The sequence below is a fragment of the Sorangium sp. So ce834 genome (assembly GCF_051521425.1).
GTDB lineage: Bacteria > Myxococcota_A > Polyangia > Polyangiales > Polyangiaceae > Sorangium > Sorangium cellulosum_D.
In genome coordinates this window covers 6,039,334-6,096,240 of sequence record NZ_CP150351.1, presented here as the reverse complement: position 1 = coordinate 6,096,240, position 56,907 = coordinate 6,039,334, and the positions used below count along the sequence as shown (strand labels likewise).

Below are 56,907 nucleotides of genomic sequence, written 5' to 3'. Positions count from 1 at the left end.
AGGCCGGCGTCGTCATGGGCGCGCTGATCGGCGCGCTGCCGTCGGCCGCGCAGCAGAAGGTGAAGGGCATCCCCTTCATCGCCGATCCGACGGTCGGCGAGGTGAACGCGTTCGCCGGCTGCGACGACCAGCGGATGCCGTTCATGGCGATCACCGACGGGCTGCTCGAGGTGCAGGCGCAGATCGCGCAGTTCAAGGCGACCGACGAGATCTTCGGGACGAGGAAGCTCGACGAGTTCCTGCGGATGCTCGCGCAGCGGCAGCGGCCCGGGCAGCCGATCATCCGGCCGGCGGCGGGCTTCATCGATCCCGCGCAGCACACGGACGCGCGCAAGGTCGAGCGGCAGCGCCAGCTCTACCAGGAGCAGCTCGCGTTCGTGCTCGGCCACGAGCTCGGCCACCATCACCTCGGGCACACGGGCTGCGCGAACGGGCAGGGCGGCAGCCGCGGCGTCACGCCCGCGGATCTCGGGCGGATGCTGTCGCGCGCGCTCCCCGTCTTCAACCAGCCGAACGAGATCGCCGCGGACGTCGCGGGCGTGAACAACCTGCTCTCCGCCGGCGCGCGGCGGCAGGGGTACCGGTGGACCGAGGGGGGCGCGATGCTCACGCTCGGCTTCTTCGCGTCGCTCGATCAGCTCACGCCGGCCGCGATCCTGTTCGCCTTCGAGCAGACGCACCCGCACCCGGCGCTGCGCCAGCCCATCGTGCAGCAGACCGCCAACACCTGGCGGCTGACCGGCGGCGCGCCCGTGTTCACGTTCCCCGGCCTCGGCGGCTGACCCGCGGTTCTCCGGGCCCCTCAGCGCTCGCGAGCGCTCGCTCGGAGCGCCCGCGCGCAGCTTCGGCTTGACGCGACCGCGCGGCGCTCCTCCCATCGGCGTCGAAAGGAGTCAGTCATGCAAGCAGGGCTTGGGATCGAGGACCTCAAGGAAGGGACGGGCGACGAGGCGAAGCACGGCCAGCTCGTGACCGTTCACTACGTCGGCACGCTGACGAACGGCAGCAAGTTCGACAGCTCGCGCGACCGCAACCAGGGCTTCTCGTTCAAGCTGGGCGCCGGTCAGGTGATCAAGGGGTGGGATCAGGGGGTCGCCGGCATGAAGATCGGCGGCGTCCGCAAGCTGACGATCCCGCCGGAGCTCGGCTACGGCGCTCGCGGCTTCCCGCCCGTGATCCCGCCCAACTCGACCCTCATCTTCGAGGTCGAGCTGCTCGCGCTCAAGTGATGCGCCGCGTTGCCCCCGCAGCGCCGGCCGCGGCTCGCGATCGGCGCGCGGGCGCATCGCGGGGCGCCGCGCGGCGCGCGCCCGCGGCGCTGCTCACGGCTTGATGGGCGCGCCGCACTCGACGCAGAAGCGGTTGCCGATGAAGAGCTCGTGCTTGCAGTGCGCGCACCGCGCGACGCGCACCTCGGTCTGGCGCTTCGCGGGCTTCGCCGGCGGGGCTTCCTTCACCGGGGGCGCCGCCGGCCTCGGTTCCGCCGCGACCGCCACGTAGCGGCCGGAGCCGGCGGCGGCCCGGGAGCGCCGGTCGGTGAACGGCGCGGCGGCCACGCGCGACATCGCGCCCGAGGCGCCCTGGGCGTGGCTTCGCAGGCCGTTGCCCGCGACGGAGTGGATCGGCTGCGCCGCGATGCGCTCGTCGCCCGAGGAGGCGGCCGCGTCGAGATCGGCCTCCTCGGCCCGGGCCCGCGCCGCGCGGACCGGCGGCGGCGGGAGCAGCGCGCCGAACTCGTCGACGTGGTGGGGCCGGGTGTCCTCGAGCTCCGCGTCGTCGGGCTGCCGCTCGTCCTCCGCCTCCGGCAGGATGCGGATGATCAGCGCCGAGATGTTGTCGGTCCCGCCCGCCTCGTTGGCCATCTCGATGAGGAGCGCGCAGGCCTCCTGGGGGTCCTGGGTGATGTCGAACACATCGAGCATCTGCTGCTCCGAGACCATCCCGCTCAGCCCGTCCGAGCAGAGCAGGAAAGCGTCGCCGGGCTCGATGCGCTCCGAGCGGATGTCGACCTTCACCGCGTCCTTCATGCCGAGCGCGCGCGTGATGATGTTCTTCGGGAGCCTCGCCAGCTCGTCCTGGCTCAGGTCGGGCTTGAGCGCGAGGGCGTCGTTGATGAGCGAGTGGTCCTTCGTGAGCTGCTCGATCTCGCCGTGCCGGATCCGGTAGCAGCGGCTGTCGCCGACGTGCCCGACGTGGATCCGGTCGGTCTCGCGCGACACGTAGGCGGCGACCACCGTCGAGCCCATGCCCTGGTGCTGGGTGTACGTGTTCGAGATGACGAACACATCGTGGTTCGCCTTGCGGATCGCCGCGACGACGCGCCGTGCCTCGGGATCGAGCTCCTGCTCGTCGGCGGCGACGGGGCCGGGCAGGCTGCCGGCGTGGGTCGCTTCGAAGAAGTTGTCGAGCGATTTTGTCGCGAGCGCGCTGGCGACGTTGCCCGCGTTGTGCCCGCCCATGCCGTCGGCCACGACGAAGAGACCGAGCTCGGACTTCACGAGGACGTTGTCCTCGTTGTGCTTCCGCTGGCGTCCGACGTCGGTCACGGCAGCCGCGACGGGTCGGGTGCGGCTGCTCGTCCTGAACTCGCCCATTCGCGGCTGATTATACCCGTCCGGCCCCCCGGACCGCCCACATTCCGGCTGCTTTACCGGCGGGCCGCCCCCGGGGAGCCGGTCGCCTGGACGGCGATCCTCCGAGACGTACCGGCCGAGACGGCGGAGGTACGCGCGCCGCGGGGGACGGGATCCAGCGCGAGGCGCAGGCCGAACTGGAAGAATCCGTAGGCGGTGGCACCGGAGTCCTCGCCCGGTCGCGAGAGGTAGGTGCCGGCGTCGAGCTCGGCGAACACCCCGACGCCAAAGCTCGACACGGGGTAGAAATCGCCGCCCAGCGCGATGCGGGCGACGTCGAGCCCATGGAATACATGGTCGGAGGCTGTCGGCCCGGCGGCCGAGCCCTCCTGCCATGTAAGGACGGCCCGCCGGTAGCCCACGCCGTAGCTGATCCACGGGTCGAAGGCGATGCCCTGGGCGAGGTGGTAGACGAACCCGAGGCCGATATCGAGGCTCCGGCCGGAGCAGCCGTCGCAGCCGGCGGCCGCGGAGAGCAGGGCGTAGGAGCCGCTCGCTTCCACGACGGTCACGCGGCTGAGCCCGAGGCCGACGTTGGCGCCGAACGCGAGGCCGCCCGAGACCTTCTCGCTGACCGGCTGTCCGGCGGCCATGCCCCCGAAGGGCAGGTTGTAGCCGGCGCGTCCCTGGATCAGGACGTGCCCGCTTCGTTCGTCCGGCCCGGCGGGGCGCTTCGCGCCGGCTTCCGGCCCGGGCTCCTCGTCGTCCTCGACAGCGGCCGACGTGCCTTGATCTGCTGGCTGGGCGAGGGCCTGGTTGGCCGAGAGCACCCAGGCCGCTGCCACCGCGCCGAGCGCCGGCGCGATCCACCCTGTTGAGCGCGATGCCACGAACGGCCTCTAGAACAGCGCGGTCCCGAGCGCAAAGGGGGTGACGGGCCGGCGCGAGGAATGTCGACGGGGCGGGGCGAGCGACGCAACTGCGCCGCGCGCGCCGACGACAGACCTCCTGGACCATGGACAACGCACCGACCCGCAGCGAAGAGGATCGCGATTTCAGGCCCGTCACGTCCGTTCACCCCGCCGCCGCGCCCGTCGCGCCCGCCGCGGCGCTGCGGAGGGGGCCCGCGGGGGCGCCCAGCGGTCGGCCGGGCCCGAGAGCTCAGGGCGGCGAGGCCCGGTCGAGCCGGGACGCCACGATCGAGCTCGTGGAGGATCGCGAGGCGCTCGCCACGGTGTGGCTCCGCTGCGATCAGAGCGGCTGGAGCACGCCGGTGCGCATCGCGGTCGGGCCGGGCGCCGAGCTCGTCCTGGGCAGCGCCCCGGCAGCGGACGTGAGGATCGACGACGTCGCGGTGAGCGCTCGCCACTGCCGCGTCGTGCACCGCGGCGCCTCGATCGAGGTGACCGATCTCGACTCGCGCAACGGCGTCCGCGTCGGCGGCGTGCGGGTGCGGCAGGCGATGCTCGTCCCTGGCGGCTGCTTCGAGATCGGCCGCACGGCGGTGTGCGTCGAGGCGGCGCGGCGGGTGCCGCCGATCGAGGAGGGGCCGCCGCTGCCGTCGCTCGTCGGCCGCTCGCGGCCGATGCGGCAGCTCGCCGCGGCGGTGCGGCGGGTGGCGCCGCTCCAGCTCCCCGTGCTCCTGCGCGGCGAGTCGGGCACGGGCAAGGATCTCGTCGCCCGGGCGATCCATGCGATGAGCATGAGGGCGGACGGGCCGTTCGTGGTGCTGAACGCCGCCACGATCCTGCGCGACATCGCCGAGTCCGAGCTGTTCGGCCACCGGCGGGGCGCGTTCACCGGCGCGCATCGGGACCGGCGGGGCGCGTTCGTCGAGGCCAACCAGGGCACGCTCTTCCTCGACGAGATCGCGGCCCTCTCGCTGGAGGTCCAGGCGAAGCTCTTGCGCGTCGTGGAGGAGGGGGTGGTGCGCCCGCTGGGCGGGGAGGGGTCGACGCAGGTCAACGTGCGGCTCATCGTCGCGACCTGCGAGCCCCTGGAGACGCTCGTCGCCGAGCGGCGCTTCCGCGCGGACCTCTACGAGCGGCTCGCGGTGTGCCGGATCCACCTCCCCGCGCTGCGCGAGCGGCCGGACGACATCCCGCTCCTCGCCGAGCACCTGCTGGCGACGTCCGAGATCGGCCCGCGGCAGCTGTCGCCCGGGGCGCTCGTCGCGCTGCGGGCGCACCGCTGGCAAGGCAACGTCCGGGAGCTGCGGAACGTGCTCATCCAAGCTGCGCTGCGCGCGCACGGCCGCGTGCTGCCGGAGCACATCACGGCCGTCCTCGCCGATCGCGAGCCGCCGGTCCGCCGGAAGATCTCGCCCGCGGACGCGCTCCGCGCCTTCGAGGAGGTGGGCGGCAACATCAGCGCCGCGGCGCGGCTCGCGGACATCCCGCGCTCGACGATGCGGGATCTGCTGCGGGCCGCGAGGGAGCGGTGAGGTCGGCGCGTGGCGCCTTTCCCGCGCGCACGCGCCGGCGGGGGGCTGTGCGCGGCGGCGCGCGCCTCTCGCACGGTTTCCGCCCGCTGAGACGCGCTCGATGCGATCCGCGCGATTCGTGCTAGGGTTCCCCCCGAAGCCACCCGACGCTGCAATGGCGGCCCGGCCTGAGCCGGTCCGTAGCGCGTCCCTGGTGGCTTGCGCGACCCGAGACCACCGGGACGATCTTCGTGGTCGCCGAGGCTCGGCGAAACATGGCTGGAACGACGTCGGCATCCACGACGCTGCCCCTCCTCTCGTTCGTTCTCCGCAATTACAAGAATTTCAACGCCCGCGCGACGCGCGACGCGCTCCTCGCCTACTGGGAGCACATCGAGCGCGGGGGGAAGATGTTCTGGGCCGTGGCCGGGGCGATGTCTTCGGCCCAGCTCGGCATCACGCTGGCGCCGGCCATCCGCGCCGGCCTGATCCACGGCATGTCCGTGACCGGCGCCAACCTGGAGGAGTCGCTGTTTCGCCTCGTGGCGCATGACGGCTACCGCGACTTCCCCGACTACCGTTACTTCACCAAGCAGGACGACACGCGGATCCTCGACGACCGGATGCGGCGCGTGACCGACACGAGCATCCCGGAGGACGAGGCTTTCCGCGCGGTGGAGAAGCACATCGTCCCCATGTGGGAGCGGGCGACGGCGAGCGGCGAGCGCCGCTTCTGGCACGAGTACTTCTACGAGCTGGTCCGGGCGGTCGAGCCCGCGCTCCATCGCGGGCCGCCCGAGGAGTGCTGGTTGCTCGCCGCCGCGGAGGCCGGGCTGCCGCTGGTGGTCCCGGGCCACGAGGACTCGACCTTCGGCAACATCTTCGCGTCCTACGTGAAGCGGGGCGAGTTCAGCGCGAGCATCGTGAAGTCGGGCATCGAGTACATGGCCGAGCTGTACGATCAGTACCGCGCGCTCAGCGCGGGCGCGGGCGTGGGGTTCTTCCAGATCGGCGGGGGCATCGCGGGGGACTTCCCGATCTGCGTGGTGCCGTCGCTCAAGTACGATCTCGACGAGCCGGCCCGGCCCTGGGCCTACTTCTGCCAGATCTCCGACTCGACGACGTCCTACGGCTCGTACTCCGGCGCCACGCCCAACGAGAAGATCACCTGGGACAAGCTGACCGCGGACACGCCCATGTTCGTGATCGAGTCGGACGCCACCATCGTGGCGCCGCTCCTGCTCGGAGCGCTGCTCGAGTGCAAGCGCCACCCGGCCGAGGCTCGGGCCATCATCGAGGCGGGCGGCGCGTGAGCGTCGGCGGGTTTCCTTGGCCCAGCAGCTCCCGGCGCTCTGCCAGCAGCTGCCGGCGCCTCCCCGGCAGCCCCGGGATGCCTGCCAGCACTCGCTGGTAGGGCTCCTCGGACTTGCTGGTAGAGCTCCTCGGACTTGCTGGTACGGCTCCTCGGACCTGCTGGCATGGCTCCTCGGACCTGCTGGCATGGCTCCTCGGACCTGCTGGCATGGCTCCTCGGACCTGCTGGCATGGCTCCTCGGAGCTGCTGGTATCGCTCCTCGGAGCTGCTGGTATCGCTCCTCGGACTTGCTGGTACGGCTCCTCGGACCTGCTGGTACGGCTCCCCGGCGCTGCTGACACGGTTTCCCGGCCGTCTAGGCGGCGCTGGCCGCGTTCCCGGCTCGCTGGGGAGCATCCCGGGCGCGCTGGCGCAGCTCCCCGGCGTCGACACCGTGCTTCCGGACGACCGCATCTTGCCTGGTGCGGCCGCGAGCTCTGCCGCAGTGCTACGCCTGCCCGCTCGCCACCCCCACTGGAGGTAGGTTCATGGGAATCGAACTGTCACAAGAGCAGCACGCCGTCCTGAAGGAGACCCGCGCGGTCGCGACCCCCGCGGAGTTTCAGGCCCTCCTCGATGCCGCGCGGCCCGAGATGGACCGCATCGTCCGCGAGGTCATGGAGCCGAGCCAGCCCATCTCGACCACCCTCACGGAGCTCCGGGACCTCTACCTGGCCGTCGTCCAGTACGAGGCGGCGCTCGCGAGCAAGGCCTACGGTCCCGAGCGCCGCGCGCTGCTCCGCGGCGCCATGCAGCTGCTCGACACGGCGAACCTCTGGTTCGGCGAGGGCAGGCGCACCGGGGCCTATCAGGTGCGGCCCATCGACCAGGTGATCAAGGCGAGCCGGCCGTGGCGCGCGCGGCTCAAGGCGTTCGCCGACCAGGCGTTCGCGTTCGAGCCGGACGTCGCCGAGCAGTTCGCCGACGTCAACACGACCGGCACGCTCACCGAGGAGACCAGCGATCTCGCCATGCTGCTCCGGCTCGCCAAGCAGCACCAGGCCCGCCTCGCGCCCGTCGGCCTCACCGAGGATTTCCTGCGCGAGGGCAGCGCCCTGCTCGACGAGGTGAGCGGCCGCGACCTGCTCGGCATCCTCGGCCTGCGCAACCGGGAAGAGGCGATGGTGCTCCGCAACTCCATCGTGACGTACGCCACGCTGCTCGGGAACGAGGCACGCGCCGCCGGCGTCAACGCGTGCTGGGACCTCCCCGAGGCGAAGCGCCGCTTCAGCGCCACGTCGTTCCGCAACGCCCTGCGGAGGCTCCGCCCGAAGCGCCGCGGCAGCGCCGCCGCGCCGGACGAGCCGGCGCCCGTCGAGACAAAGCCCACCGACGCCAAGCCCACCGACGCCAAGCCCGCCGAGCCGAAGCCCATCGAGCCCGCGCCGGTCTGAAGCCACTCCCGATCGACAACGCGGCGTGCCAGCGCTGCGGACGCGCCGTAACCCCGCTGTCACGCTGGCAGGAGCGCCTGACTCAACCGGTCGCGCTCCGCCAGGGCTAGGCTCTCCGCCGGGAAGACCCGATGGATGGCTCGATGCGCTGGCTCATGCTCATCAGGTATCGCTGCCCCTCCGTTGTCCCACGAGACCATGCGACCATCCCCGGGCCGCTGATCGCGCACCGAGATCAAGCGGGCGAGGTCGCCCTCGAGGGCGCATCCAGTGGGCCTTGCTCTCGCGAGCCGCGCGTCACTGGGCGGTGCCCCGGAGGCGCTTCTTGATCGTCTCCTGAACGTCGGGGGGGAGCGACTGGAGATGCTCCTCGGCGAGCATGCGCAGCACCTCCACCGGGAGCACGAGGATCACCTGCTCGGCGGTGAGGCCGGCGAGCCGCTGCTCGAGGGTGAGGCCGGCGAGCCGCTGCTCGAGGGTGAGGCCGGCGAGCCGCTTCTCCACAGGCATCGCCTCGACCAGCTTCTGGAACATCTCCTCGGCCTCCGGGAGCTCCTCGATGTCCGGCTGCTTCATCCTCGTATCCCTCATCCTACGGGCCGCTGATCGCACACCGAGATCAAGCAGGCGACGTCGTCCTCGAGGGCGCATTCACTGGGCCTTGCTCTCGCGAGCCGCGCGTCAATGAGCGGTGCCCCGGAGGCGCTTCTTGATCGTTTCCTGAACGTCGGGGGGGAGCGACTGGAGATGCTCCTCGGGGAGCATGCGCAGCACCTCCACCGGGAGCGCGAGGATCACCTGCTCGGGGGCGAGCCCGGCGAGGCGCTGCTCGGGAGCGAGCCCGGCGAGGCGCTGCTCGGGGGCGAGCCCGGCGAGGCGCTGCTCGGGGGCGAGCCCGGCGAGGCGCTGCTCGGGGGCGAGCCCGGCGAGGCGCTGCTCGGGGGCGAGCCCGGCGAGGCGCTGCTCGGGGGCGAGCCCGGCGAGGCGCTGCTCGGGGGCGAGCCCGGCGAGCCGCTTTTCCACGGGCATCGCCTCGACCAGCTTCTGGAACATCTCCTCGTACCCCGGGAGCTCCTCGATGTCCGGCTGCTTCATCCTCGTGTCCCTCATCCACTGCTTCAGCCACCGCGCTGCCTCGCCCGGCTGGGCGGTCCGATGGCTGAAGAGCCGCAGGTAGTCGTCGCGTTCCGCGTCGGTCACCTCGTCCGTGATGGCGACGTACGTAGTGTACATCGGCCCGTCGATGCGCGCATACCCGCCCCCGAGCGGGCTCAGGGTCCAGCCCTTGCGCGCCAGATCCTGGCGCAGCGTCGGCGTTACCGACGCGACCACCAGCACCAGCGTCAGGTCCCCTGGCGCCGGCAGCTCGTCGAGGTGGGCCGTCTCGTACAGTCCGCCATAGGTCACGAGCCGCACCAGATCGCCGGGCCGGAACGACGACTCGACGGGGCTCTTGTACTCCACGATCGCCACCCGCCCGAGCCGCGCCCAGAGCGCGCGCAGCACGAGCGCCTGGTCATCCTTCCGCTCGGCGCCGACCCGGCGAAGGAGCAAGAGGTCCGCGCGCTGAGGCTCGATCGTGAGCCGCACCTCGGACAGGACCTCGAAGTTTGGCGGAGCCCGGCCCGCGACGAGGCTCACGAAAGCCAGATGCCAGAGGTCGAACCGCAGCTCCACGACGGCGAGGCTACCTAGCGGCGAACCCGGGTCAACCGACGTGGACGGCTCGCGCGGCGGTCCACAGCGCGAGCCGCCGCGCGCCGCTCCGGCCTGCTCCTCACCGACTTGTTTTGCCTCGCGTCCCCGGGCAGGCTTGGCCCATGGGCGAGCCCGCCGAGAAGCAGCGCCGCGCCACGTACGCCGACCTCGAAGCGGTCCCGCCGAACAAGGTGGCGGAGCTCGTTCGCGGCACCCTGCACGTGTTCCCCCGGCCCGCACCGCGACATGCACGGGCGTCGTCCAGGCTCGGGGGTAAGCTGTCCGGCCCCTTCGATCTGGGCGAGGGCGGACCCGGCGGCTGGCACCTCCTGGACGAGCCCGAGCTCCACTTCCCCGATCCGAACGCGCCCGGCGAGATCGACGCGCTTGTGCCCGATCTCGCGGGCTGGCGCGTCGAGCGCATGCCGGAGCTGCCCGATACGGCCTACTTCGAGCTCGCCCCGGACTGGATCTGCGAGGTGCTGAGCCCTTCGACGGAGGACGTCGACCGCGACGAGAAGATGCCGATCTATGCGCGCGAGGGCGTGCGATACGCGTGGCTGGTCGACCCGATCGCGCGCACTCTCGAGGTCTTCGCGCTCGCGTCCGGGCGCGCATGGACCCCCGTCGCGACCCACCGCGACGCCGCGCGCGTCCGCGTCGAGCCCTTCGATGCCATCGAGCTCGACCTCTCCGTGCTCTGGGCGAAGTAGCGGATCTCTCTCCGGATCCCCATCCCTGGACGGACGTCGGGCGGGCGGAACTAGAAGGTGCCCGCGACGCCGAGGGCCGCCTGACCGGGCGCCACGAACGGCGCGATCGCGGTGATGCGCGGGCCGCCCGACGCGGTCTGCTGCTTCTGAGGGTACCAGTCGATCATGGCGTACGTCGCGGTGCCGACGACCCCGACGCCGAGGAGGACCCACCCGGTGATCGCCCAGGGGAGCGCGCCGTCGTAGCGGTCGAGCTCATCCCGCAGGGTCCCGCACGCGGTCTGGAAGCCGGGGAGGTCGCCCGAGGGATCCTCGCGCGCGCCGCACGGCTGCGACCTGCGGTTTGCGGGGATCGTGCTCTCGTGGCTCGCGACGTACGCCTCGATCGTCTGCCCGACCTCGTCGGCGTTGCCGCGCGCGTTGACGACGATCGCCGAGCCGATGATCCCCATGACCAGACCGACGCCCGCGACGCCCGTCCCCGCCCAGGCGAGCGGCTTGCGCGCGTACCAGTGGAAGAACGGCTCGCGACCGCCGGAGGTCTGGTCCGGGCTCATCGTGCCCAGCGTGCTGCTCGTCGAGACGCTGAGCCCGCCGGAGCTCGTCGCCGCCGGCGGAGCGCTCGGCGCTGTCGCGCCGGGTGCCGCTGCGCCGGGCGCCGCCGCGCCGGGGGTCGCTGCGCCGGGCGCGGTCGCGCCCGGGGTCGTCGCGCCCGGCGTCGGCGAGCCGGGGGCCGGCTGCGCGGTGCCCGGCGGCGTGGCCCCCGCCGGCACGCCCGAGGTCGGCGCGGCCTGCGACGCCCCCGGCGCGGGCGTCGGCGCGCTGGCGACGGGCGCGCCGGTCGTTCCCAGGGTGAGCGTCGCCGGCGTGGCCGTGCCGATCTTCGCATCCACCTGGACCGTCGCCGAGCGGTCCTGGTAGGTCGCGAACAAGGTGTGCTTGCCGGGGGTCACGAACACCGGATCGAGCAGGGGCGCCTTGCCGACGAGGACGCCGTCGACGCTGACGTCCGCGCCGTTCGCGTCGGTCGACACGACGATGAAGCCGGTCCGCCGCTTCACGTCGGCGAGCGCCTTCTCGGCGGCGGCGCGCTGGTCCGGCGTCGCGGTGGTGTGCTCGCGCAGGAACTGCTGGAGGTGCTTGCCGGCGTCCTCCAGGTGATTGGAGCGAAGCTCGCTCTGCCCGAGGTTGAGCAGCACGGCCGGGTGTCGCTTGAGCGCGTAGACCTGAAGAAACGCCGTGCGCGCATCCTCGAACCGGCCGGCGTCATAGGCCTTGACCCCGTCCTCGTAACGCTGGCGCGCGACCTCGGTGACGGGATCGGACGACTGCGCGAAACAGAGCGGCTCGCCGAGAAGAGAGGAGGGGAGCCCGGCCTCGGTGAGCACGGCAGGAGCGATGAGCGAGAGCAGGAGAACGGGGGCGCAGGCGCGTGTTTTCATGGCTCCTCAGGTCGGCTTCGCCTCGTCGGCGTCCGCGGAAGGTAACGAACGACTGCAGCAAGCCTCGCTGCCGAGGCGGAGAGCGGGGGCGCTTCAGAACGGCGCATCGCGGATGATGCCGCCGCCCTTGTTGCCTCCGGTCGAGCTCCCGCGCTGCGCCGGCGCAGGCTTCTTCGGTGCCGGAGCTGCCTTGGGCTCGGCCGCCGGCGCCGGGGGCGTCGCTGGCGGCGCGGCGGCAGACGGCGGCGCGGCGGCGGACGGCGCCGCGGCGGAGGCAGATGTCGTCGCCGCGGGGGCCGGAGGGCTCGCCGGCGCGGAGGCGCTCGGCGCCGGCGCGACGTCGCCTTCCGTGGCAGCGGCGGCGGGCGAAGGGTCGGCGGTTGCCTGCGCGGTGACGGCGGGAGGTGCCTCCGTCGCCGTGGGCTGCGCCTCCGCCGCGGACGGCCTGGGATCGTCGCCGGCGTCGTCGTTACGCAGGGCGCGGACGACGAAGAAGAGGAAGACCGCGCCGACGAGGGCGATGACGATCCGCAGCGCCGCCTTGTTCGGCGTGGAGACCGGGATCTCGATCGGATCGTGGTCTTCCGTGCGCACGGCGGACGCGGTCACCGAACCGGCGCCCTCCGTCGCCGGGGGCGCCGCGCGAGAGCGGGTGCGCGCAGGCCGCGCGGACGGCGGCTCATGCTCGCGCGCAGGGGAGGGGGTCGGCTCCGGGCGCCCCGGCTCAGCGGCCCGTGCGCCGGCCTTGCCGCCGGGCTCGGCCGTCGGCGCGCCGTCCGCCGCATCCGGCTCGCCCACGCCGACGCGCGTCTTTCCGGCGGGCGCGAGGTACTGGCCCGGCTTCGCCGCGCCGCCCTCCGGAGCGCCGACCGCGCCGGCGCCGGCAGCGCCGCCGCTCGTCTGGGCGTCCGCGGGCGGCCGAGGCGCGGGGCTGTCCTGCGCGCCGGCCTCTGGAGCGCCCGCTGCGGCCTTGGGCGTGGCCGCAGCGGCCGGCGCCCCCTGTGCGTCGTCGCCGACGGCGATGGTCGGGACCCCCTCGATCACGGTGTCGGACACGCCGGACGCGCCGGCCGGCGGCGCTTCCAGCACGCGCGCCGCGGGCGCGATCGGCGCGGCAGAGAAGGCGGCCATCGCCGGCTCGCGCCCCGCGGCCGGCGCATCGACGGGGGGCGCCGCCGCGGCCTCCGGCGGCTTCGCGGCCGGCGCATCGACAGGGGGCGCCGCGCCGGCCTCCGGCGGCTTCGCGGCCGCGGCGCCGGGGGCGCTGCCGCGCTCGTCGCCCCGGGCGCCGGGGGCGCTGCCCCGCTCGTCGAACCCCTCCCACGAGGGCCGGATCGACGCCGCGAGCCGATCCGCTTCCTCCGCAGAGAGGGAGCGCTCACCAGGTTCCGCGGTCGTCGGTCGCTCCCCCGCAGTCATCGCGGTGAGGAACTTATCACCCGCGTCTGCCGCACCGCAATCTCGCGACGGAGCCGCGCGTCGCCCGCCTGCCGCGCGGCGGCGGGGGCGCGCGCCGCCCGCGCCCCGGGAGGCGCATCGACCCGCTCATCCGCCGCGCACCTCGCGCAGCAGCGCGTCGTCCCACTTGTCGGCGACCTGGCTCACCGTCGTGACGATATCCTCGAACTCCTCGTACTCGAGCGCGCTGAGCCGCCGCAGGCAGCGCACCACCACCTCGTTGCGCGACCTGTCGATCGCGAACGCCGCGTCGGAGGTGGCGACGAAGCTGAGCTCCAGGAGGCGCCGGTAGAAGGCCTCCCGCCCGCTCTGGGGGACCGCCATGATCGGAGAGAAGACCATCAGGACCCCCTGGGCCTCGAGCACGTTGACGCCGATCGTCGCGCTCCCGTGCTGGAGCTGCGCGTACCCGGTCTCGTCGAGCGTGCTGGCGCCCGCGCCGCCCGGCGATCCGGCCCCGCCCCGAGAGCTCGCGGCGTACCGGGCGAGATACGCGTTGACCATGCTCGTCGCGTCGGCAAACCTCTCCCCCGACGCACGATCCGCGTAGAGGGGTTCTGTGGATGAAGTGGGCGTGAGGTCGGGCACGTGAAACCTCCGGGACGTATCGCCGTTCGTTCGGCGCGCGGGGCAGCTCTGGCGAACCGACGGCGCACCACCCCAGCGCAGGTGCATCGTAACGCCCTGGTCTGCGCGGCGATCCCGCTTTTTGCGGTGGCCGCGCACACCCTCGGGTGCGGCGCCGACGGCGGCGCGCCCGCCGCTCCCGCCGCCCTCTCCGACGAGCAGCGCGCCGCCGCGCTGCTCGATCCGGGCGCGCTGCTCCCGCCCCGCGCCGAGACGGTCGCCCTCGCCGACGCCGTCGCCATCGCGTCGTCGCGGGCCGAGGCCGGGGCGCCGGCCGCCGCGCTCGCGGAGCTCGCCGCCGATCTTCGCGTGCGGCTCTTCCGCCTCGATCAGGCGGCCACCGACGCGCGCGAGGCGATGGAGCTCTACAGCGCCGCGGCGACCGCCTTCCGCGCCTCGGCCGATCCGGCCCACCTCGAGCGCGCGTGCCAGGCCGAGCGCCGCCGCGCGCTGCTCGCCGGCGAGCTCGCCCGCGACGCCGCCGTCTCGTACCGCGAGCTCTACCTGGTCTCCCGGCGCTACGCGGCCCTCTCGCCGCCCGCGTCCGGCGGCGCGCCGCCCGCGCCCTCGCCGTGCCTCGGCGCCATCGCGGTCGCCCTGGCGCAGGCCGCCGCGTATCGGCCCAGCGGGGACGCGCTGCGCGCCCTGGAGCAGGAGGGGCACCGCGTCGAGGGCGTCGCGCTCGCGCTGGCGCTCGCGCCGGGCGCCGCGCCGTCCGCCTCCGCGGCGAGCGCGGCGCCGGTGCAGACGACCGCCGACGCCTCGGGCGATCTCGTCGTCGCCCCTCCGGCGTCCGCGGCGCCCGCGGGCCCGGTGAAGGTCACGTCGATCGAGCGGCACGGCTCGGACAAGGGGGCGCGCGTGGTCATCGAGCTCTCCGCGCCGACGACGTTCAATGTCGGCACGCTCCCGGCGGACGAGACCGCCGGCAAGGACGCGCGCATCTTCGTCGACATCGCGAGGGCGACGTCGCGCGGCGTCGCGCGGGAGATCGAGGTCGGCGGCGTCCTCCGGCGCGTGCGCGTCGGCGTGCAGCCGAAGGGCACGCGCGTCGTCCTCGATCTCGCCGCCAACCTGTACCGCCGGATCTTCTACCTGCCCGAGCCGTTCCGGATCGTCGTCGACGTGAGCACCCGCCCGCCGGTGCGCGACGACGAGGGCAAGCCCGGCGGCGCGCGGGAGGTCCGGCGCGTCGTGATCGACCCGGGGCACGGCGGCAACGACACCGGCGCCGTCGGGCCGACCGGGCTGAAGGAGAAGGACGTGACGCTCGACGTCGCCCACCGCGTCGCCCCGCTCCTCGCGCGCGAGCTCAAGATCGAGACGCTCCTCACCCGGGACAGCGACGTCTACGTCCCGCTCGAGCTCCGCACCGCGCGCGCGAACGCGTTCCACGCCGACCTGTTCGTCTCGATCCACTGCAACGCCAGCGACAACGGCCGCGCGCGCGGGGTCCAGACCTTCTCGCTCGCGGCGCCTCACGACGCCGAGTCGACGTCGGCCGCGCTCGCGGCGCGCGAGAACGCCGCCCGCGCCGCCAGGGGCGGGCAGGGCGCGGATCCGGGCGATCCCGAGGCCCGCCGCGAGGTGGCGGCGATCCTGTCGAACCTCAACGTCGGCGACATGGCGGCCCGCTCGCGCCACTTCGCCGAGCTCCTCCAGCGGTCGTCGCTCGCCTCGCTGTCGCCCCGCTACCCCGACACAAAGGACCAGGGCGTCAAGGGCGCGGGCTTCTTCGTCCTGGCGGGCGCCGACATGCCGGCCGCGCTGTTCGAGACCTCGTTCATCTCGAACCCCGACGACGAGGCGCGCCTCGCCACCGCCGATTTCCGGCAGAAGATGGCGGACGCCATCGTGAACGCGATCCGCGCCTACCGCGAGGGCAAGTGAAGGGCGAGGACGGCCCGCAAAAGCGCCGCCGGGATCACCCCCGCTCGAGGCCCATGAGCCGCTCGAGCGAGTCGCGCAGCTCGCCGGCCTCGCCCTTCTTGATGAAGTCGTAGGCGCCGGCCTCGGTCGCGTTCTTCTTCATCTCCTCGTGGTTCGAGTAGACGATACAGCGGATGTGCGAGGTCGAGTCGATGGACCGGAGGCGCTCCAGGCAGCGCACGCCGTCGAGCCCCGGCATCATCACGTCCAGGATGAGCGCGTCGGGCTGGAGGTTGCCCACCGCGACGAGGGCGTCGAACGGATCCTGGAACGTGGTCAGGTCGAACCTCCGCGAGAGGGTCTTGCGGAGCGCGGCGAGGACGGCGGGGTCGTCATCGACCACGACGACCTTCGGCTTGCCCATCCGCAGGATCTCCGGGATGGGGTAGCCGTACTTTCGGAGGAAATCGAGCACGTCCAGCCGCCGGAAGCGGAGGTGCCGTCCGGGCGTGCGGAAGTGGCGGATTTCCCCCTTGTCCGCCCAGTTGTGAATGGTCTTGAGGTCCACCTGACAGAAGCGCGCGACGTCGCTCGCGGTGAACAGCTCGGGCTGCGTCGTGTTCTCTTTCGGGTTCGTTTCCATGGCTCACTCCTCGAGATCAGGCGTCGCCGGCACGGAGGGGGCATTCGTCTGGGGGGTGTCGAAGCTCGTCGTGGATCTGGGCTCTCGTTCCTGTTTGATGTGGATCGGGGATCCATGTGCGCAGCATTCTTCAGCGACGAAGCGCCCGTCGCGCAGGACATAACGGGTCGGGCCGTCGACGCGCCGCTCGCGGATCTCGTGCGAGGGGTCGCCCGGCAGCGCCAGGTAGGGCGGCTCGGCCCCGTCGCCCGGGACGAAGCGCGGGCAGATCGGCAGGAGCGGCTGGCGTTCCGCGAGCGCCACGGCGCTGCGCACGTCCCGGGCCGCGGAGAGCAGCTCGAGCGTGCGCGACGTCGGCGGGGCGAGGACGATCTCGCCGCGCGCGGCGCGCGCCAGCACCTCCGAAGGCGCGGCCCAGAAGCTCATCGTCGTCTCGTGCCCGTCGTGGCACCCGACCTGGCCGCGCGGCAGCGGCAGCAGGAAGAAGCGCGCGTCGAAGCGGCGCGCCTCGGCGACGGGCGTGATCCACCGGGCCCACGGCACGAGCGCCGCCAGGGCGAGCCTCAGGCCGCGCCGCTCGAGGCTCGCGTCGAGCGGCGCCCCGGCGGCGAGCTCCAGCGCGACCGCGTCGAGCTCGTCGCCGGACAGCGGCGGATCCGTCGGCAGGATCGCCCCCTCCTCGAGCGTCTCGCGGCACGCCGCCACGCACAGCGCGCGCGCCGCGGTCGCGTCTGTCGCGAACGCAGCAGCGCGCGCCGGCGGATCGGTCGCCCGATCCCTCCAGACTTCCGCGCCGTCCTGCGCGTCCACCTTCCCACCCGGGAACACCACGGCGCCGCCCATGAAGCTCGAGCTCGCGTGGCGGCGGACGCAGAACACCTCGACCCCCACGCAACCGTCACGCAGGACGATCACCGTGGCGGCATCGCGAGGTCGAATCGGGGTTCGGTTCTGATCGAAATCCAGCAATATGGGATAAATTTGTTCCACGTGAGCTGTCTTTCGTCAAACCGTCCGCTGCGTCTCTTTTCCGGCGTGCTCAGCGGTGAGCATGCGGGTTTGGGGCCAAAACCGCCGCCCTTTCCTGCACCTCGGGGCGTTCCCGCAGGCGCTTTCCACGCTCTCCCGACATCGATGCCGCTGCGAGCGATCGGTCGCGGCCGTCGCACCAAGCGCGACGCCGCGGCGACGGATGCGGCGGTGATCGCCGCGCGCATTGGGCGAACTCTGCCACCGACGGAGGCGTCGTTGACGGGCACGGCGCTCACGCCTAGAATCCCGCGCCTCGCAATTTCGGGGGGCTATCCGGCCTCTCCGGACATGTCGCGGAGCCGTAAGCCCCGTTCCGGCAGCCCGGGGGTCGACGCCCCGCGGCTTGCATGCGCCAGGGAGCTCAGACGGCGGCGCCGAACGGCGCATTCGACGCGAGAGGACCTATGAACAAGGCCCAGCTGAAAAAGTTCAAGACCCTGCTTGAGACGAAGCGCGACGAGATCGTCAAGAAGGCCAAGCAAACGCTGACCGAAGACATGATGCTCGACGCGAACGATCTCCCGGACGAGATGGATCTCGCGTCGAGCGAGTACCTGCAGTCGTTCACCTTCCGGCTCCGCGGCCGCGAGAAGTCGTTCCTCGACAAGATCCACAAGGCGCTCCTGAAGATCGAGGACGGCTCGTTCGGCAAGTGCGAGGAGTGCGAGGAGGAGATCTCGGCGAAGCGCCTCGAGGCGCGCCCCGAGACGACCCTCTGCATCCGCTGCAAAGAGGACCAGGAGCGGGTCGAGAAGGACTACGGCTGAACGCCGCGCGCGGAGGTCCGCGCCTTCGGCCTCCGCGCGGTGGTGCCGCCGCGCCGTCGGGCGTGCGCTCCGCCTCCGGTCCGCCTCGCGGGGACCGGGCGGGGCCACGCCCGCTCTTTTATTTGCGGGCCGACGCCCGGCCGCGCGGCGCCTGCGGGCCGCGGCGCTTGGACGCCGCGAGCACGTCGCGCAGGTACGCGCCGGTGAACGACGCCTCCTCCTGCGCGACGTCCTCCGGGGTGCCCGACGCGACGATCGTCCCGCCGCGCTCGCCGCCCTCGGGGCCGAGATCGATCACCCAGTCGCTGCACGCGATGACGTCGAGGTTGTGCTCGATCACGAGGACGGTGTTCCCGGCGTCGCGCAGGCTCATGAGGCTCGCGGTGAGCACCTCGATGTCCGAGAAGTGCAGGCCCGTGGTCGGCTCGTCGAGCACGTAGAGCGTGCGGCCGGTGGCCTTGCGCGCGAGCTCGCGCGCGAGCTTCACTCGCTGCGCCTCGCCGCCCGAGAGCGTCGTCGCGGGCTGACCCAGCGTGATGTAGCCGAGGCCGACCCGCGCGAGCGCGGCGAGCCGCTCGCGGACGCGGGGGAGCGCCTCGAACTGCTCGATCGCCTGCTCGACCGTGAGGTCGAGCGCGTCCGCGATCGACATCCCGCGGTAGAGCACCTCGAGCGTCTCGCGGTTGTACCGGCGGCCCCCGCACGTCTCGCACGTGACGAAGATGTCGGGCAGGAAGTGCATCTCGATCCGGAGCACGCCGTCGCCCTGGCACGCCTCGCAGCGGCCGCCCTTCACGTTGAACGAGAAGCGGCCCGCCTTGTACCCGCGCGTCCTCGCCTCCGGGAGGCCCGCGTACAGCTCGCGGAGCAGCCCGAAGACCCCCGTGTACGTCGCCGGGTTGGAGCGCGGCGTGCGGCCGATGGGGGCCTGATCGATCGAGATCACCTTGTCGATGTGCGAGAGGCCCTCGATGCCGTCGCACGCGCCGATCGGGGCGGAGCTCCGGTACAGCTCGTTCTTCGCGGCCGGCAGGAGCGTGTCGACGATGAGGCTCGACTTGCCGGAGCCGGACACGCCCGTGACCGTGCAGAAGAGGCCGACCGGGATCTCGGCCGTCACGTTGCGGAGGTTGTGCGCCCGCGCGCCGGCCACGCGGATGACGCGCCCGTCGGGGCGCCGGCGCTTCGTCGGGATCGCCAGCTGCTTCTTGCCGCTGAGGTAGGGGCCCGTGATCGACGCGGGATCGGCGCTCAGCTCCTCCGGCGTGCCCTGCGCCACGACGTTGCCGCCGTGCACGCCCGCGCCCGGGCCCATGTCCACGACGTGGTCGGCCGCGAGGATGGCGTCGCGGTCGTGCTCGACGACGACGACGGTGTTGCCGAGATCCACGAGCCGCCGGAGCGCCTCGAGCAGGCGCGTGTTGTCGCGCGCGTGCAGGCCCACCGAGGGCTCGTCGAGCACGTAGAGCACGCCGACGAGCGCGGCCCCGATCTGCGTCGCCAGGCGGATGCGCTGCCCCTCGCCGCCGGAGAGGGTCTGCGCGGAGCGATCCAGCGTGAGGTAGTCGAGCCCGACGTCGATGAGGAAGCCGAGGCGGGCGATCACCGCCCGGAGCAGCGGCTCGGCGATGGCGCGCTCGCGCGGCGCGAGCCCGCCGTCGGCCGGCGCCTCGCCCGCGGCGTCGCCGCCGGAGGGCCGCGGCGCCCCGTCCCTGGGCGGCATGAGCCCCTCGAGGAAGGTGCGCAGCGTGCGCAGCGGCAGGGTGCCGACCTCCGCGATGTTGCGATCGCCGAGGCGCACGGCGAGCGCCTCGGGGCGCAGGCGCCTGCCGTCGCAGGCGTCGCACACCCGCGTGATGACGAAGCGACCGATCTCGTCGGAGAGCGCGGCGCTGTCCTCGTCGGGATCGGCGTCCTCCTCGTCGGCGAGGGCGGGCTCGCCGCTGCTCAGGAGCCGCTCGAGCCGCGGGATGATCCCCTCGTAGGCCGCCTTCTTCTTCCCCCGGCCGCCGGCGCTCGAGGCGTCGCTCCCCTCGAGGATCGCCTGCCGCACGGCCGCCGGCAGCTTCGCCCACGGCACGTCCGGATCGCAGCCGAGCGCGCTCACGGCCCGCTCCGTCTCGGTGGCGAGCGAGAGCGAGCCGCGGCGCCCCCACGCCACCACGGCGCCCTCGCGCAGCGTCCGCCGCGGATCCGGGACCACGCGGTCGGGGTCGATGCGGGTCCTCGCGCCGATGCCGTCGCAGGCGGGGCAGGCGCCGTGCGGGCCGTTGAACGAGAACATCCGCGGCTCGATCGGCGGCAGGGAGATGCCGCAGTCGATGCACGCGAAGCGCTCGCTCATCCAGAGCGGCTCGATCTTCATGCCGTCGCTGGAGATGTCGACGAGCAGCCGGCCTTCGCCCAGCTTGAGGGCGAGCTCGACCGAGTCGGTGAGCCGGCCCTTGATGCCCTCCTTGACCACGATCCGGTCCACGACCACGTCGAGGTCGTGGGCGCGCGTTCGGTCGAGGACGATCTCGTCGCCGAGGTCGACGATCTCGCCGTCGATGCGCGCGCGCACGAACCCCTCGCGCCGCAGCCGCTCGATGTCGAGCTTCAGCTCGCCGCGGCGGCCCCGCGCGATCGGCGCCATGATCGTGACCCGCGTCTTGTCCCCGAAATCGAGGATGCGGTCGACGATCTGCTGCACCGTCTGGGCCTCGATCCGCTTGCCGCACGCGGGACAGTGGGGGGTGCCGACCCGCGCGAAGAGCAGGCGGAGGTAGTCCGAGATCTCGGTCACCGTGCCGACGGTCGAGCGCGGGCTCTTGGCCAGCGCGCGCTGCTCGATCGCGATCGCGGGCGAGAGGCCCTCGATCGACTCGACGTCGGGCTTGGAGAGCTGCTCGAGGAACTGCCGCGCGTAGGCGGAGAGCGACTCGACGTAGCGGCGCTGCCCCTCCGCGTAGATGGTGTCGAACGCCAGGGACGATTTGCCCGAGCCGCTCGGGCCGGTGATCACCACCAGGCGGTCGCGGGGAAGCGACACGCTGACGTTCTTGAGGTTGTGCTGCCGAGCGCCTCGAACGACCAGTCGATCCATAGGGGGAACCGGAGAGCTATCACACACGGCAGCGGGCGGGGCGCGCTCCTGCGCGCGCGCCGCGCTCCCGGCGCTCTCGCGCCGCGCTCCCGCCGCTCTCCCGCCGCTCTCCCGCCGCGCCTTTCCGCATTCCCGGCGGCGCGGCGCGTTTCCCGTTTGCTCGATGCGCGGCGCGTCTTCCCGTTCTTCCGGCGCGCAGCGCGTCGAGACGCGCCGCGCCGGACATGGTCTTCCGGAGGTCCTGCAATTCTTCTCACGTCGCTGCGCCGCGAGCTGGACTATGAGGGGGCGCGCGGGGTGACGTGGAAGCGCAACCTAGGAGCATCTTGATGGCGGTCGGCGCCGGCGCTGCGCTCGGCGCGGTCGCGCTCCTCGCGCGGTACGCCCCCGAGCTCGACGCGCTGCTGCTCATGCCGCCCGCTCCGCCCGGGCGCTCCGCGGCCCTGCCTGCCGCGCCGCGCGCCACGGAGGCCGCCGCGCCGGCCTCCCCGCCGTCGGCGTCCGGCGCGCCCGCTCGCCCGGGGGAGCCGGCGGCGTCCGCGGAAGGCTCGCCCCCCGAGCCGGCGCCGGTCCCCCGGGGCGCGCCGGCCGCCGCGACGCCGCCGGTCGACCGCTTCGCGGACGATCCGGCGGCGCGCGCCGCGTGTCCGGCCGACATGACCCTCGTGGAGGGCGATTTCTGCCCGTCCCTCCCGTATGTCTGCGCGCGCGCCGGCGACGGGATCGGCCACGGCTGCGCCGAGTACGCGCGCGGCGCGCGCTGCCGGGCGGCCGTGGACCCCCGGCGCTTCTGCATCGACCGCCACGAGTGGCCGAACCGGGTCGGCGAGCTCCCGCGCGTCTACGTCGACTGGCACGAGGCGAGGTCGCTCTGCGCCTCGATCGGCAAGCGGCTCTGCCGGCGCTCCGAGTGGATCCTCGCTTGCGAAGGACCGAAGCGCTTGCCCTATCCTTGGGGATTCGTGCGCACGCCGAGCCCCTGCAACATCGATCGCGCGGCGATCGCGTTCGACATCGGCGCGATGGTCGACGAGGAGACCCGCGAGGGCGAGATCGCGCGGCTGTGGCAGGCCGATCCGATCGGATCGCACCCCAACTGCATCAGCGCCTACGGGGCGTACGACCTCGCCGGCAACGTCGACGAGTGGACCGACAACCTCGCCGACGATCCGGGCACGTCGCGCCCGGCCACGCTCAACGGCGGCTACTGGGGCCCCGTGCGGAACACCTGCCGCCTCACGACGGGGGGGCACGGGCCGACCTTCAGGTTCTACCAGGCCGGCTTCCGTTGCTGCGCGGACACGATCGACGGCGTCGTCACGCCGCCGCCGCGGCCGTTCATCGAGCGCGACCGCGAGAAGGACGGCGTGTACGACTGACATGCGCGAGCGCCTCGCCTTCCTCGCCGCCCTCGCCGTCGCCGCCCTGGTGAGCGCGCTCCTCTTCGCCCCGCGCTTCCAGAGGCGGCCGGAGCCGCTCGACCTGTCGAGCGCGGCGCCGCCGGCCAGCGTCCCGCCGCCGGAGCCTGCGCCGCCCGCGCCCGCGCTCGCGCCCCCTCCGCCGCCGCCGCTGCCCGCGTACGTGCGCGTCAACCCGGCGAGCGCCACGGCGTGCCTCGGCGGGATGGTGCTCGTGGACGGCATCTACTGCCCCTACGTCGGCCACCACTGCGCCTCCTACATCGACGAGGAGAAGGACATCTGCGCGCGGTTCGAGCCCGAGGTCCTCTGCGAGGGGCGCCTCCAGCACCGGCGCTTCTGCATCGACGTCTTCGAGTACCCGAACATCGAGGGCGTCCGCCCGGCGGTGATGGTCAACTGGCTGGAGGCGAAGCGCGCCTGCGAGGTCGAGGGCAAGCGGCTCTGCTCCGGCGAGGAGTGGGAGTTCGCGTGCGAGGGCCCGCAGATGTGGCCCTATCCCTATGGAATCGCTCGGGATCCCGAGGCCTGCAACATCGACAGGAAGATCGCGATGCCCGTGCTCGAGGTGTTCGGCGACCCCTGGAAGATCTCGGCGGAGGTCGAGCGGCTCGACCGCCGGGTCGCGTCCGGGGAGATGCACCGGTGCGTGAGCCCCTTCGGCGTGCGCGACATGACCGGCAACGTCGACGAGTGGGTCAACAACGAGCTCGGCCACCTGGACGAGCAGCCGTTTCGATCGACGCTGAAGGGCGGGTACTGGGGGCCGATCCGCTCGCGATGCCGCCCGGTCACCTCGACGCACAACCGGTGGTTCCGCTTCTATCAGGTCGGGTTCCGCTGCTGCGCCGACGCGCTCGACGGGGGCAAGGCCGTGTCCCCCGCCGCGAAGACGGCCCGCATCCCGCGCCGCAGCACGATGGCCGATCCGGCCGGGCGGCAGGGGCCGTGAGCGATCGCGGGGCGCGCGCCGTCCGCCGCGGGGCGAGCGCCGTCCGCCGCGGGGCGAGCGCCGTCCGCCGCGGGGCGAGCGCCGTCGACTGCGCGCTCCGTCCGCCGTGGGGCGAGCGCCGTCCGCCGCGGGGCGAGCGCCGTCGACTGCGCGCTCCGTCCGCTGCGGGGCGAGCGCCGTCCGCAGCCCGCGATCTCGCGCGGCCGAGCCGCCCCGGACCGCCGCGGCGCCGCCGTGAACCTGGGCGGTCGAAGCGCTCCCCTTCCAACTGCGCGCCGCTTGGACTACGTTGTCGGCCGGTGCGAAAGTGGGCGGACCCGAGAGGGCTTCGCTCGTGCACCAGGGCCTATAGCTCAATCGGTCAGAGCCCCCGGCTCATAACCGGGCTGTTCCTGGTTCGAGTCCAGGTGGGCCCACGAAAGCCACGAAACAGAAGGAGACAAGGAAGCACGTGAGCATCCGCGAGCAGATCGCATTCCTCGAAGAGCTGTCGGCCATCGACAGCGATATCCGCCGCATCGATGAGCAGCTCGACAAGCAGCGCGGCAGCCTGGAAGGGATGCGGTCCGAGCTGAAGCGGCTAGAGGAGCGGCTGAAGGCCGATCGGGAGACCCTGGCGGTCATGGAGAAGACGCGCTCCGAGCTCGTCGTCGAGCTCCGCCAGATGTCGAGCCAGATCGAGCGATCGCGGGAGAAGCTGCAGCGCTCCCGCAACGAGCGCGAGTCGAACGCGGCGCAGCGTGAGATCGAGGAGCTGCGCAAGCTGCACCGCGACCGCGAGGAAGAGATCGAGCGCCTGAACGCCGCCTCCGAGGGCGCGCGCGGGGCGATCGAGCAGGCCGAGGCGAAGCGCGTCGAGCTCGCGGGGGCGATCGACGGCAGCGCGCCGGGGACGCAGGCGTCGCTCGCGGCGCTCGAGGCCGAGCGCGCCCAGCGGGCCGAGGCGCGCCAGCAGGTGGTCAGCAAGCTGCCGGTCGTCCTGTACCGTCGCTACGAGTCGATCCGCACGCGCAGGCCCGTCGCGATCGCCCGCACCTACGACGGCACGTGCCTCGGCTGCCACCTGTCCGTGCCGCCGATGATGTTCCAGAAGATGCGCCGCCAGGAGGAGTTCGAGCGCTGCCCGAACTGCAACCGGATCCTCTACTACATGCCGCCAGAGCCCGCGCCGGGCAGCTCGCCGGCCGCGGACCCCTCCCGCGCCTGACCCCGGGTGCGGCTTGAAGACCTGCTCCGCCTGCTTCAGGCTCTTCTCACAGGACAGCGGCTTCTGCCCGATCGACGGGCAGCGCCTCATCCCGGTCGCGCAGGCCTCGCCGCCGCGGCACCCGGACGACCGGCGCGTCGGCGCGACGCTCTGCGGCGGGCGCTATCAGGTCTGGCGCATCGTCGCGGACGGGGGCATGGGGCGCGTCTATCAGGCGCTCGATCTCCACGCTGGCCGCAGCGTCGCCCTGAAGATCCTCCACCCCGAAATCGCGCTCGACGAGGTGAGCGTCGAGCGCTTCCACCGCGAGTTCGAGGTCAGCGCGTCGCTGCCCCACGAGCACATCGTCGAGGTGCTCGCCTTCGAGAGGACCGAGGACGACAGCTTCGCGCTGGTGATGGAGTACCTCGAGGGCGAGGAGCTGCGGACGGTCCTGAAGCGCGACAAGGTGCTGCCCCCCGAGCGCCTCGTGCGGATGCTGTCGCAGGTGGCGCTGGGCCTCGTGGAGGCCCACGAGCGCAAGGTCGTGCACCGCGATCTCAAGCCGGACAACATCTTCCTCGTCGGCACGCACGACGGCGACCGGGTGAAGATCCTCGACTTCGGCAGCGTGCGCGACAACAGCGAGGGCGCGAAGAAGCTGACCGTCGTCGGCACGACGATCGGCTCGCCCTTCTACATGTCGCCCGAGCAGGCGCAGGGGCTGCTCGCGCTCGACCACCGCGCCGACGTCTGGTCGGTCGCGGCGATCGTGTTCGAGTGCGTCACGGGGCGGGTCCCGTTCCACGCGCCGACCGGCCCGATGATCCTCGTCGCCATCATGGGCAGCAACCCGCCGCCCCCGAGCGTGGCGGGCAAGGCGTACGGGGTGCCCGCGTCGCTCGATCCGGTGATGGAGGAGGCGTTCATGAAGAGCCCGGAGGCGCGCCTCCCGTCCGTCGGCCTGCTGGCCGATCGCGTCGGTCAGGCGTACGGCCTCGCGGGGTCTCACCGCGACTGGGCGCACATGCCGCAGAAGGAGCTCGCGGCCCGGATCCGCGCCGCGATGCCGGCCGTGCTGGCCCGCCACCCGCAAGGGGCCGCGAGCGCCGGCGCGCCGCTCGCCGGCGCTGCCGCTGCCGGCGCCGAGCGATCGCCCGTCGCCGCCGCGGTCGCCGCGCCGTCGACGGGCGCCGCCGACGCGTTCGCCGAGGATATCGTCATGGGGGTGCCCCAGCGCTTGCCGCGGTGGGTCGTCCCCGCGGTGGCCAGCGTGGCCGTGCTGCTCTGTGCGCTCGTCGCCCTGCTGATCTCGCGCTGAAATCGCGGCTGGAGACGTCTCCGATCGCGCGCCCATCGCAGCGCCGCGGCGCGTGAGGCTGTCGCGGTGCGTGAGGCTGTCGCAGCGCCGCGGTGCGTGAGGCCGTCGCAGCGCCGCGGCGCGTGAGGCCGTCGCAGCGCCTGCGCCCGTCCTCACGGGCTCGGGGGGCCCCCTGTTCGCGTGGAAGCCGCCGCTGTGTTATTTGTGTTGACCATGAGCACTCATCCTTCAACTCGGACCCGCAAGCCTCTCCCCGCCGCGATGTGCCTGATCGCTCTCTCCGGGCTCACCGTCGTCGGCTCGGGGTGTAGCCAGAGCGAAGCGGCGACCTCCCGCGGCGTCGCGGATGTGCCTGCGGCATCACCCCAGGGCGGAAAATCGAAGGTCGAGGATGCGGTCTACACCCTCGAGATGAAGCCGGCGGGGACGTACAAGGCCGGCCAGGAGGGGGTCGTCGAGGTCTCGCTCCTGTCGAAGGGCGACTACCACATCAACGACAAATACCCCATCAAGTTCAAGGTCACTGAGCCGGCCGCCGAGGGCGTCACCTACCCGAAGCCCTTGCTCAAGCGAGAAGACGGCGCGTTCGAGGAGAACAAGGGCGTCCTCAAGGTCCCGTTCGTCGCGGCCAAGAAGGGCAAGGCCAAGGTGGCGGGCGTGCTCTCCTTCAGCATCTGTAGCGCCGCGAACTGCCTGATGCAGAAGCAGGAGCTCGAGGCGGTCATCGACGTGCAGTAGGCACAACGGTAAACTCGGCCTCACGTGAATAACGACACCTCCGGTAGCCGGGGGGGCCAGCCCAGCGCGGTCGGCCCCAGCCAGACAGTTCAAGGCAGTGCGGCGGAGCGGGCTCGAAAGGCCCTCTCCGAGCTCGACGCCATCGCCACATCGATGGCCCGGCGCTTCAACGAAGAGCAGCGGGTCCTCTCCTTCCAGCAGTACCTGGAGCTGTTCGCTTCGAACCCGGTCCGCTTCGGGCGCGACGCGGCTCGCTACGTCCGCGACATGTTCGATCATTTCGGCACGCGGACGATCAAGAAGCCCTGGGGTGAGCTGACCCGCTTCCAGCTGTTCGATCTTCCGTGGGAGCTCCCTGCGGCCGGGGCGGCGCAGCAGGGCGCGACGTCGTCAGCCGCGTATCACGGGCGGGATTTCGCGCTGATCGGCCACGAGGAGCTCCAGGCCGAGGTCTACCGGGTGCTCTGCAACTTCGTGCGCGAGGGCAGGGCCAACCGGCTCATCCTGATGCACGGGCCGAACGGCTCGGCGAAGAGCACGCTCGCCGCCTGCATCCTGCGGGCGCTGGAGCACTACTCGACCCTCGACGAGGGCGCCCTGTACCGCTTCCACTGGGTCTTCCCGAGCCGCAAGACGACGCGCGGATCGATCGGCTTCGGCGGCGACGTGAAGGCGAGCGCCGCGGACGGCACGAGCTACGCCCACCTCGAGGACGATCAGATCGACGCGCGGCTCGTGATCGAGCTCCGGGACCACCCGCTGTTCCTGCTCCCGGTGCGCGAGCGGCGCGCGCTCATCCTGAAGCTCTACGAGGACGCCGGCGCGACGGAGCCGCCGCCCGAGTGGCTGATGAGCGGCAAGCTGTCCCACAAGAACCAGCAGGTCTTCGAGGCGCTCCTCGTGGCGAGCAACGGCTCGCTCGCCGAGACGCTGCGGCACGTCCAGGTCGAGCGGTACTTCATCTCGCGCCGCTACCGCGTCGGCGCCGTCACGATCGGCCCGGAGCTCTCGGTCGACGCCGGCGAGCGGCAGATCACGGCGGATCGCTCGCTCGCCTCGCTGCCGACCTCCCTCCAGGCGACGACGCTCTTCGAGGCGCACGGCGAGCTCATCGAGGCCGCCGGCGGCGTGCTCGAGTTCAGCGATCTCCTGAAGCGCCCGCTCGACGCCTTCCGCTACCTCCAGCTCACGCTGGAGACCGGCGAGGTCAGCCTGCCGCAGCAGACGGTGCAGACGAACGTCGTCATGGTCGGCAGCGCCAACGACGTGCACCTCAACGCGTTCCGGGAGCACCCGGAGTTCCCGAGCTTCCGCGGGCGCTTCGAGCTCCTGCGCGCGCCCTACCTCCGGAGCTACCTCGACGAGCAGACGATCTACGACGCGCAGATCGTCCCGTTCGTGACCCGCCACGTCGCCCCGCACGCGACGCGCGTCGCCGCGCAGTTCGCCGTGCTCACCCGCATGCGCCAGCCGGAGGCGAAGCGGTACCCCGACGCGCTCGCGCCGCTCGTGTCGAGCCTCACCGCGGTCGAGAAGATGGAGCTGTTCGCGACGGGCACGGCGCCGGAGCGGTTCGACGCCGAGGCGCAGAAGGTCCTGCGCGCGGGCATCGAGGCCATCTACCACGAGAGCGACGCGTCCGTGGACTTCGAGGGGCGGCTCGGCGTCTCGCCGCGCGAGGTGCGGACGCTCCTGCTCGACGCGGCGCAGAGCCCGGACCACGCGTGCCTCTCGCCGTTCGCCGTGCTCTCGGAGCTCGACGCGCTCTGCAAGCGGCAGGCGGAGTACGACTGGCTCAAGGAGAAGCAGCTCGCGGGCGGCTACCACGACCACCGGCTCTTCCGCGAGGTCGTGCGCACGCGCCTGCTCGACACGATCGAGGAGGAGATGCGGTCGGCGAGCGGCCTCGTCGACGAGACCCGCTACGCCGAGCTGTTCGATCGGTACATCTCCCACGTCGGCGTCTGGGTGAAGGGCGAGAAGATCCGGAACCCGCACACCGGCGACTTCGAGAACCCGGACGAGCGCATGATGCGCGAGGTGGAGGCGCTGCTCGGCGTCCGCACGAAGCACGACGACCACCGGCGCGGCCTGATCTCGGCGATCGCCGCGTGGGCCATCGACCACCCGGGCCAGAAGATCGTGAACGCGGTCGTGTTCCCGCAGCAGATCCGCAAGCTGCGGGAGGCGGTGTTCACGGAGCGGCGCAAGGGCGTGGCGCTGCTCGTGCGCGACCTCGTCGCGCTCCTCCGAGACGCGCAGGGCGACGGCAAGTCCGAGAAGGGCTGGGGCGAGCTGCGCGAGGAGGAGCGCAGGAACGCGACGCGCGCGCTGGAGCGGCTGCGCGGAATGGGCTACTGCGATCGCTGCGCGCTCGACGCCGCGAGCGCGCTGCTCCGCGCGCGCTTCGCGGAGCTCGTCACCTGAGCCGAAGCATGCTCATCGACTCGCACTGCCACGTCGATCCTCACCATTTCCGCGAGGGCGCGGACGCCGTCCTCGACCGCGCGCGCGCCGCCGGCGTCGACGCGTTCGTGGTCGTCGGCGTCGACGCGGATCTGTCCGCGGCGCGCTTCGCCGCGGATCTGGCGGCGCGGCGCGCCGACGTGCACGCCGCGGTCGGCGTCCACCCGCACGACGCCTCCGCCCTGGATGACAGGATGCTCGCGGAGCTCGAGGCGCTGGCGCGCCGCCCCGAGGTCGTGGCCGTCGGCGAGATCGGCCTCGACTACCACTACATGCACTCGCCGAAGGACACACAGCAGCGCGTCTTCGCCGACCTCGTCGGCCTCGCGCGGCGGGTGCAGAAGCCGATCGTCGTCCACACGCGCGAGGCGCCGGAGGACACGCTCGCGATCCTGGAGCGCGCGGGCGCGAGCGACGTGGGCGGCATCATCCACTGCTTCTCCGAGGATCGCGCGTTCGCCGAGCGGGCGCTCGCGCTCGACTTCGATCTCTCGTTCTCGGGCATCGTCACCTTCAAGAGCGCGCGCGCGATCCAGGAGGTCGCCGCGTGGGCTCCCGGGGACCGGATCCTGGTCGAGACCGACAGCCCCTACCTCGCGCCCGTGCCGTTCCGCGGCAAGCGGTGCGAGCCGGGGCACGTGCTGCACACGGCCCGCTTCGTCGCGGAGCTCCGGGGCGAGCCGTTCGAGGCGCTCGCCGCGCGCACCGCGGAGAACACCCGCCGGCGGCTGCGGCTCCCGAAGGGCGACGCGCCCGCCGCGCCCGCCGTCTGACACGCGCACGACGTCGGATACGAGCGCCGCGCTCCTTCCGCCGGTTCCGCCTCCGGGCTCGCCTCGTCTTCGTTTCGAGGCATAGTGACAGGACGATGCAGCGATCACGCGACGGCCGCCGGATCGCCTCCGCGTGGGCGCTCTCCGTCGCTGCACACGCCGGGCTCGTCGGGGCAGGCGCGGCGATCGTCGCGGGCTCGCTCTCGACGCAGGAGGTGACGGTCGCGCGCACCGCCGGCGCGCCGGCCGCGTTGAGCGCGCCGATCGAGATCGAGCTGCCGGTGGTCTCGGACGGCACGCTCGACGGCGCGCCGGCGGTCGCGCCCGACCTGCCCGCGAGCCTCGCGCGCGGCGGAGGCGAAGCCGCGGCGCGGCCGGACACGGGCCGGCGCGGCCGCGGCGGCACGGACGCGGCCGAGCTGCCCGCGCTCAACCTCGCGGACAGGGACGACGCGACCTTCCTGTCGCCCGAGGTCCGCTCGCGGCTCGACAGGAGCCAGATCCAGCGCATCCGCTCGTCGTCGCGCCGCGCGTCGCGCGAGGACTGGCGCGCCAGCCGGGAGCCCATGGAGCTCACGTTCCTCGCGGGCGGCCGCGTCGGCAGCCGGCCCGAGCGACGGGCCGCGGCCGAGCGCGATCCGTCGATCGGGGCGCGCGAGAGCGGCGCGCCCGAGCATCGGGGCAGCGCGCTCGGCGCCGCGGCGCGGCCGGCGGGCGCCGAGGGCGCGGCCGACGCGTCCGGCGCGACGCTGTCCCTCGGAGCGAGGCCGCGCGCGGCCGGCGGGGCCGTGGAGGGGGGCGAGCGCGCGTCCGCGGGGCTCGGCGTGCGCGACGGGCGGCCCGGCGCGGATCATCGCGACAGCGCGGCGGTCCCGCTGGCGCGGCCGATGGTCGCCACCGGCACGCCCTCGGTCCCCGCCGACGTCGCGGGGCGCCCGAACGACACGGTCGACAGCGAGCAGGAGGTGGCGACGGCGATCCAGTCGCTCGTCCATGCGAGCTCGGCCGGCGGCGCGCGCGGGCTCGGTCGGGGCGGAGAGGCGGGGCCGGGCGCGACCGGCTCGGGCGGCGTGGCGGGCAGCGGCGCGCGCTCCAGCGCGCTCGGCTCCGGGCGCGGCCGGCTGCTCGACGACGATCCGCTCGATCGCCGCCGCAGCCTCTACATGCGGCAGGTCATGGCCAAGCTGCACCCGCTCTGGGCCGAGGCGTTCCCCAAGTGGGCCGCGGGCGAGGGGCTCCAGGGGACCGTGATCGTGACGTTCGTGATCCGGGCGGACGGGACCGTGAGCAGCGCATCGGTGACGCGGCCGAGCGGCATCCCGGAGTTCGACGAGAATTGCCGGCGCGCGGTGCTGCGCGGCGCGCCGTACCCGCCGGTGCCCCCCGAGCTCGGCGAGAGCTTCCGGTGGTCGATGCCCTTCGAGGCCAGGAACCCCGCCGTCCTGCCGAAACACCCCGCGCGGCCGATGAACGATGAGCGATGAACGATGCGCGCCGCGACCCGAGCGCGTCGCCCGAACGCGTCGCCCGAGCGCGTCGACAGCGTCGCCCCGCGCAAGACATCGCTTGACAGGGTGGGGACGGGGCGGTACTAGTCCGCCCTCACTTTTGCCGAAGTAGCTCAGCTGGCTAGAGCAGGCGTTTCATACGCGCCGGGTCGGGGGTTCGATTCCCTCCTTCGGCACCAGAAATGGTGACAGTCGTCCGCTGGTATCCCTGAATCGGGTGCCAGCGCTTGCGACATGCTCCTCAAGGTCGGACGTGGACGAGGGTTCCTTCCTCGCCGCCGCTGTGCACGGCGTGCCAGCCGTCGGGGAGCTCCGGCTCGGCCCACAGGAAGATGCGCCGCGCGTCGATGGGCGTCAGCGCGATGTCGTGGAAGCCTTGCGCTTCGCCGACCCCGGCGCCCCAGTACATGCCGGTGATCGCGTGGCCCGGCGCGAAGTCCATCACCCACGGGGCGTCGGCGACGTCGAAGCTGTCGGCGACCTCGCGCGGATCGATGTTGCGCGTCACGTGCTTGCTCCTCACGCGGAAGGTGCCGCGCGCCGTCGACGCGCTCGACTCCGGGTCGCGGAGCCGATCGCGGCCCGAGGAGATCAGCGTGGCGTAGATCGGCTTCTGCCCCTCGTAGGCCGTCAGCGTCTGGTTGGCCAGGCTGACGTCGAGCCAGCGCTGCGAGCCCTTGGCGAACTCGGGGAACTTGGAGCGCCGCACGATGACGACGAGGTCCTGCGCGCGCAGCCAGAAGCCGTCGCGCGCCTCCTCGAAGCGCGTGCCGTCCACCGTCCTGAACTTGCCCGTGAGCGGCACGCCCGTGCGCCGCTCGAGCTCCTCGTCGTTGGGCGTCGCCTTGCCGCGGCCGATCGACCACGTGGTGACGTCGTGGCGATGCACGAACGCCACGGGCAGCCCGACCTCCTCGACGTCGAGGCCGTGCCACGGCGAGCCGAGCACGGCCTGCAGCCGATCGGTCGGGACGAGGCGGCCGTCCGGCGTCACGCCGAGCCTGCGGCCCTCGGCCTCTCCCGCCGTGAAGGTGCGCGTGATCGCGACCCCGCTGCCCTTGCGCAGCGCCGCCGTCTTCGTCGCGGCGCGCAGGTCGACGGGCGCGCCGTCCTTCGCGCCGAGCTCGATCCCGAGCGCGGCGAGGGGCGGGAGCGGCGCGATCGCGTCGGCGAGCGGGAACACGAAGTAGCCCGACTCGGTCCTCCGCCCGTCCTCGCCGACGCCGTGCCGCTGCGGCAGCAGCACCGGCGGCCCGGTGGCGACGCCGCGCTCGTCGAGCGGGACGTCGTTGGCCGACGCGCCGAGCTGCGCGTCGCTGCGCTGCGCGCGCTCGAGGTGGCGCTCGAGATCCGGCTCGGCGCGCCGCAGCTCCTCGCGGCTCGGCACCACGGAGTACGCCGGGGTGCCCTGCGTCCTCGCGCGCCCGTAGCGGTAGGGCAGGGGCCGCGACAGGTCGGGGGGCGCCGGCAGCACCGCGACCACCTCGGTGTGCAGCGTCGCGCCGTCGCCCGCGCACACGAAGCCGCGGGGGCGGATCGCGTACCACCCGCCGCTGCACCCCGCGCGCCCGTACGGCTCCGACGACCGCACCACGGCGGCGCCAGGATGGAGCTCGCCGAGCTTGCGCGCGCCCGCCTGCGGGCGCGCGAGCACGGGTGTCCCCGCGCGCAGGGCGACCAGCTTGGGCCCGTCCGCGGGCAGCGCGACGACCTCGGGCTCGTCGCCGTCGCCCGCTTCGTCCTTCGATAGCTCCACCGACGCGCCTCTCGCCTTGCAGCCGGACAGGGCAGCCAGCACCACGGCCAGGCTCGCGAGCCCGTCGAGGCGACGCGGCCTCTGGCCGCGCGCGGAGTGTCGCGCGCAGGGCGGCGGCGCCCCGGGGTCCGGGGGCGACACCGGCCGGGAGGGCTCCGTCGGCATGGAAGCGAGCGGCATCGGCCGACGCATGCCCGACCTGCGCGCCCTGGGCCAAGTTCCAGGGCGCTGCGCGGCGCGCGCGCGCCGCCCGGCCGCTGGCGCCGCGCGCGCGCCGACGCCATGAGATGCCCGTGCGCCTCCGCCCCGCGCTGGTGTTTCTCCTGCTCGCGCCCTATGCCGCGGTTTTCTATGCGTTCCTGGCGCTGCGCCGCGCCGCCGCGTCGTTCCGACCGCGGCACCCGTGGCGCACGTGGGTGAGCCCGAACCTCCTCATCGGCGGCTTCCTCCTCCCCGGCGACGTCGCCGAGCTCCGGCGCCTCGATGTCCGCGCGGTGATCAACGTGTCGCGCGAGCTCTACGACCCGGTGCTCGCGCTGCGCGCGGCGGGCGTCGAGTACCTCCGCGTCCCGTGCTGGGACATGTGCGCCCCCACGCTCGAGCAGGCCGCGCGCGGCGTGGCGTTCCTCGAGCGCCACCTCGGCGCTGGCCACCGCGTCCACGTCCACTGCGCGAGCGGCGTCGGCCGGAGCGTCACGATCGCGCTCTGCTACCTCGCCACCCGCGGCGGCCTCGAGGTCGGCGAGGCGATCGCCCTGCTCGAGCGGCAGCGGCCGCGCGTCGCGCTGAGCCGCGCGCAGCGCGCGTTCGTCGAGCGCTACGTCGCCTGGCACCGCGAGGGCGCGGCGCCGCGGGCGCTCACCTCCTGCGCAGGAGGGATCGCAGGCTGAAGAGCCCGAGCGCGGGCGCCGCGACCGCGAAGGCCCCGCCGCAGCCCGCGAGGATGAGCGCGGCGCCCCACGGCGTGGCGGCGATCGCCTCCGGCAGCGCCGCCCGGAGCGCCGCGCCGCAGCCGACCGAGACCGCCGTGAGCGCGGCGACGCGGCCGATCCGGATCTGATCCAGACCGAGCCCGCCGATCTCGCGCCGCACGCGCAGCGCGAGGGCGATCGCCTCGACCCACCCGGCGATCACGGCGCCGAGCACCACGCCGAGCACGTCGAGCCGCCGCATCAGGAGGAGCGCGACGGCGGTGCTGACGAGCACGCGGTAGAGCGCGTAGCGCGCCGGCGTCCTCGTGTCCCCCAGCGCGAACGAGGCGGTGATCAGCACGCGCCCCGCGGCGTTCCCGAGCAGCGCGAGCCCGTACGCGCCCACGAGCGGCTCGACCCGCGCCGTCGACGCCCGATCGAAGGTCCCGGTCTGCAGCAGCAGCGTGATGAGCTCCCGCCCGAACACCAGGAACACGGCCGTCGCCGGCGCGGTCAGCACCGTGATCCGCGCGAGCGAGGCGCCGAGGCGGCGCGACAGCGCCTCGTTGCGCCGCGCGACGTCCGCCTCGGCCGTGTCGCGCGCCATCTCGGGCAGGGCCACCGCGGCCTCGCCCGTGCCGAGGATGCTCATCGGCAGGAGGTAGATCGTCTGCGCGTAGTTGAAGGCCGCGTTCGCGCCGGCGCCGAGGAAGCTCACGAGGAGCGTGTCGACCAGCCCGGAGACCTGGATGATCCCGCGGCCGAGCAGCGCGGCGGGCAGCTTCCCGGCCGCCTCCCGGACGCTCGGGTCCTTGGCGTCGAGGCGCGGCGCGAGCCCGCCGAGCAGCGCGCGGGCCGAGGGGAGCAGCAGCGCGAGCTGCAGCGCCGCGCCGGCGAACGCGCTCCACGCGAGCGCCTCGGCGAGCGGCTCCCCGCGCATGCCGAGCCACGCCCCGCAGGCGAGCAGCCCCGCGATCTGGGCGGCGCTCCACGCGACGGGCGCGGCGTAGGGGAGGAAGAACCGGCGGTGCGCGTTCAGCACGCCGAGCCCCCACGCCGAGAGCACGAGGAGGCCGGTCATCGGGAAGATGATCCGGACGACGCGCGTCGTGCTCGCGAGCTTGTCCTCGTCGAAGCCCGCGGCGACCAGGAAGGACAGCCACGGCGCCGCGAGCACGCCGAGGAGCGACGCCGCCGCGGCGGCGACGAGCAGGAGCCCGAGCGCGGACAGCGCGAAGTGCGCCGCGCGCCGCGCGTCGCCCGCCGCGCGGAGGCGCGCGTAGACCGGGATGAAGGTGGCGGAGAGCGTCCCCTCGCCGAGGAGGTTCTGGGTGATGTTCCCCGCGCGGAACGCCGCCGCGATCACGTCGGCGAGCTCGGAGGTGCCGAAGAAGTGCGCCGTCACCCGCTGGCGGATCAGCCCGACCAGGCGCGAGAGGATGATCCCCGCGGTGACCATCGCCGACGATCGAGCCGCGCTGGGCGCCGCCTCGGGTCCGGCGGCCGGCCGGCTCGCGCCGGCCGCCGCGGCGGCGCCAAGGGCGGCGCTCGCCGGCGCGGTCCCTGCCGGCGTGGCGGCGGGCGGATCGGGGTCGGGCGGCACGGCGCCGCTTCTATCAGACCTCCCGCCCCCGGGCGACCTCGGCGCCGGCCGGCCGGCGGCTCAGTCCCGTAGCCTGGCGGCGCCGAGCCGCTCCGCGTGCGCCAGCACCCGCCGCGCGACGTCGGGCCCCTCGCGCCGGCGGTCCAGGTGCCGCGGGATGACCCCGCGCTCCGCGGCCTCCCACAGCTCCGGCTGGGAGATCCCGGTCTCGGTCCGCGAGCGCAGCCGCGACAGGGAGACCTCGACCGTGGGGAGGGCGATCGGCGCCTGGGGATCGCGGAGGAGCGCCGGGTCGATGCAGCACGACAGGTCGTTCGCCCCGCCGGAGCGCGCGTTCAGCCTGGGGAGCTCGAAGCGCGCCTCGAGCGTGCGGATGACCGACGCGTGATCGAGCACGGTGCTCACCGCGCAGCCCCTCCGGACGAGCGGGCCCGCGACGATCGACGGGACCCGGAAGCCGAGCTGCGAGAACAGCGGATCGTCGTCGGTGGTCGTGGGCGGCGGCACGTGGTCGAAGAAGCCGCCGTGCTCGTCGTAGGTGATCACGAGCAGGCACCGGCCCCACTGTGGGCTCCTCGCGAGCGCGTTGTAGACGCTGGCCATGAGCACCTGTCCGAGCTGCACGTCGTGGTCGGGGTGATCGTCGTTCGCGGTGGCGCCGAAGAACTGGGGATCGATGACGGAGAACGCGGGGAGGAGCCCCGCGGCCGCGTCCTCGAAGAAGCGCTCGATCCCGGAGACGCCCTTGAACTTGAAGTACGCCCCCGAGCACCACGGCACGTCATGGTAGTAGTTCCTGCTCGAGATCCCCGCGTCGCTCAGCAGCTCGAACACGCTCGTGAAGCGGGTGACCGGCACGTTCCTGGAGACGCCCCTCGACGTGGCGCCGTGCAGGAAGAACCGGTTGGGCCAGGTCGGGCCGAGCACCGAGCTGAACCAGCGCTCGCAGATCGCCGACACGTCGGCGAGCGCGTAGAGGATCGGCAGGTGCTCGCGCACGTGATAGCCCATCACGTCGCGCTGATCCGGCCCCGCGTGAGCGAGGACGAACCCGTCGTTCATCCCTTGATTCCACTGCGCGTGGGCCGCGTCCCAGCTGTGCGGCGGGTCGGCGGGCGTGAAGTTGTCGAGCTGGAAGGGGGAGACCAGCGCGCCGTCCGGCGCCCGGTTCGACTCGTTGCCTGTCAGGCCGTCGATCTGCCTGCCCTCCTTCAGCCGCAGCGAGCCGAGGTAGTGGTCGAACGACCGGTTCTCCATACACAGGACGACGATGGTGCTGATCGGCGCGAGCAGCTCGGCGGGGCTCAGGCCCCCCGTGTCGACGCAGCCATCCGCAGGAGCGCCGCCGGCGCCGCCAGCTCCCGCCGGTCCCGAGCCGCCCGCTCCCCCGCCGCCGTCGCTGGCTCCTCCAGCGCCGCCCGCTCCCCCAGCGCCGCCCGCTCCTCCGGCTCCGTCGTTCCCGCTCGAGCTGCCCGAGCTCGAGCCGGCGTCCTCGAGCATCGTCGCGCCCTCCGTGGCACTGCATCCGAAGGTCGCGGCGCCGAGCGCCGCGCCGAGCCCCGTCAGCACATGCCGCCGGGTCAGGGGATCACGCGGCGGTACATTCTGTTTTTTCATCACACACAGGATCCTCAGGAACCCGAGGCCGAGAAAGGACTTTTGATGTCCCTCGACTCGACGTAACCGTCGAGTAACCCACGTGACCCTCCGCGAACACCGGCGTAACCACCGGCGTAACGAAGAAAACCTTTCTTTTCGCGAGGTCTGCCGGGTGATATGGGTAGAAATCGCGGGGGCCTACGTTTGCACTCTGCCACCTTCCGATGAGCTCGAATCCGCTCCCACCTACGCCAGCAGGGACAGATACCGTCGAGAACGGCCGGTCGATGGGGCCGCTGAGGCCGCTGCGGCTGTGCATCGTCGACATGAACAATGGCCACGTGAACCAGGCGATGCGCTGCCTGCGCGGGCTTGCCGCAGCCTTCTTCGAACGTGTCCAGAAGCACAATCCGGGCGTATCTTGCGAGGTTGTCGAGGTGTCGCCCCGGGACACCAACGCGCCGATCCCCACGGACTGTGATCTGTACCTCTCGTCGGGCGGCCCCGGCTCTCCGTTCGACGGCGAGGGCGAGCCGTGGACGCTCGACTACGCGCGCCTCCTGGACGGCGTGGTCGAGTCGGCGATCCAGGGGGGCGCGGACCGGCGGGCGCTCTTCGCGATCTGCTACTCGTTCGAGCTCGTCGTCCACCATTACCGGCTGGCCGACGTGGTCCCGCGCGCCGACCGCAAGTTCGGCGTCATGCCCATCTACACGACCTCGGTCGGCCAGCAGCACCCGCTGCTGTCTCCGTTCGGCGATCGCCTCTTCGCCTTCGAGCACCGCAACTGGGAGGCGGTGAACCTCGACGAGCGCCGCTTGGGCGGCCTCGGGGGCCAGCTCCTCGCCCGCGAGAGCCGCGACGGCATCTCCAAGGGCCGGGCGATCCTCGGGCTGCAGGTCGCGCCGGGGGTCGAGGCGGTCCAGTTCCATCCGGAGGCGGATCGCGCCGGCGTCATGAGCTGGCTCTCGCGCCCCGAGCAGGCGGCCGCCTTCAAGGCGACCTACGGCGAGGTCACCTACCACGCGATGCTGCGCACTCTGGACGATCCCAGGCGGCTCGCGCGCACCTTCGCGCTCGTGATTCCAGGTTGGCTCGGCCGCTGCTTCAACGAGATCGCCGGCGCCCGCGGCTACGCGGAGCTGCCGCCGATCGAGGACGCCCCGTGCCCGCGCTTCGCCGCGCACTGCCGCCCCGACGATCCGCCCACGCCCTCCGCGCGCACGCCGATCCCCGGTGAGCAGGTCGCGCGCGGCGCCTGAGCCGCGCGCGGCGCGGCTCAGGATCCGCGCGCCGAGGGGCCGCGGGGGGGCTGCCCGAGGCGCCGACGAGTGCCGACGAGTGCCGACGAGTGCCGACGATCGCCTGCTCGCGCCTTGCGCGCCGGCCTACCTGCGGCTTATGGTCATGGGATAAAGGATGATCGCGAGCAGGGCTCGCGGACCAGCATCCGGCGCCGGGGGTTGCTCTGGCACGCATGAGAGAGAACGCATGAATCACTCGCGTCCGGCCGCTCCGAGGAGTCTACCGTCGCCGGACGTCCGCGAGCCGGGCGCGCCCGAGGAGGGGCACTGCGGCGACGCGTCGCCGGCCGAGGCCTCGGCCGCCCAGCGCTCCGCGCCGGCCGAAGACCCCGACGCGCAGGAGGCTCAGCTCGATTCGCAGCTGGGCGTGACGGATCCGATCGCGATGTCGCAGGTCCGTGACGCGTTGAACCAGCTGAGCCGCGAGCGCGGGACGCAGCCGGACGTGCTGCTCATCATCTATCACCGGCACGGCGCCGAGACGGTGCGGCTGAACGAGGGGGTCGGGGTCGTCGTGGGCCGCGATCCGAGCGCGGACGTCGCGATCCCGGAGCGCAGCCTGTCGCGGCGCCACGCGCGCTTCACGTTCCAGCGCGGCGACGTGCTCATCGAGGACCTCGGCTCGACGAACGGCACCTTCCTGAGCGGCCATCGCGTGGAGCAGGGCATCCTGAAGCCCGGCGACGAGGTGGTGCTCGGGGAGATCACGGCCTCGCTGCGCGTCATCGCGAGCGCGGAGCTGCCGGTGCTCCACCTCGACGCGCTGGACGCGCGCGCCCTGGCCCCGAGACACCTGCCGAGCGCCGACAACCTGATGGGCGGGCCGACGCCCGTGGGCGGCGTGCGCGCGGTCAGCGACGAGGGGCTCGTGATGCGCAGCCCCGCGATGCGGCCGGTGCTCGAGACCGCCATGCGCCTCGCGCGCTCGTCGGCGCCCGTGCTGCTCCAGGGCGAGACGGGGACCGGCAAGGACGTGCTCGCGCGGCTCATCCACGAGGCCGGCCCGCGCCACAAGAAGCAGCTGGTCCACGTCGGGTGCAGCGGCGTACCCGCGCAGCTCCTGGAGAGCACGCTCTTCGGCCACGAGGCCGACGCGCTCCCGGGCGCCGCCCAGGCGCAGGAGGGCGTCTTCGAGGCGTGCGCGGGCGGCACCGTGGTGCTCGACGAGGTGGGCGATCTCCCGCCGTCCTCCCAGGCCGCGCTGCTGCGCCTCCTCGACACCGGCCGCATCGTCCGCATCGGGTCGACCAGGGAGATCGAGGTCGACGTGCGGATCGTCGCGACCACGTACCGCGATCTCGAGGCGCTGTGCGAGGCGGGCACGTTCCGCTCGGACCTGCTCTACCGGCTCAACGCGGTGCCGCTGCGCATCCCGCCGCTCTGCGAGCGGCGCGAGGACATCGGGCCGCTGGCCCAGCGCTTCCTCCGGCAGGCGAACGAGGCGCACCGCCGCAACGTGCGCTCGATCGATCCCGAGACGCTCGCGCTCCTGGAGCAGTACCCCTGGCCCGGCAACGTGCGCGAGCTGCGCAGCGCGATCGAGCGCGCCGTCGTCATCGCGCGGGGCAGCGTCATCACCCCGCTCGACCTGCCGGAGAGCATCAACGCCCTCGCGGCGCGCCGGCTCTCCACGCCGCCGCCGCCGGACCGGCCGCTCGTCGAGATCGCGCCGACCAGCACGGGGCCGATGATCGGGCTCAAGGCGCAGATGGACCGGCTGGAGACCGAGATCATCCTCGAGGCCCTCCGCGCGACGAACGGCAACCTGGCGATGGCGGCGCGGCGGCTCAGGATGCCGCTGCGCACGCTCCAGGAGAAGATCACCACCCACGGGCTGAAGCGCTCCGATTACCGGGACGGCCCGCCGTCGCGCTCGAAGTAGGGCGCGCGCGAGCGGAGCCCCGGCGGCTCAGCCTTCGTCCTCCAGCACGGCCAGCGCGGCGTTGTGCCCGCACGCGCCGTGGACCCCGGCGCCGGGGTGCGCGTACGACGAGCCCAGGTAGAGGCCGCGGACCGGCGTCCGGTAGCGGAAGTAGGGGAACACCGGCCGGAAGATGAGCTGATTCCGGATGTCGGCCGAGCCTCCGCCGAGGTCGCCGCCGATGAGGTTCGCGTTCATCGCCTCGAGGTCGTCGGGCGCCCAGATCTTCCGCGCGAGGATCCGCCGCCGGAAGCCGGGGGCGAGCTCCTCGATCCGGGCCTCGATGCGATCGGCGAAGCGCTCGCGCGAGGCGGCCCAGCCCCCGCCGATGGAGGAGGGGACGCGCGAGTAGGCATACAGGGTGTGGCGCCCGGCCGGCGCGCGGGTCGGATCGACCAGCGACTGCTGCCCGATGACGAGGTAGGGGTGCTCGGGGAGGACGCCGGCGCGCACCTGGCGCGTGAACTCGGCGAGGTCCTCGAGGCTGTCGCCCGCGTGCACGACCGCGGCGCGCGCGGCGTCCTCGTGGGACCACGGCGCCGGGCCGTCGAGCGCCCAGTCCATCTTGAAGGTGCCGAACCCCTGGCGGAACCGGCGCATGGCGCGCTGGACCCGGGCGGGGACGAGCTCGGGCGCGAGCAGGCGCAGGTAGAGCGTCGGCGCCGCGAGGTCGGCGACGATGGCGCGGCGGGCGCTGATCTCCTCGCCGTCCGCGAGCCGGACCGCGACGGCCCGGCCCTGCCTGGCGATGATCTGCTCGACCCGGGCGCCGCAGCGGAGGCTGCCGCCGCGCTCCTCGATGCGCCGGAGCAAGGCGCGCGTGATCGAGCCGGCGCCGCCCTCGGGCACCGCGAAGCCGCCGCTCGAGGCGAGCAGGGTGAGCATGAAGCCGACGATCGCGCCGCAGGGGTCCTCGGGGCCCACGTCGGTGTGGAGGGCGAGGCCGGGGACGACGCGCCGGGCCGCCTCGGTCCGGAACGTGCGCGTCGAGAAGCCGCGGCCGCTCGAGAGGGCCACCTGCGCGAGGCGGAGCAGGTTGAGGGGCCCGAAGCGGAGCAGCGCCCCGAGGGCGGGCGGCGTGGACAGGAGCGCCTTGAGCAGCCGCTCGACCGTGGCGGCGTGCCAGCGCGCGATCCGGCGCCACGTGGGGCCGTCCTCGCCGAGCGACCTCGCCGTCGCCTCGATGTCCCGCGCGATCGAGGCGCAGGTCCCGTCGGGCGCCGGGTGGGCGCTGTCGATCGGCGCGTGCCGCCAGACGAGGCCGGCCCCCGGCAGGTCGAGCGGCAGCAGCGCGGGGCTCGTCTGCCCGAAGGGGAAGAACGCCGCGCCGAGATCGTGGCGGAACCCCGGGAGCGTCACCTCGCGCGTGCGCACGGCGCCGCCCGGCTCCTGCTCGGCCTCGAGCACGAGCACCGACAGGCCCGCGCGGGCGAGGTACGCCGCCGCGGTGAGGCCGTTCGGTCCCGCGCCCACCACGATCACATCAGGGTCTCCGCTCTGCATCGTCGTCTGCGGCTCCTCAGCCCACGAGCTGCGCGCTCGGCATGGTGCGGTTCGAGGCGATCGCCTGGCCGCTCCGCCCCACCACGAGCAGGCCGACGGCGATCACGTCCGGGAACATCGCGACGCCGCGCTGCGCGGCGCGGGCGGGCGCGACGCCGTCGGCGAGCCAGTCGTAGACCGTCCGCGCGAGGAGGCGGCGCGCGATCTCCTCGCCGACCCCGGTCGCCGCCACCGCCCCGTGCGGGCCGGCGTAGATCCCCGCGCCCATCAGCGGCACGTCCCCGACGCGGCCGCGGAGCGAGAAGGTCGACCCGCCCGTCGACGCCGCGGCGGCGAAGCGGCCGTGCGCGTCGCGAACGACGGCCCCGACCGTGTCGCACTCGATCGGCTCGGCGTCGAAGTTCCAGAACCGCTTCGCCGTGAGCGCGTGGAACCGCGCCGCGTCGTTCGTGGAGTCGCCGTCGCCCCCCTCGCCGCGCAGCGCGGCGAGGGCGCGGTCGTGCCTCTCGCGCGCCGCCTCGGTGGCCGGATCGTGGTCGGCGAACCCGAGCCGGCGCGCGAACGCGGTCGCGCCCGCGCCGGCGAGGATCAGGTGGGGCGTCTCCATCACCTTCGCCGCGACCAGGACGGGGTTCTTCACCCGCTCGACGCACGCGACGGCGCCGAACCGCCCGTCGCTGGCCATCGCGGCCGCGTCCATCTCGATCGTGCGCCCGTCGAGGCGGAGGTTCGAGCCCGTCCCGGCGTTGAGGCGCGGGTCGTCTTCCAGGCGCGCGGTCGCAGCGATGGCCGCCGCGAGCGCCTCTCCGCCCGCGTCGAGCGCGCCGAGCGCCTCGTCGGCGGCCCTGGCGCAGCTGTCCGCGCCGTCTTGCGGCGCGGACACCCCGCCGTGCGTGAGGATGGCGTATCTCACGTCGTTCTCCTGCGCGTACCATGGCCGCGCGCCGCCGCGAAGCCGGCCGGGCGCGCGGCCGCCGGGGGGGCGGGCGCGGGGCCGCCGCGCGGGGAGGCCGCTCGGCTCCGGGGCAGGACCGCTGCGCTCGACACCCTGCCGCGCTCCTGATACGTCGCGCGCTCAGCCCGGAGCGCGGCAGGCGCCAGCCGACCGCCCGCTGCGGGACGAGCGCGGCCAGGTCCAGGGCCGCCGCGAAGCCGCCCATCGAGGAATCGAGGAGAGCAGAGACCGTGGCCAAGAACGAAGCGCCGAAGACCGCCATCACGCCCACGCGCAACGAGGACTACCCCGAGTGGTACCAGCAGGTCGTGCGCGCGGCCGACCTCGCGGAGAGCTCCCCGGTCCGCGGCTGCATGGTCATCAAACCGTGGGGCTACGCGATCTGGGAGAACATCCAGCGCGAGCTCGACAGCATGTTCAAGGCGACCGGGCACAAGAACGCCTACTTCCCGCTGTTCATCCCGAAGTCGTTCCTCGAGAAGGAGGCGGAGCACGTCGAGGGGTTCGCGAAGGAGTGCGCGGTGGTCACCCACCACCGGCTCGTGCCCGGCCCCGGCGGCGGGCTCATCCCCGACCCCCAGGCCCGGCTGGAGGAGCCGCTCATCGTGCGCCCCACGTCCGAGACGATCATCGGCGCGGCGTTCGCGAGCTGGGTCCAGAGCTACCGGGATCTGCCGCTGCTGATCAACCAGTGGGCGAACGTCGTGCGCTGGGAGCTGCGGACGCGCCTGTTCCTGCGGACGGCGGAGTTCCTGTGGCAGGAGGGGCACACCGCGCACGCGAGCGAGGCCGAGGCGCGCGAGGAGACGCTGCGCATGCTCGGCGTCTACGCCACGTTCGCGCGCGACTTCATGGCCATGCCCGTCCTCGAGGGCCCGAAGACGGCGAGCGAGCGCTTCCCCGGCGCGGTCGACACCTACGCCATCGAGGCGATGATGCAGGATCGCAAGGCCCTGCAGGCCGGGACGAGCCACTTCCTGGGCCAGAACTTCGCCAAGGCGAGCGGCATCAAGTTCCAGACCAAGGAGGAGACCGAGGAGTACGCCTGGACGACGTCCTGGGGTGTGTCGACGCGGCTCGTCGGCGGCCTGATCATGACCCACAGCGACGACGACGGCCTGGTGCTCCCGCCTCGCCTCGCGCCGGCCCACGTCGTGATCCTGCCGGTGTATCGGGGCGACGACACGCGCGCCAAGATCGACGAGTACATCGATGGGCTCGCGAAGGAGCTCCGGGCGCAGCGCTTCGGCGAGCGGCGCGTCGAGGTCGAGATCGACCGGCGCGACATCCGCGGCGGCGAGAAGCAGTGGGAGTGGGTGAAGAAGGGCGTCCCCCTGCGGATCGAGATCGGGCCGCGCGACGTCGACGGCGGCGTGGCCATGGTCATGCGCAGGGATCGCTCGCCGAAGGACAAGGCGAGCATGGCGCGCGCGGAGCTCACGGGGCGCATCACGGAGATCCTCGCCGACATCCAGGCGACGCTCTACGCGCGCGCGCTCGCGATGCGCGACGCGAACACGCACGTGATCGACAGCCGCGCCGATTTCGACGCGTTCTTCGGGTCGAAGGGGGGCAAGGAGGCGCCGGGCGGCTTCGCGCTGGCGCACTGGTCCGGCGATCCGGAGGTCGAGGCGGCGGTGAAGGACGCGCACAAGGTGACCATCCGCTGCATCCCGACCGGCGGGTTCGAAGGGGCGCCGTGGGCCGACGCGCTGACCGGCGAAGGGACGTGCATCTTCACGGGCAAGCCCAGCCCGCGGCGCGTGGTGTTCGCGAAGTCGTACTGAGCAGCGGCGCCCGCCGGCTCACCGGGCGCGCGCGGCGTCGCCGGCGCGCCCGCCTTTGCGGGCAGGACGCCGCGCGCATCGTCGGAGCAGCGGTGCCTCAGCGGCCGAGCGCGGGCAGCACGCGCTCCGCCAGGATCGCCGGGAGCAGCCGCAGCTGCGCGCAGTGTTCGCCGGGGCCCGAGCCGGCGTAGCCGCGCACGTAGAGGCTGCCCCCGTCGTACATCCGCGTGAGCCGTAGCGCGTCTCCCGCTCCCTCGGCGCCGAGGCCGGGCGCTCTGGGCGGCGCGCCGTCGCCGCTGGAGGTCACCGCGATCGGGCTCGCGCCGAGCTCGCTCAGCAGGAAGGTGGCCACCTCTTTCGTCGACGCGTAGCCGCTCGTCGGGATCTCGGTGTGCGTCAGGTAGAAGACCGGCGCGCCGCGCGCGGCGGCGTTCGCGAGGGCGATGTACGGCGCGAGCTGGCCCTGCACGAGCGACGTCTGCCCCGGCATGTAAGAGGCATAGAGCGAGTCGAGCAGGATCAAGGCGTCCACATGGCTGGTCCCGCGCTCGACGATCCTGCCGATCGCGCCCGATCCTGCGCTCCAGGACGACAGCACGAGGCGGCGCGCGCGCCCGCCCGCGATCCCGGTCGCGGCGCCGACCTCGCGGTCGATCGCCTGGAGCAGCGCGTCCCAGCCGCCGCCCTCGAGGGCGCGCGCGTAGTCGCTGGAGCGGGTCCCCAGGTCGATCCCGGCGATGACCAGCTCCATGTCCCTCGGAGCCAGCACCTTTCGGATGGCCTCTGCGCCGTGAAAGTGGACGAGCAGATCGTAGCCGCCGTCCGCCGAGATCGCGCGCGCCGGCGGGACGAGGAGCCTGCCCAGCGGGAGGGGGCGCCAGCGCTCGTAGCCGCCGAAGCCGTGGTCGGCGAAGTCGCAGCCCGCCTGCGCTTCGCGCTCCTCGAGCGCGATCCGCTCCGGCTCGCCGCCCCTGGGCAGCGGCGACGGCTCTGCGGGCGCGCTCGCCGGAGCCGGGACCGGCGACGCGCTGGGCTCCCGGCTCCGGCGGAGCAGCAGCACGCCGCCCATGACGCCGAGGCTCGCCGCCAGGACGAGCGCGTCGCGGAGCTGCCGCGTCCTTCGGCCGCTCAAAACCCGGGATCGGTGACGGTCGGCACCCACCGCGTCGAAGGAGGCTTGCTCGGGGTAGCTTTGCGCGCGCCCGCGGCGCTGGATCCAGCGGCCGCCGCGCTCGGCGCCGCGGGGCCAGCGGCCGCCGCGCTCGGCGCCGCGGGGCTCGGCGCCGCCGCCGCCGGCGCGCCCTTGGCCGCCTGGCTCGGAGCGCCGGTCCCGCGCTCCTCGGGACCGGCGGCGTCGATCGGGTCGCGGGCCGGTACGGCGCCGATCTCGTCGCTGTCGACCAGGATCGCGGCGGTGCTGGCCGACGCTGGGGCGGCAGCCGCCGCGGCGCCCGCGCTGCGGTCGACCACCGCGGCCTGCTCGGGCGCGATCGGCTGCGGCGCGGGCCGCTGCCGGAGCCACACCACGCCCGCGCCGAGCGCCGTGACGACCGCGAGCGCCGCGGCTGCCGCCAGCGTCCCCGAGCGACTCCGCGCCGCGGGGACCTCGATCGGGCCGAGCGGCGTCTCCTGGCCAGGCGAGCTCTGCGGCAGCGCCTCGGGCAGCAGCACCGGCTGCGGGAGTGAGGGCGCGCTCGCGCGGACCGTGGGGAGCTGTGCGTTCGGATGGCCAGGGGGAAGCTGCGTGAAGAAGAGCTCGCTGATGCTGTCGCGAACGAGCATCACCTCGGGCGGGTGCGACGCGCGCTCGTCGAGCATCCGGACCGTGTCGCGCAGCGCGGCGCGCCGGCGCTGGTTGCGCTCTCCGAGGAGCCCGCGCACGAACGCCCCGACGTCGTGGTCCGTCACCGTCGGCTCCTTCGCCAGCACGGCCTCGAGCGCGCCCTCCAGCTCGAGCATCGTCTGGTACCGCTTGTCCGGGTCCTTCTGGAGGCACGTCATCAGCACGTGATCCAGGTCGGCGGGGTAATCCGGGTTCTTCAGGCGGGGCGACAGCGCTGGCCGCGAGGTGATGTGCTGCAGCGTGAGGAGATCGTTCTCCGCGGTGAACGGATGATCCCCCGTCGTGAGCTTGTAGAGCACGATGCCCATCGCGAAGATGTCGGTGCGCCGATCGACCCGCTCGCCCCGCGCCTGCTCCGGGGACATGTACGGGACCTTGCCCTTGATCTGGCCCGCGGTCGTGTCGTTGCCGGAGCGGTTGGTCGCCTTGGCGACGCCGAAGTCCACGAGCTTCACGTGGCCGTCGTACGTCACGAGGATGTTCTGGGGCGACACGTCGCGGTGCACGAGCCCGAGCAGCTGATCGTCGTTCTGCGGGTCGCGGAGCTCGTGGGCGGCGTGCAAGCCGAGGCAAGCGCGGCTCAGGACGCGGAGCGCGATGCGCAGCGGGATCGCCACCCCGCTCTTGTTGGCCGCCCGCGCGATGACCGACAGCGCCTCGCCGTCGACCCACTCCATCACGATGTAGAGGACGTCGCCCTGCTCACCCAGGTCGAGGATCTCGGCGACGTTCGGGTGATGGATCCCCGAGGCGAGCCTCGCCTCCTCGAGGAACATCGACTCGAACTGGGCGTCCTCCGAGAGCGACGGCAGCATCGTCTTGATGGCGACCGTCTTCTGGAAGCCGCGATGGCCCTTGCGGCGCGCGGCCCACACCGTGGCCATCCCCCCCTGCGCGATCGGCAGGAGGAGCTCGTAATGCCCGAGCTCCTTTCCCGGCAGCAGCTGGGGTTGGGGGATCATGACGTCGTGCGGCGCGCTCCGGACCGAAATGCAGGGAGCCCGGAAAGCTTGAGCAAGTCTAGCATCCGGGCCCGGCAGGCACGTTATGTGGTGCTGATTACACAAACGCGGTCCGGAGGAGCGCCCCGCCGCGTCGGGGGATCACGCGCCGGGCGGGACCGCCTGTCCCCACAGCTGCTGGTAGATCTCGCTGAGCTTCTGGTGGGTGTCGGCCGAGAAGCCGTTGACCGCGTAGGGCCAGCGGAAGCCGTCGCCCATCGCCTGGTTGCACGAGAACGAGACGAGCAGATCGACCGGCGTGGGGTTGTTCGGCCGGATGATGGAGATGCCCAGGCCCGGGTAGAAGCAGTTCCCGCGGTCCGCCGTGAAGCTGTCCTCGTCGCCGAAGACGTCGAGGATCTGATCCTTGAGCTCCTCGTCGGCGTCGCTGGTCGTGAGCTGACGCTGCTGGAGGATGACGAAGTTCTTGAAGCGGGGCTGAGCCGGCAGTGTCGGCGCGGCCGCGGTCTGCCCCGGGATGAGGTTGGGCGGGATGAGGCCGGGGAGCGCCTGCTGCAGCCCCTGGAGAGCCGCCTGCCCCATCTGCTGGAGCTCGGGCGGGATCCCCGGGATGAGGGTGGGGGCCGTGGTCGCCGTCGGCGTCGGGGCCAGCTCCTGACCCTGGAGGCGCAGCACGGTGATCTGCGCCTTGTCCATCTCGTCGAACGGCGCCGTGCGGGCCGCGCAACCGGTGACGAGGGGTGCCAGCAAGGCGATGCCTGCGAGTGTACGGGTGGTGAGGTTCATGTTCACTTTGACGGTCATCTAGCACGGCTATGCGCCGGAAGGTGAACAGCGACCGCACACGGCAGGCCCTCGCCCCCGGCCCGCCCCGGGGCGGGCTTCACATCGTGCTCGCGCCGAACTCGTAGAGCGCCCGGATCTCGGTGAGGCGCGCCGTGATGTCGGCGCGCGTCACCTTCGCGATCCGCTGCGTGCCCACCGCCTCGACGCAGAACGAGGCCGTCGCCGTCGCGTGGAGCATGCCGCGCCGGAGCGCGAGCGGCGTGACCTCCGGCTGGCCCGCGAGGTAACCGATGAGCCCGCCTGCGAAGGCGTCGCCGGCGCCCGTCGGATCGACGACGTCCTCGAGCGGGAAGCCGGGCGCCGCGAACACGCCCTCCTCGTCGAAGAGCAGCGCGCCGTGCTCGCCGCGCTTGATGATCAGCCGGCGCGGCCCGCGGGACAGGATCTCCTTCGCGGCGCGGCGGATGTTGTACTTGCCCGAGAGCTGGCGCGCCTCCTCGTCGTTGACCACGAGCGTGTCGATGCGGCGCAGCATCGCCGCGACCGCCTTCGGCTCCCCCTCGATCCAGAAGTTCATCGTGTCCGCGAGGACGAAGCGCGGCGAGCGGACCTGCTCGAGCACGTCGAGCTGGAGCGCGGGGTGGATGTTGCCGAGCAGGAGGAAGGGCGTGTCGCGGTACGCCTCCGGCAGCTTCGGCGCGAACGACGCGAACACGTTGAGCTGCGTGTCGAGCGTCGTGCGGTGGATGAGATCGACGTCATAGCGCCCGGCCCAGCGGAACGTCTTCCCCGGAGCGCGCTCGATGCCCTCGACGGCGATGCCCCGGGCGCGCATCGCCGCGAGCGTCTCCTCGGGGAAGTCGTCGCCGACCACGGCCACCGTGCGCACCGGAGCGAAGCACGAGGCAGCGAACGCCGAGTACGTGGCCGAGCCACCCACGACGTTCTTGGCGTTGCCGGAGGGGAGCTCGAGGTCGTCGAAGGCCATCGAGCCGATGATGAGGATCGCGGAGGAGGTCGTCACAGAAGCCTCTTATTCGGGTTTGCGCGCAGCCGCTAGCCGCGCGTTTCGTTTCAGCGGCGCCGTCGCCGCGCCCGCGTGGCCGGGCGAGATGGCGCCCGCCCGCGGCTCGCTGCCGCAGGGCGGGCGCGGCGACAGCCTTCGCCGGAGGGCACGCTCAGTCCGCCTTCTGCCGAGGGCCGATGAGCCACTCGAGCCGCGCCTGCGCGTCGGGCGAGGTCGCGCTCGCCGAGGTCATGATGGAGCTCCGCAGCGCGTGGCGCGCCGGGCTCTGCGACACGTCCGGGAGGCCGTGGGCGAGGGCCTTCGCGACGTTCCGCGCGTGCACGATGTTGCGGTTCAGCACGGCGATGACCGCCTCGACGCTCACCGCCTCCTCGGTCACGTGCCAGCAGTCGAAGTCGGTCGTGAGCGCGAGCGTGGCGTAGGGGAGCTCCGCCTCGCGCGCGAGCTTGGCCTCGGGCAGGTTGGTCATGCCGATGACGTCCGCGCCGAGGGACCGGAACATGTGGCTCTCGGCACGCGTCGAGAACTGCGGGCCCTCGATGCAGACGTACGTGCCGCCGCGGTGGACGCGCGCGACGGTGGCGCGCGCGGCCTCGTAGACGGCGCTCGCCATGAACGGGCACACCGGATCGGCGAACGGCACGTGGGCGACCACGCCGTCGTCGAAGAACGTGGAGGTCCGGCGCTTCGTGAAATCGAGGAACTGGTCGACGACGACGAGGTCGCCGGGCTCGATCTGCTCGCGCAGGGAGCCGACGGCGCTCACGCTGAGCACGTGCGTCGCGCCGAGCATCTTCAGCGCGCAGATGTTCGCGCGGTAGTTGATCGCCGACGGGGAGAAGCGGTGCCCGCGGCCGTGGCGCGGCAGGAAGAGGACGGTCGCGTCGCCGCCCTTGACCTGTCCGCGGAGCACCACGTCGCTCGGCAAGCCGAAGGGCGTGGACACCGAGACCTCCTCGACGTCCTCCAGCCACCCCATCTCGTAGAGCCCGCTGCCGCCGATGACGGCGAGCACGTCGCGCGTAGCGCTCTCGCTCATCGCTCGAACCTCCGCTCGGAGAGCAGCCGCTCGCAGAGCGCCGCGCGCCGCTGCCGGCGGCACCGCTCGGCGAAGACGAGCGACCTCAGCTGCTCGTACGCGCGGTTGATCTCGTCGTTCACGATCACGTAGTCGAAGAAGCCGTAGTGCTCGATCTCCCCCTTCGCGTTGCGGAGGCGCCGCAGCGTCGTCGGCTCGTCCTCGGTGCCGCGGCCGCGCAGGCGCCGCTCGAGCTCGGCGAGCGACGGGGGCAGGATGAACACGGCGACTGCCTCGGGCAGGCTCGCCTTGATCTGCCTCGCGCCCTGGTGATCGATGTCGAAGAGGACGCCGCGCGCCGTGGCCCGGGCGATCTCGATCTCCTTCAGGCTGGTGCCGTAGAGGTGATCGTGCACGCGGGCCCACTCGGCGAACGCGCCGATGCGGATCATCTGCTCGAACGTGCCCGGGTCGACGAAGTGGTACTCGCGCCCGTCGACCTCGTTCGGGCGCGGGCGCCGCGTCGTGTGAGAGACCGAGAAGCGCAGGTCGGGGAACTCGCTGCGCAGCCTCCCGCAGAGCGTCGTCTTCCCCGCGCCGGACGGGGACGACACGATGAGGAGGAGGAAGTCGTCACTGAGTGCTTCGGTCGACATGCTCTCCTGTCACTCGATGTTTTGGACCTGCTCCCGCAGGCGTTCGAGCTCCACCTTCATCGCCACGACGTGTTGGGAGATGGCGGCGTCCTGCGCCTTGGAGCCCAGCGTGTTCGCCTCGCGTACCATCTCCTGGAGCAGGAAGTCGAGCCTCCTTCCGCAGGGGTCGCCGCCCGGCGCCGCGAGCGCGCCGCCGAACTGGTCGAGGTGGCTCCGGAGGCGGGTGACCTCCTCGGTGATGTCGCTGCGCTCGGCGAGCAGCATCACCTCCGCCTCGATCCGCGCCGCCTCGAAGCCGGTCTCGATCCCCTGGAGCAGGCGCTCGACGCGCTCGCGCAGGCGCCGCCGGAGCGCCTCGCGCGCGTCGTCGGCGCGCGCCACCACCTCGGAGGCGAGCGCGCGGAGCGTCGCCACGCGGCCGCGCATGTCGCTGGCGAGCGCCTCGCCCTCGCGGTGGCACATGCCCTCCATCGCGTCGATCGCGCGCTCGATCGCGACCTTGAGCGCGGCGCGGACGGCGGCGATCTCGTGGCCGCCCGCGGGGGCGAAGAGGTCCGGCACCGCGCAGAGCAGCGAGAGCGGCACGTCGGCGCCCGGCGCGAGCTCGTCGCGGAGCTCGGCGAGCGCGCGGAACGCCGCGCGCGCCTTCGACTTGTCGAGCGTGCTCGGGGCCAGCACCGCCCCCTCGGTGCGCACGATGATCTCGATGCGCCCGCGGCGCAGGCGCTCGCGCACCACCTGCTCGGCGAACATCGTCAGATCGACGAGCTCGCGCGGGAGCCGCGCGCGCACGTCGAGGAAGCGCTGGTTCACCGAGCGGATCTCGGCGACGACGCGCCCTTCGGTGAGCGAAGCGTCACCGAGCCCGAAGCCGGTCATGCTCCGCACGAGCCGCTCCGCTCTACCTAGCTCGCCTGGTGCCCGGTGTCCGTGGCCGCTTGGGCCTTGGGCAGCGGAACCTTGCCACAGGTGACCGTGGCCGACGCGGCCGCGGGGCCCTTCTCGCGGAGCGTCCGCAGGTACGTGACCGTGGGGGCGATGCCGTCCTCCCAGCGCACGCGGGGCTCGTATCCGATGAGCTCGGCCGCGCGCGAGATGTCGGCGAGCGAGTGGCGGATGTCCCCCGCGCGGGGCGGGAGGTGCTCGATCGCGACGTCGCGCCCGAGGACCCGCGAGATCTCCCTGCAGAGCTCGTTCAGCCCGATCCTGCGGCCGCCGGCGATGTTGATGACCTCGCCCTTGAACTTCTTCGGCGACGTGGCGCCGAGCAGGTTCGCGAGGACGGTGTTCTCGATGAAGCAGAAGTCGCGCGTCTGCTCCCCGTCGCCGTAGATCGGGATCGGCCGGTTCTGCAGGGCGGCGTCGATGAACCGCGGGATCGCGGCGGCGTAGGCGCCGTCCGGCGTCTGGTTCGGCCCGAAGACGTTGAAGTAGCGCAGGCTCAGGGTCTCGATGCCGTAGATGCCCGCGAAGACCTTCATGTAATGCTCGCACGCGAGCTTCGTGACGGCGTACGGCGAGAGCGGCATCGGCTCCATGGCCTCGTGCTTCGGGAGGACGGGCGTCTCGCCGTACGCGCTGGAGGACGCGGCGAAGATGACGCGGCGCACGCCCTGCCGGCGCGCCACGTCGAGCACCGTGACCGTGCCGCCGACGTTGACGGCGTTCGACTCGACGGGCGTCTCGACGCTGCGCGGGACCGAGCCGAGCGCGGCCTGGTGGAGGATGACCTCGACCCCCTTCGCCGCCGCCGCGACCGCCGCCGCGTCCCGGATGTCTCCGGTGATGCGCTCGATCGACGACTGGTGCGGGAGCCCGTCGAGGTTCTCCCACCGGCCCGTCGCGAGGTTATCGAGGACGCGGACCCGCTCCCCGGCCGCGGTCAGCGCCGCGACGAGGTTGCTTCCGATGAACCCGGCACCGCCGGTGACCAAGTAGCGAGGCGTGGACATGTGCGTGCTCCCCCAGCGGGCGCCTACTTCTTCTTGAAAAGGTTGTCGAGCTTGGAGCGCGAATCCGCGATGCGCTTCGAGTTATCTTCCGGTACGCCGTTCTTGAACGTGAAGAAAGTACAATAGTTCGCCCTTTCCCGGTCCGGGATGTACTCGGCGATGTGCTCTTTGCACTGGTTGTGCGCGGCCGGGTCCCAGTTCTCGCAGTTCTTGCAGCAGTGGAGGTCGACACCGCAGTGGGGGCAGGTGTCCGCGCGCTGGAGCTTCACCTCGAAGATGAGCTCGTTCTTGCATTTATGACAGAAGTGCCGCTTCGCCTCGACCTTGGGAATCCAGCTCATGATGTCCTCCGGTACCACGACGGAGCCCGATCTGGCAGGCGGAACGTTCCACGAGGGGAATGGTCGCATACAGTGCACCATTGTCCTGCATGGCGTCCCCGTGCCTAGGCGCGGTGTGGTTCGGGTGAGGTCTCGCTGAACCGGCGTACGTCACGGGCGGCTCGCTCGCTCCGCGACGAGCTCGCCCGCCTGTCACCGCCGGCTACAGCAGGCCCTTGCGGCGCTGGATCTCGCCCATGACCCGCTGGTACTCGATCTCCCAGGTGCGGGAGCCTTCCTGGACGTGGCGGAGCTTGCCGCGGACCTCGTTCTCCAGCGCCTCGTCCATCTCCAGGTATTTCCGGAGGATGGGGCGTATCCGGCGCCGCAGGTCGTGATCCTCGACGAACACCTCCTCGACGTTGTTCGAGTGCATCAGCATCTCGAGCACCTGGTCGAGGAGATAGTCCATCGTTTCCTCGCCTGTCTTGATCCCCTTCTGCTCCGCGGCCAGGCGCTTGACCCGGTTGAACTCGCCCTGGGGCAGCCCGCGAGCCTGGAGGATCTCTTTCGCCCGCTCGGTCGCTTCCCGCTCGGCGTGCAGGTAGCTCGTGAACACCGACTCGATGTCGAGCGCGACCTCTTTTTTCGACTCGCACTCGATATCGTGATTGTCCACGAGCGCGCGGACGATTTCTTCTGTGAGAGGAGTAATTTTGCCGCTAAAGAGGCGCATCCAACGTCCGTAGCTGGAGGAGCGGTCGAACTGGCTCCCCCGTGCAGGGGTTCATTCACGGGGCGTGCCCGGCTCAAACCGAAAGGTACGGGCCGCGTCTCCGGGATGTCAACGCAAGTGGGAGGTCCCGGCACAAGTCGGAGCCCCCCGGCCGGCGGGGCCCTCCCGGAAACAGCCGGACCGCGACACCGCAAACCGCAGGAGCAGCCGCGATGATGATGGGTAAGGATGCGATGGCACGGAGCGTCAGGGTTCAGCCTGGCGCGCTCGGGAACGACGGTGGACTCGACCTAGACTCGCGCAAACGACGGGTCGTCCGGCGCGGGGCGATCGGCAATGCGGCATCCCCGGCCACGCAGGCGGCGCTGGCCGACGGGGGCACGATCCAACGCGTCGCGAAAGGGCGTCACCTCGTGACGCAGGGCGACGCGGCGACCGCCCTCGCGATGCTCAGCCTCGGCCGGGTCCGCCTGGTGCGAGGGATGAGCGACGGGCGCAGCCTGTCGCTCGGTTACAGAGGGGCCGGCGACGTGCTCGGCGAGGCCGCGCTCGGCGGCGTCACGGCCCACCGGGAGAGCGCGATCGCCACCGAGGACGTCGAGGCGCTCATCGTCCCGCTGGCGACGGTGCGCAACCTGATGGCGAGCGACGCCAACTTCGCCGCCGCGATCGTGACCACGCTGGTCGAGCGCCACACGGACACCGAGGAGCGCCTGGCGTCGATGCTCTTCCGCAACGTGGAGGCCCGCCTCTGTGAGTTCCTGCTCAAGGCCGCGACGCGCTGGGGCATCCCCGATCCGCGCGGGGTGCTCATCTCCGCGCCGTTCACCCATCAGGAGATGGCGAGCATGATCGGCTCCACGCGCGAGACCGTCACGCTCACGCTCGGCGATCTCCGCCGCAAGGGGGTGATCGAGATCGATCGCCGCCGGATCGTGGTGCTCGATCGCGACGCGCTGAAGAGCCGCATCTGAGCTCGCTCGGCGGCGTCGCTGAGGGGACCGCCGGTCTCCTCCTAGCGCCGCCCGTCGCCGCCCAGGCTGCTCGCTCGGCGGCCTCCGCTCCGACAGCCCGACTGCTCCCGGCCTCGCAGCGGCGTCCGCCTCCCTGCTCCAAGCGCTGCTTCTCCAAGGGACCCCGGGTCCAGAGATCCTGCGGACCTCTCTGCCAGCTCCCCGCTGGGCAGCTCCATCCCACGCCACGTGCCGCGGTCACGCATCCGTGGAAGGGGCCGCGCGCTCGGCGCCGCGCGCTCGGCGCCGCGCGCGGCGCCGCGCGCTCGGCGCCGCGCGCTCGGCGCCGCGCGCGAACGGCGCCCCGCGCGAACAGCGCACGGCCGCGCACCGCGCGCCGGTGCCCCTGTCGATCCGGAGCGCGATCCGCGCTGCGGCGCGCGGCGCGCTTAGCGGTCGCGCTTGGGGCCGCCGCTCACCGGGTCGCGGGTGGAGCGAACGCCGAGCTTGAGCCTGCGCATGACCGCGTGCTTCTGCCGCTCCTTGTACCTGGCGTGGCTCGCCTCGCCGACCTCGTTCGCCGCCTCGGTCTCGCGGTCGATCAGCTGGAACTCGCAGAGGACGAAGATGATCGGCCCGAGCGCCCACGCCGCGGGCGGCGCCATGTCGAGGATCTCGGCGGGGAGGCGCACCGGCAGATCGACGACGAAGTGGATCACGCGGTAGCTCCGATCGCTGAAGCTGTTGTCGCCCGCCGTCAGCCCGTCGTCGACGTCCGTCTGCAGCGCCTCGAGCATCGGCTGGAGGAACGGCCGCGTCTCGCAGTAGCTCCGGAACCGCAGGATCGTGTTCGTGCTCTCGCCGGGCACGACGTAGTTGAACGGGAACAGGCGCTCCGAGAGGTAGAGGAGGACGGGCAGCAGATCGTCCACCGTGCGGCAGACGATGCGGAAGCGGAGCTTGTCGTAGATGGCCGCCGCGGTCGTGTCCGTCTTCGACAGGAGCTTCGTGTAGAGCGAGTCCTTGTTCTTCCGCCCGCCGATGAACTCGGTGATGGGGAAGCCCGCCGCGAGCATGCCGCCGATCACCCGGTACACCTTCTCCTCGACGAGGTGGAAGACGTCCTGGTCCGACATCGGGATCGAGAAGAGCAGCTCGCGCCCGGCCAGGTGATGGATGATGTGCATCGCCTTGAGGATCGTGCAGGCGCAGAGCTGGCGATGGCCCTTGCCGGAGGCGAGCATCAGGATCTCCTCGACCGACGCGCGCGCGACCGGGCTCGGGATCGGGAACTCGAAGTGGCGGCGCAGGTACGCGATCGCCTCGTTCTTGACGCTCTCGAGGTGGGCGCGATCCCCCGGCTCGTCGGGGCGGAACTCCTGCGCGAGCAGGAGATCGCGCGCGTCCTGCTCGCTCTGGAGGTTGAGCCGTCGCCAGTCGATGACCGATTCGCCGCGCAGGATGAGGTGCACGGACTCCAGGTCCATGAGCGTGAACTCTTCGAGCCGCTTGAGCCGGCCGACGGAGGCGTCGTGCGTCATGACCTCACGCCCCCCGAGCGTAGGCGCCGGCGCTGTCGAGCGCTCGGGAAAGCGTCGCGGCGGCATGCAGCGAGCGGCAGCTGGGCGAGAAAATCAGGAGACAGGGGCGTTCGGCGGGGCAGGGCGAGAGCTCGGAGTGCGGCCGAGCGAAAGGGTCCCGAGGAAGATGCCGATCGTCAACGCCACGACCGCGGCGTGGCCGAGGTACGCGCCACTGCAACCAATGGCGGCGAACGGGGCAAGCGCAGCCAGATACCACGGGGTGATCCTCATCGGTTCTCCTTCTCCGCCTCCAGCGACACTGTACAGGTCGCATGGTCGCTCCCTCCGGGGGG

Annotated in this window: 47 protein-coding genes and 2 tRNA genes (1 of these 49 only partly in view); 23 read left to right on the top strand and 26 right to left on the bottom strand. The window is 72.8% G+C overall.

What is annotated here, in order from left to right; all coding sequences use genetic code 11:
* Positions 1-782: the 3' portion of a M48 family metalloprotease gene (locus WMF20_RS22030; RefSeq protein ID WP_437616525.1), read on the top strand. Its footprint begins 358 nt before the window's first position; only the last 782 of its 1,140 coding nucleotides appear in the window; the start codon falls outside the window, past its left edge; the stop codon is at positions 780-782.
* A gap of 117 nt (positions 783-899) precedes the next feature.
* Positions 900-1,229 (top strand): FKBP-type peptidyl-prolyl cis-trans isomerase, encoded by a 330-nt coding sequence (locus WMF20_RS22025; RefSeq protein ID WP_061626525.1) that lies wholly within the window; start codon positions 900-902, stop codon positions 1,227-1,229.
* 93 nt (positions 1,230-1,322) lie between these two features.
* Here WMF20_RS22025 and WMF20_RS22020 read toward each other — a convergent pair whose 3' ends face one another.
* Entirely contained in the window at positions 1,323-2,594 is a 1,272-nt protein-coding gene (locus WMF20_RS22020; RefSeq protein ID WP_437616523.1) for a Stp1/IreP family PP2C-type Ser/Thr phosphatase, read from the bottom strand.
* A gap of 53 nt (positions 2,595-2,647) precedes the next feature.
* Entirely contained in the window at positions 2,648-3,463 is an 816-nt protein-coding gene (locus WMF20_RS22015) for a hypothetical protein (protein WP_437616521.1), read from the bottom strand.
* A 125-nt stretch (positions 3,464-3,588) separates the two neighbouring features.
* Between WMF20_RS22015 and WMF20_RS22010 the strand changes: the two genes are divergently transcribed.
* The 3 genes from WMF20_RS22010 to WMF20_RS22000 all read left to right on the top strand — a co-directional run bounded on the left by WMF20_RS22010 (position 3,589) and on the right by WMF20_RS22000 (position 7,743).
* Positions 3,589-5,016, top strand: a complete 1,428-nt coding sequence (locus WMF20_RS22010) for a sigma 54-interacting transcriptional regulator (protein ID WP_437616519.1) — start codon at positions 3,589-3,591, stop codon at positions 5,014-5,016.
* 254 nt (positions 5,017-5,270) lie between these two features.
* A complete protein-coding gene (locus tag WMF20_RS22005) occupies positions 5,271-6,308 on the top strand; it encodes a deoxyhypusine synthase family protein (protein WP_437616517.1) in 1,038 nt (345 codons plus the stop codon).
* A 529-nt stretch (positions 6,309-6,837) separates the two neighbouring features.
* On the top strand, positions 6,838-7,743 hold the full coding sequence (locus tag WMF20_RS22000; protein WP_437616515.1) for a hypothetical protein: 906 nt from the start codon (positions 6,838-6,840) through the stop codon (positions 7,741-7,743).
* Between the two features lie 297 nt (positions 7,744-8,040).
* On the opposite strand, the gene WMF20_RS21995 is transcribed toward WMF20_RS22000, so the two are convergent.
* Both WMF20_RS21995 and WMF20_RS21990 read right to left on the bottom strand, forming a co-directional pair.
* A complete protein-coding gene (locus WMF20_RS21995) occupies positions 8,041-8,319 on the bottom strand; it encodes a hypothetical protein (protein ID WP_207217930.1) in 279 nt (92 codons plus the stop codon).
* Between the two features lie 105 nt (positions 8,320-8,424).
* Positions 8,425-9,420: a hypothetical protein gene (locus tag WMF20_RS21990; protein ID WP_437616513.1), complete on the bottom strand. Its 996-nt coding sequence runs from the start codon at positions 9,418-9,420 to the stop codon at positions 8,425-8,427.
* 143 nt (positions 9,421-9,563) lie between these two features.
* Between WMF20_RS21990 and WMF20_RS21985 the strand changes: the two genes are divergently transcribed.
* Positions 9,564-10,154: a Uma2 family endonuclease gene (locus WMF20_RS21985; RefSeq protein ID WP_129576201.1), complete on the top strand. Its 591-nt coding sequence runs from the start codon at positions 9,564-9,566 to the stop codon at positions 10,152-10,154.
* 50 nt (positions 10,155-10,204) lie between these two features.
* Here the strand turns inward: WMF20_RS21985 and WMF20_RS21980 are convergent, their stop codons facing one another.
* From WMF20_RS21980 to WMF20_RS21970, 3 genes are all read right to left on the bottom strand, one after another.
* Positions 10,205-11,596: a PEGA domain-containing protein gene (locus WMF20_RS21980; protein ID WP_437616511.1), complete on the bottom strand. Its 1,392-nt coding sequence runs from the start codon at positions 11,594-11,596 to the stop codon at positions 10,205-10,207.
* A 93-nt stretch (positions 11,597-11,689) separates the two neighbouring features.
* Positions 11,690-13,015 (bottom strand): hypothetical protein, encoded by a 1,326-nt coding sequence (locus WMF20_RS21975; protein WP_437616509.1) that lies wholly within the window; start codon positions 13,013-13,015, stop codon positions 11,690-11,692.
* Positions 13,016-13,141: 126 nt separating this feature from the next.
* Entirely contained in the window at positions 13,142-13,558 is a 417-nt protein-coding gene (locus tag WMF20_RS21970; RefSeq protein WP_129576198.1) for a YbjN domain-containing protein, read from the bottom strand.
* Positions 13,559-13,768: 210 nt separating this feature from the next.
* Between WMF20_RS21970 and WMF20_RS21965 the strand changes: the two genes are divergently transcribed.
* Complete coding sequence (locus WMF20_RS21965) at positions 13,769-15,571, top strand: N-acetylmuramoyl-L-alanine amidase (protein ID WP_437616507.1); 1,803 nt, start codon at positions 13,769-13,771, stop codon at positions 15,569-15,571.
* A gap of 34 nt (positions 15,572-15,605) precedes the next feature.
* On the opposite strand, the gene WMF20_RS21960 is transcribed toward WMF20_RS21965, so the two are convergent.
* Positions 15,606-16,193, bottom strand: a complete 588-nt coding sequence (locus tag WMF20_RS21960; protein ID WP_020736479.1) for a response regulator — start codon at positions 16,191-16,193, stop codon at positions 15,606-15,608.
* A 3-nt stretch (positions 16,194-16,196) separates the two neighbouring features.
* The gene (locus WMF20_RS21955) at positions 16,197-17,108 is read right to left on the bottom strand and encodes an NUDIX hydrolase (protein WP_437616505.1); all 912 of its coding nucleotides are present in this window, start codon (positions 17,106-17,108) and stop codon (positions 16,197-16,199) included.
* A 521-nt stretch (positions 17,109-17,629) separates the two neighbouring features.
* Between WMF20_RS21955 and WMF20_RS21950 the strand changes: the two genes are divergently transcribed.
* Positions 17,630-17,992 carry a TraR/DksA family transcriptional regulator gene (locus tag WMF20_RS21950; RefSeq protein ID WP_129576196.1) on the top strand — a complete coding sequence of 121 codons (363 nt, stop codon included), beginning with the start codon at positions 17,630-17,632 and terminating at the stop codon, positions 17,990-17,992.
* A 118-nt stretch (positions 17,993-18,110) separates the two neighbouring features.
* Here the strand turns inward: WMF20_RS21950 and uvrA are convergent, their stop codons facing one another.
* Positions 18,111-21,077 (bottom strand): excinuclease ABC subunit UvrA, encoded by a 2,967-nt coding sequence (gene uvrA, locus WMF20_RS21945; protein ID WP_437616503.1) that lies wholly within the window; start codon positions 21,075-21,077, stop codon positions 18,111-18,113.
* Positions 21,078-21,406: 329 nt separating this feature from the next.
* On the opposite strand from uvrA, the gene WMF20_RS21940 reads away from it, so the two are divergent.
* From WMF20_RS21940 to WMF20_RS21895, 10 genes are all read left to right on the top strand, one after another.
* Positions 21,407-22,456, top strand: a complete 1,050-nt coding sequence (locus WMF20_RS21940; RefSeq protein WP_437616501.1) for a formylglycine-generating enzyme family protein — start codon at positions 21,407-21,409, stop codon at positions 22,454-22,456.
* 1 nt (position 22,457) lies between these two features.
* Complete coding sequence (locus tag WMF20_RS21935; protein WP_129576193.1) at positions 22,458-23,447, top strand: formylglycine-generating enzyme family protein; 990 nt, start codon at positions 22,458-22,460, stop codon at positions 23,445-23,447.
* Positions 23,448-23,789: 342 nt separating this feature from the next.
* Positions 23,790-23,863: transfer RNA gene (locus tag WMF20_RS21930), tRNA-Ile, on the top strand.
* A gap of 35 nt (positions 23,864-23,898) precedes the next feature.
* Entirely contained in the window at positions 23,899-24,654 is a 756-nt protein-coding gene (locus WMF20_RS21925; protein WP_129576192.1) for a zinc ribbon domain-containing protein, read from the top strand.
* Between the two features lie 13 nt (positions 24,655-24,667).
* Positions 24,668-25,954, top strand: coding sequence for a serine/threonine-protein kinase (locus WMF20_RS21920; RefSeq protein ID WP_437616498.1), 1,287 nt, complete (start codon positions 24,668-24,670; stop codon positions 25,952-25,954).
* Positions 25,955-26,215: 261 nt separating this feature from the next.
* Positions 26,216-26,692 (top strand): hypothetical protein, encoded by a 477-nt coding sequence (locus WMF20_RS21915; protein ID WP_437616496.1) that lies wholly within the window; start codon positions 26,216-26,218, stop codon positions 26,690-26,692.
* Between the two features lie 153 nt (positions 26,693-26,845).
* Positions 26,846-29,119 (top strand): PrkA family serine protein kinase, encoded by a 2,274-nt coding sequence (locus WMF20_RS21910; RefSeq protein WP_129576189.1) that lies wholly within the window; start codon positions 26,846-26,848, stop codon positions 29,117-29,119.
* Positions 29,120-29,127: 8 nt separating this feature from the next.
* Positions 29,128-29,931, top strand: coding sequence for a TatD family hydrolase (locus WMF20_RS21905; protein WP_437616494.1), 804 nt, complete (start codon positions 29,128-29,130; stop codon positions 29,929-29,931).
* Positions 29,932-30,026: 95 nt separating this feature from the next.
* A complete protein-coding gene (locus WMF20_RS21900) occupies positions 30,027-31,415 on the top strand; it encodes a TonB family protein (protein WP_437616492.1) in 1,389 nt (462 codons plus the stop codon).
* A gap of 126 nt (positions 31,416-31,541) precedes the next feature.
* A tRNA-Met gene (locus WMF20_RS21895) sits at positions 31,542-31,618 on the top strand.
* 62 nt (positions 31,619-31,680) lie between these two features.
* Here WMF20_RS21895 and WMF20_RS21890 read toward each other — a convergent pair.
* The gene (locus tag WMF20_RS21890) at positions 31,681-33,195 is read right to left on the bottom strand and encodes a L,D-transpeptidase (RefSeq protein ID WP_437616491.1); all 1,515 of its coding nucleotides are present in this window, start codon (positions 33,193-33,195) and stop codon (positions 31,681-31,683) included.
* A 287-nt stretch (positions 33,196-33,482) separates the two neighbouring features.
* Here WMF20_RS21890 and WMF20_RS21885 point away from each other — a divergent pair, with 287 nt between their 5' ends.
* A complete protein-coding gene (locus WMF20_RS21885; RefSeq protein WP_437616489.1) occupies positions 33,483-34,085 on the top strand; it encodes a protein-tyrosine phosphatase family protein in 603 nt (200 codons plus the stop codon).
* Here the strand turns inward: WMF20_RS21885 and murJ are convergent.
* Together murJ and WMF20_RS21875 are read right to left on the bottom strand one after the other, a co-directional pair.
* Positions 34,054-35,709, bottom strand: a complete 1,656-nt coding sequence (gene murJ / locus WMF20_RS21880; protein WP_437616487.1) for a murein biosynthesis integral membrane protein MurJ — start codon at positions 35,707-35,709, stop codon at positions 34,054-34,056. The genes WMF20_RS21885 and murJ overlap by 32 nt on opposite strands.
* A gap of 60 nt (positions 35,710-35,769) precedes the next feature.
* Positions 35,770-37,326, bottom strand: coding sequence for an alkaline phosphatase family protein (locus WMF20_RS21875; RefSeq protein ID WP_437616485.1), 1,557 nt, complete (start codon positions 37,324-37,326; stop codon positions 35,770-35,772).
* A 269-nt stretch (positions 37,327-37,595) separates the two neighbouring features.
* On the opposite strand from WMF20_RS21875, the gene WMF20_RS21870 reads away from it, so the two are divergent.
* A complete protein-coding gene (locus WMF20_RS21870) occupies positions 37,596-38,570 on the top strand; it encodes a hypothetical protein (protein ID WP_437616483.1) in 975 nt (324 codons plus the stop codon).
* A 229-nt stretch (positions 38,571-38,799) separates the two neighbouring features.
* Positions 38,800-40,494 carry a sigma 54-interacting transcriptional regulator gene (locus WMF20_RS21865; protein WP_437616481.1) on the top strand — a complete coding sequence of 565 codons (1,695 nt, stop codon included), beginning with the start codon at positions 38,800-38,802 and terminating at the stop codon, positions 40,492-40,494.
* 27 nt (positions 40,495-40,521) lie between these two features.
* Here WMF20_RS21865 and WMF20_RS21860 read toward each other — a convergent pair whose 3' ends face one another.
* The gene (locus WMF20_RS21860) at positions 40,522-42,036 is read right to left on the bottom strand and encodes a phytoene desaturase family protein (RefSeq protein ID WP_437616479.1); all 1,515 of its coding nucleotides are present in this window, start codon (positions 42,034-42,036) and stop codon (positions 40,522-40,524) included.
* Positions 42,037-42,052: 16 nt separating this feature from the next.
* Entirely contained in the window at positions 42,053-42,949 is an 897-nt protein-coding gene (locus WMF20_RS21855; RefSeq protein WP_437616477.1) for an isoaspartyl peptidase/L-asparaginase, read from the bottom strand.
* A gap of 272 nt (positions 42,950-43,221) precedes the next feature.
* Here WMF20_RS21855 and proS point away from each other — a divergent pair, with 272 nt between their 5' ends.
* Entirely contained in the window at positions 43,222-44,778 is a 1,557-nt protein-coding gene (gene proS / locus WMF20_RS21850; RefSeq protein ID WP_437616475.1) for a proline--tRNA ligase, read from the top strand.
* A 97-nt stretch (positions 44,779-44,875) separates the two neighbouring features.
* On the opposite strand, the gene WMF20_RS21845 is transcribed toward proS, so the two are convergent.
* The 10 genes from WMF20_RS21845 to WMF20_RS21800 all read right to left on the bottom strand — a co-directional run bounded on the left by WMF20_RS21845 (position 44,876) and on the right by WMF20_RS21800 (position 54,078).
* Entirely contained in the window at positions 44,876-45,910 is a 1,035-nt protein-coding gene (locus WMF20_RS21845) for a hypothetical protein (RefSeq protein ID WP_437616473.1), read from the bottom strand.
* The gene (locus WMF20_RS21840; RefSeq protein WP_437616471.1) at positions 45,907-47,583 is read right to left on the bottom strand and encodes a serine/threonine protein kinase; all 1,677 of its coding nucleotides are present in this window, start codon (positions 47,581-47,583) and stop codon (positions 45,907-45,909) included. Before WMF20_RS21840 ends, WMF20_RS21845 begins: the two co-directional genes overlap by 4 nt.
* A 141-nt stretch (positions 47,584-47,724) precedes the next feature.
* Positions 47,725-48,387: a hypothetical protein gene (locus tag WMF20_RS21835; RefSeq protein ID WP_237245543.1), complete on the bottom strand. Its 663-nt coding sequence runs from the start codon at positions 48,385-48,387 to the stop codon at positions 47,725-47,727.
* A 79-nt stretch (positions 48,388-48,466) separates the two neighbouring features.
* Entirely contained in the window at positions 48,467-49,393 is a 927-nt protein-coding gene (locus WMF20_RS21830; RefSeq protein WP_437616469.1) for a PfkB family carbohydrate kinase, read from the bottom strand.
* Between the two features lie 154 nt (positions 49,394-49,547).
* Positions 49,548-50,435: an S-methyl-5'-thioadenosine phosphorylase gene (gene mtnP, locus WMF20_RS21825; protein ID WP_437616467.1), complete on the bottom strand. Its 888-nt coding sequence runs from the start codon at positions 50,433-50,435 to the stop codon at positions 49,548-49,550.
* Complete coding sequence (gene gmk / locus WMF20_RS21820) at positions 50,432-51,070, bottom strand: guanylate kinase (protein WP_437616465.1); 639 nt, start codon at positions 51,068-51,070, stop codon at positions 50,432-50,434. The genes mtnP and gmk overlap by 4 nt, the downstream gene beginning before the upstream one ends.
* Before the next feature lie 9 nt (positions 51,071-51,079).
* Positions 51,080-51,949, bottom strand: a complete 870-nt coding sequence (locus tag WMF20_RS21815; RefSeq protein WP_437617153.1) for a YicC/YloC family endoribonuclease — start codon at positions 51,947-51,949, stop codon at positions 51,080-51,082.
* A 26-nt stretch (positions 51,950-51,975) separates the two neighbouring features.
* Entirely contained in the window at positions 51,976-53,022 is a 1,047-nt protein-coding gene (locus tag WMF20_RS21810; RefSeq protein WP_129576171.1) for an SDR family oxidoreductase, read from the bottom strand.
* Between the two features lie 23 nt (positions 53,023-53,045).
* Positions 53,046-53,363, bottom strand: coding sequence for a hypothetical protein (locus tag WMF20_RS21805; protein WP_044988583.1), 318 nt, complete (start codon positions 53,361-53,363; stop codon positions 53,046-53,048).
* A gap of 202 nt (positions 53,364-53,565) precedes the next feature.
* The gene (locus WMF20_RS21800) at positions 53,566-54,078 is read right to left on the bottom strand and encodes a DUF507 family protein (protein ID WP_129576169.1); all 513 of its coding nucleotides are present in this window, start codon (positions 54,076-54,078) and stop codon (positions 53,566-53,568) included.
* Between the two features lie 233 nt (positions 54,079-54,311).
* On the opposite strand from WMF20_RS21800, the gene WMF20_RS21795 reads away from it, so the two are divergent.
* Positions 54,312-55,052: a Crp/Fnr family transcriptional regulator gene (locus WMF20_RS21795; protein WP_236644713.1), complete on the top strand. Its 741-nt coding sequence runs from the start codon at positions 54,312-54,314 to the stop codon at positions 55,050-55,052.
* A gap of 428 nt (positions 55,053-55,480) precedes the next feature.
* Here WMF20_RS21795 and WMF20_RS21790 read toward each other — a convergent pair whose 3' ends face one another.
* Positions 55,481-56,572 carry a TIGR04552 family protein gene (locus WMF20_RS21790; RefSeq protein WP_129576168.1) on the bottom strand — a complete coding sequence of 364 codons (1,092 nt, stop codon included), beginning with the start codon at positions 56,570-56,572 and terminating at the stop codon, positions 55,481-55,483.
* Between the last annotated feature and the right edge of the window lie 335 nt (positions 56,573-56,907).

Excerpts from the sequence above, each read along its gene's own strand:
- WMF20_RS21840 (WP_437616471.1), bottom strand. The coding sequence starts at position 47,583 with ATGATCCCCCAACCCCAGCTGCTGCCGGGAAAGGAGCTCGGGCATTAC.
- uvrA (WP_437616503.1), bottom strand. The coding sequence starts at position 21,077 with ATGGATCGACTGGTCGTTCGAGGCGCTCGGCAGCACAACCTCAAGAAC.
- WMF20_RS21985 (WP_129576201.1), top strand. The coding sequence starts at position 9,564 with ATGGGCGAGCCCGCCGAGAAGCAGCGCCGCGCCACGTACGCCGACCTC.
- WMF20_RS21935 (WP_129576193.1), top strand. The coding sequence starts at position 22,458 with ATGCGCGAGCGCCTCGCCTTCCTCGCCGCCCTCGCCGTCGCCGCCCTG.
- mtnP (WP_437616467.1), bottom strand. The coding sequence starts at position 50,435 with ATGAGCGAGAGCGCTACGCGCGACGTGCTCGCCGTCATCGGCGGCAGC.
- WMF20_RS22000 (WP_437616515.1), top strand. The coding sequence starts at position 6,838 with ATGGGAATCGAACTGTCACAAGAGCAGCACGCCGTCCTGAAGGAGACC.
- WMF20_RS21975 (WP_437616509.1), bottom strand. The coding sequence starts at position 13,015 with ATGACTGCGGGGGAGCGACCGACGACCGCGGAACCTGGTGAGCGCTCC.
- WMF20_RS21790 (WP_129576168.1), bottom strand. The coding sequence starts at position 56,572 with ATGACGCACGACGCCTCCGTCGGCCGGCTCAAGCGGCTCGAAGAGTTC.
- WMF20_RS21995 (WP_207217930.1), bottom strand. The coding sequence starts at position 8,319 with ATGAAGCAGCCGGACATCGAGGAGCTCCCGGAGGCCGAGGAGATGTTC.
- WMF20_RS21885 (WP_437616489.1), top strand. The coding sequence starts at position 33,483 with ATGCCCGTGCGCCTCCGCCCCGCGCTGGTGTTTCTCCTGCTCGCGCCC.
- WMF20_RS21815 (WP_437617153.1), bottom strand. The coding sequence starts at position 51,949 with ATGACCGGCTTCGGGCTCGGTGACGCTTCGCTCACCGAAGGGCGCGTC.
- WMF20_RS21805 (WP_044988583.1), bottom strand. The coding sequence starts at position 53,363 with ATGAGCTGGATTCCCAAGGTCGAGGCGAAGCGGCACTTCTGTCATAAA.
- WMF20_RS21980 (WP_437616511.1), bottom strand. The coding sequence starts at position 11,596 with ATGAAAACACGCGCCTGCGCCCCCGTTCTCCTGCTCTCGCTCATCGCT.
- WMF20_RS21940 (WP_437616501.1), top strand. The coding sequence starts at position 21,407 with ATGGCGGTCGGCGCCGGCGCTGCGCTCGGCGCGGTCGCGCTCCTCGCG.
- WMF20_RS21875 (WP_437616485.1), bottom strand. The coding sequence starts at position 37,326 with ATGAAAAAACAGAATGTACCGCCGCGTGATCCCCTGACCCGGCGGCAT.
- WMF20_RS21910 (WP_129576189.1), top strand. The coding sequence starts at position 26,846 with ATGGCCCGGCGCTTCAACGAAGAGCAGCGGGTCCTCTCCTTCCAGCAG.
- WMF20_RS22025 (WP_061626525.1), top strand. The coding sequence starts at position 900 with ATGCAAGCAGGGCTTGGGATCGAGGACCTCAAGGAAGGGACGGGCGAC.
- WMF20_RS21960 (WP_020736479.1), bottom strand. The coding sequence starts at position 16,193 with ATGGAAACGAACCCGAAAGAGAACACGACGCAGCCCGAGCTGTTCACC.
- WMF20_RS22010 (WP_437616519.1), top strand. The coding sequence starts at position 3,589 with ATGGACAACGCACCGACCCGCAGCGAAGAGGATCGCGATTTCAGGCCC.
- WMF20_RS21915 (WP_437616496.1), top strand. The coding sequence starts at position 26,216 with ATGTGCCTGATCGCTCTCTCCGGGCTCACCGTCGTCGGCTCGGGGTGT.
- WMF20_RS21905 (WP_437616494.1), top strand. The coding sequence starts at position 29,128 with ATGCTCATCGACTCGCACTGCCACGTCGATCCTCACCATTTCCGCGAG.
- WMF20_RS22020 (WP_437616523.1), bottom strand. The coding sequence starts at position 2,594 with ATGGGCGAGTTCAGGACGAGCAGCCGCACCCGACCCGTCGCGGCTGCC.
- WMF20_RS21800 (WP_129576169.1), bottom strand. The coding sequence starts at position 54,078 with ATGCGCCTCTTTAGCGGCAAAATTACTCCTCTCACAGAAGAAATCGTC.
- WMF20_RS21865 (WP_437616481.1), top strand. The coding sequence starts at position 38,800 with ATGAATCACTCGCGTCCGGCCGCTCCGAGGAGTCTACCGTCGCCGGAC.
- WMF20_RS21835 (WP_237245543.1), bottom strand. The coding sequence starts at position 48,387 with ATGACCGTCAAAGTGAACATGAACCTCACCACCCGTACACTCGCAGGC.
- WMF20_RS22005 (WP_437616517.1), top strand. The coding sequence starts at position 5,271 with ATGGCTGGAACGACGTCGGCATCCACGACGCTGCCCCTCCTCTCGTTC.
- WMF20_RS21900 (WP_437616492.1), top strand. The coding sequence starts at position 30,027 with ATGCAGCGATCACGCGACGGCCGCCGGATCGCCTCCGCGTGGGCGCTC.
- WMF20_RS21810 (WP_129576171.1), bottom strand. The coding sequence starts at position 53,022 with ATGTCCACGCCTCGCTACTTGGTCACCGGCGGTGCCGGGTTCATCGGA.
- WMF20_RS21795 (WP_236644713.1), top strand. The coding sequence starts at position 54,312 with ATGGCACGGAGCGTCAGGGTTCAGCCTGGCGCGCTCGGGAACGACGGT.
- WMF20_RS21950 (WP_129576196.1), top strand. The coding sequence starts at position 17,630 with ATGAACAAGGCCCAGCTGAAAAAGTTCAAGACCCTGCTTGAGACGAAG.
- gmk (WP_437616465.1), bottom strand. The coding sequence starts at position 51,070 with ATGTCGACCGAAGCACTCAGTGACGACTTCCTCCTCCTCATCGTGTCG.
- WMF20_RS21970 (WP_129576198.1), bottom strand. The coding sequence starts at position 13,558 with ATGGTCAACGCGTATCTCGCCCGGTACGCCGCGAGCTCTCGGGGCGGG.
- WMF20_RS21860 (WP_437616479.1), bottom strand. The coding sequence starts at position 42,036 with ATGCAGAGCGGAGACCCTGATGTGATCGTGGTGGGCGCGGGACCGAAC.
- WMF20_RS21870 (WP_437616483.1), top strand. The coding sequence starts at position 37,596 with ATGGGGCCGCTGAGGCCGCTGCGGCTGTGCATCGTCGACATGAACAAT.